Annotated in this window: 37 protein-coding genes, 1 tRNA gene and 2 pseudogenes; 24 read left to right on the top strand and 16 right to left on the bottom strand. The window is 56.2% G+C overall.

The window, feature by feature from the left end; all coding sequences use genetic code 11:
• On the bottom strand, positions 1 to 1,181 hold a 1,181-nt coding region (locus LIO64_RS05775), incomplete at its 3' end, for a YfhO family protein (protein ID WP_290548487.1).
• Positions 1,182 to 1,188: 7 nt separating this feature from the next.
• Complete coding sequence (gene folP, locus LIO64_RS05770; protein ID WP_290548486.1) at positions 1,189 to 2,028, bottom strand: dihydropteroate synthase; 840 nt, start codon at positions 2,026 to 2,028, stop codon at positions 1,189 to 1,191.
• Between the two features lie 64 nt (positions 2,029 to 2,092).
• Between folP and LIO64_RS05765 the strand changes: the two genes are divergently transcribed.
• A complete protein-coding gene (locus LIO64_RS05765; RefSeq protein ID WP_290548485.1) occupies positions 2,093 to 2,608 on the top strand; it encodes a hypothetical protein in 516 nt (171 codons plus the stop codon).
• A 276-nt stretch (positions 2,609 to 2,884) separates the two neighbouring features.
• Here the strand turns inward: LIO64_RS05765 and pssA are convergent, their stop codons facing one another.
• Positions 2,885 to 3,709 (bottom strand): CDP-diacylglycerol--serine O-phosphatidyltransferase, encoded by an 825-nt coding sequence (gene pssA, locus LIO64_RS05760; RefSeq protein WP_290548484.1) that lies wholly within the window; start codon positions 3,707 to 3,709, stop codon positions 2,885 to 2,887.
• A 34-nt stretch (positions 3,710 to 3,743) separates the two neighbouring features.
• Positions 3,744 to 6,572 (bottom strand): alanine--tRNA ligase, encoded by a 2,829-nt coding sequence (gene alaS, locus LIO64_RS05755; protein WP_290548483.1) that lies wholly within the window; start codon positions 6,570 to 6,572, stop codon positions 3,744 to 3,746.
• Positions 6,573 to 6,687: 115 nt separating this feature from the next.
• On the opposite strand from alaS, the gene LIO64_RS05750 reads away from it, so the two are divergent.
• The 6 genes from LIO64_RS05750 to LIO64_RS05725 all read left to right on the top strand — a co-directional run bounded on the left by LIO64_RS05750 (position 6,688) and on the right by LIO64_RS05725 (position 12,430).
• Complete coding sequence (locus tag LIO64_RS05750; RefSeq protein WP_290548482.1) at positions 6,688 to 7,728, top strand: efflux RND transporter periplasmic adaptor subunit; 1,041 nt, start codon at positions 6,688 to 6,690, stop codon at positions 7,726 to 7,728.
• Positions 7,725 to 9,488 (top strand): ATP-binding cassette domain-containing protein, encoded by a 1,764-nt coding sequence (locus tag LIO64_RS05745; RefSeq protein WP_290548481.1) that lies wholly within the window; start codon positions 7,725 to 7,727, stop codon positions 9,486 to 9,488. The genes LIO64_RS05750 and LIO64_RS05745 overlap by 4 nt, the downstream gene beginning before the upstream one ends.
• Positions 9,485 to 10,591 (top strand): ABC transporter permease, encoded by a 1,107-nt coding sequence (locus LIO64_RS05740; protein ID WP_290548480.1) that lies wholly within the window; start codon positions 9,485 to 9,487, stop codon positions 10,589 to 10,591. Before LIO64_RS05745 ends, LIO64_RS05740 begins: the two co-directional genes overlap by 4 nt.
• A gap of 4 nt (positions 10,592 to 10,595) precedes the next feature.
• The gene (locus tag LIO64_RS05735; RefSeq protein ID WP_290548479.1) at positions 10,596 to 11,708 is read left to right on the top strand and encodes an ABC transporter permease; all 1,113 of its coding nucleotides are present in this window, start codon (positions 10,596 to 10,598) and stop codon (positions 11,706 to 11,708) included.
• A gap of 174 nt (positions 11,709 to 11,882) precedes the next feature.
• Positions 11,883 to 11,957 (top strand) — tRNA-Arg (locus LIO64_RS05730).
• A gap of 224 nt (positions 11,958 to 12,181) precedes the next feature.
• Complete coding sequence (locus LIO64_RS05725; protein WP_290548478.1) at positions 12,182 to 12,430, top strand: hypothetical protein; 249 nt, start codon at positions 12,182 to 12,184, stop codon at positions 12,428 to 12,430.
• A gap of 23 nt (positions 12,431 to 12,453) precedes the next feature.
• Here the strand turns inward: LIO64_RS05725 and LIO64_RS05720 are convergent, their stop codons facing one another.
• Together LIO64_RS05720 and LIO64_RS05715 are read right to left on the bottom strand one after the other, a co-directional pair.
• The gene (locus tag LIO64_RS05720) at positions 12,454 to 12,753 is read right to left on the bottom strand and encodes a helix-turn-helix transcriptional regulator (protein ID WP_290548477.1); all 300 of its coding nucleotides are present in this window, start codon (positions 12,751 to 12,753) and stop codon (positions 12,454 to 12,456) included.
• A 42-nt stretch (positions 12,754 to 12,795) separates the two neighbouring features.
• The gene (locus LIO64_RS05715; RefSeq protein ID WP_290548476.1) at positions 12,796 to 13,212 is read right to left on the bottom strand and encodes a hypothetical protein; all 417 of its coding nucleotides are present in this window, start codon (positions 13,210 to 13,212) and stop codon (positions 12,796 to 12,798) included.
• A gap of 1,276 nt (positions 13,213 to 14,488) precedes the next feature.
• On the opposite strand from LIO64_RS05715, the gene LIO64_RS05710 reads away from it, so the two are divergent.
• Complete coding sequence (locus tag LIO64_RS05710; protein WP_290548475.1) at positions 14,489 to 15,442, top strand: GNAT family N-acetyltransferase; 954 nt, start codon at positions 14,489 to 14,491, stop codon at positions 15,440 to 15,442.
• 242 nt (positions 15,443 to 15,684) lie between these two features.
• Here the strand turns inward: LIO64_RS05710 and LIO64_RS05705 are convergent, their stop codons facing one another.
• Positions 15,685 to 15,942, bottom strand: coding sequence for a hypothetical protein (locus LIO64_RS05705; RefSeq protein WP_290548474.1), 258 nt, complete (start codon positions 15,940 to 15,942; stop codon positions 15,685 to 15,687).
• Positions 15,943 to 16,509: 567 nt separating this feature from the next.
• On the opposite strand from LIO64_RS05705, the gene dinB reads away from it, so the two are divergent.
• From dinB to recR, 6 genes and pseudogenes are all read left to right on the top strand, one after another.
• On the top strand, positions 16,510 to 17,589 hold the full coding sequence (dinB, locus tag LIO64_RS05700; protein ID WP_290548473.1) for a DNA polymerase IV: 1,080 nt from the start codon (positions 16,510 to 16,512) through the stop codon (positions 17,587 to 17,589).
• Positions 17,590 to 17,769: 180 nt separating this feature from the next.
• Positions 17,770 to 18,180 (top strand): annotated as a pseudogene (gene msrB, locus LIO64_RS05695) (peptide-methionine (R)-S-oxide reductase MsrB); the annotation flags it as partial.
• Positions 18,181 to 18,296: 116 nt separating this feature from the next.
• Positions 18,297 to 19,934 carry a GDSL-type esterase/lipase family protein gene (locus tag LIO64_RS05690; RefSeq protein WP_290548471.1) on the top strand — a complete coding sequence of 546 codons (1,638 nt, stop codon included), beginning with the start codon at positions 18,297 to 18,299 and terminating at the stop codon, positions 19,932 to 19,934.
• A gap of 136 nt (positions 19,935 to 20,070) precedes the next feature.
• A complete protein-coding gene (fabF, locus tag LIO64_RS05685; RefSeq protein ID WP_290548470.1) occupies positions 20,071 to 21,318 on the top strand; it encodes a beta-ketoacyl-ACP synthase II in 1,248 nt (415 codons plus the stop codon).
• 86 nt (positions 21,319 to 21,404) lie between these two features.
• Positions 21,405 to 21,854, top strand: a complete 450-nt coding sequence (locus LIO64_RS05680; RefSeq protein ID WP_290548469.1) for a hypothetical protein — start codon at positions 21,405 to 21,407, stop codon at positions 21,852 to 21,854.
• Positions 21,847 to 22,455 (top strand): recombination mediator RecR, encoded by a 609-nt coding sequence (recR, locus tag LIO64_RS05675; protein WP_290548468.1) that lies wholly within the window; start codon positions 21,847 to 21,849, stop codon positions 22,453 to 22,455. The genes LIO64_RS05680 and recR overlap by 8 nt, the downstream gene beginning before the upstream one ends.
• Positions 22,456 to 22,633: 178 nt before the next feature.
• Here recR and LIO64_RS05670 read toward each other — a convergent pair whose 3' ends face one another.
• The 5 genes from LIO64_RS05670 to LIO64_RS05650 all read right to left on the bottom strand — a co-directional run bounded on the left by LIO64_RS05670 (position 22,634) and on the right by LIO64_RS05650 (position 27,377).
• Positions 22,634 to 22,783 carry a PEP-CTERM sorting domain-containing protein gene (locus LIO64_RS05670; protein ID WP_290548467.1) on the bottom strand — a complete coding sequence of 50 codons (150 nt, stop codon included), beginning with the start codon at positions 22,781 to 22,783 and terminating at the stop codon, positions 22,634 to 22,636.
• Between the two features lie 26 nt (positions 22,784 to 22,809).
• Positions 22,810 to 23,241, bottom strand: a complete 432-nt coding sequence (locus tag LIO64_RS05665) for a hypothetical protein (RefSeq protein ID WP_290548466.1) — start codon at positions 23,239 to 23,241, stop codon at positions 22,810 to 22,812.
• A gap of 531 nt (positions 23,242 to 23,772) precedes the next feature.
• Complete coding sequence (locus LIO64_RS05660; protein WP_290548465.1) at positions 23,773 to 23,997, bottom strand: hypothetical protein; 225 nt, start codon at positions 23,995 to 23,997, stop codon at positions 23,773 to 23,775.
• A gap of 14 nt (positions 23,998 to 24,011) precedes the next feature.
• Positions 24,012 to 25,565 (bottom strand): hypothetical protein, encoded by a 1,554-nt coding sequence (locus LIO64_RS05655; protein ID WP_290548464.1) that lies wholly within the window; start codon positions 25,563 to 25,565, stop codon positions 24,012 to 24,014.
• Between the two features lie 102 nt (positions 25,566 to 25,667).
• Positions 25,668 to 27,377 carry a hypothetical protein gene (locus LIO64_RS05650; RefSeq protein ID WP_290548463.1) on the bottom strand — a complete coding sequence of 570 codons (1,710 nt, stop codon included), beginning with the start codon at positions 27,375 to 27,377 and terminating at the stop codon, positions 25,668 to 25,670.
• Positions 27,378 to 27,511: 134 nt separating this feature from the next.
• On the opposite strand from LIO64_RS05650, the gene LIO64_RS05645 reads away from it, so the two are divergent.
• The gene (locus LIO64_RS05645; protein ID WP_102725335.1) at positions 27,512 to 28,135 is read left to right on the top strand and encodes a peroxiredoxin; all 624 of its coding nucleotides are present in this window, start codon (positions 27,512 to 27,514) and stop codon (positions 28,133 to 28,135) included.
• Between the two features lie 92 nt (positions 28,136 to 28,227).
• On the top strand, positions 28,228 to 28,392 hold the full coding sequence (locus LIO64_RS05640; protein WP_290548462.1) for a hypothetical protein: 165 nt from the start codon (positions 28,228 to 28,230) through the stop codon (positions 28,390 to 28,392).
• Here LIO64_RS05640 and LIO64_RS05635 read toward each other — a convergent pair.
• Positions 28,389 to 28,961 (bottom strand): hypothetical protein, encoded by a 573-nt coding sequence (locus LIO64_RS05635; protein WP_290548461.1) that lies wholly within the window; start codon positions 28,959 to 28,961, stop codon positions 28,389 to 28,391. The genes LIO64_RS05640 and LIO64_RS05635 overlap by 4 nt on opposite strands.
• Before the next feature lie 237 nt (positions 28,962 to 29,198).
• Here LIO64_RS05635 and LIO64_RS05630 point away from each other — a divergent pair, with 237 nt between their 5' ends.
• The 4 genes from LIO64_RS05630 to LIO64_RS05615 all read left to right on the top strand — a co-directional run bounded on the left by LIO64_RS05630 (position 29,199) and on the right by LIO64_RS05615 (position 31,876).
• Positions 29,199 to 30,107, top strand: a complete 909-nt coding sequence (locus LIO64_RS05630) for a mechanosensitive ion channel family protein (RefSeq protein WP_290548460.1) — start codon at positions 29,199 to 29,201, stop codon at positions 30,105 to 30,107.
• 66 nt (positions 30,108 to 30,173) lie between these two features.
• Positions 30,174 to 30,899, top strand: a complete 726-nt coding sequence (gene pyrH, locus LIO64_RS05625; RefSeq protein WP_290548459.1) for a UMP kinase — start codon at positions 30,174 to 30,176, stop codon at positions 30,897 to 30,899.
• A 54-nt stretch (positions 30,900 to 30,953) separates the two neighbouring features.
• The gene (gene frr / locus LIO64_RS05620; protein WP_290548458.1) at positions 30,954 to 31,520 is read left to right on the top strand and encodes a ribosome recycling factor; all 567 of its coding nucleotides are present in this window, start codon (positions 30,954 to 30,956) and stop codon (positions 31,518 to 31,520) included.
• A 35-nt stretch (positions 31,521 to 31,555) separates the two neighbouring features.
• Positions 31,556 to 31,876 (top strand): polymer-forming cytoskeletal protein, encoded by a 321-nt coding sequence (locus LIO64_RS05615; RefSeq protein ID WP_012420356.1) that lies wholly within the window; start codon positions 31,556 to 31,558, stop codon positions 31,874 to 31,876.
• Positions 31,877 to 32,423: 547 nt separating this feature from the next.
• Here LIO64_RS05615 and LIO64_RS05610 read toward each other — a convergent pair.
• Positions 32,424 to 34,943, bottom strand: a complete 2,520-nt coding sequence (locus LIO64_RS05610) for a pitrilysin family protein (protein ID WP_290548457.1) — start codon at positions 34,941 to 34,943, stop codon at positions 32,424 to 32,426.
• A gap of 235 nt (positions 34,944 to 35,178) precedes the next feature.
• Here LIO64_RS05610 and LIO64_RS05605 point away from each other — a divergent pair, with 235 nt between their 5' ends.
• From LIO64_RS05605 to LIO64_RS05595, 3 genes are all read left to right on the top strand, one after another.
• A complete protein-coding gene (locus LIO64_RS05605; RefSeq protein WP_290548456.1) occupies positions 35,179 to 35,421 on the top strand; it encodes a hypothetical protein in 243 nt (80 codons plus the stop codon).
• 147 nt (positions 35,422 to 35,568) lie between these two features.
• Positions 35,569 to 36,048: a glycine zipper 2TM domain-containing protein gene (locus LIO64_RS05600; protein ID WP_290548455.1), complete on the top strand. Its 480-nt coding sequence runs from the start codon at positions 35,569 to 35,571 to the stop codon at positions 36,046 to 36,048.
• Positions 36,049 to 36,082: 34 nt separating this feature from the next.
• On the top strand, positions 36,083 to 37,042 hold the full coding sequence (locus LIO64_RS05595; RefSeq protein ID WP_290548454.1) for an aldose epimerase family protein: 960 nt from the start codon (positions 36,083 to 36,085) through the stop codon (positions 37,040 to 37,042).
• A 634-nt stretch (positions 37,043 to 37,676) separates the two neighbouring features.
• Here the strand turns inward: LIO64_RS05595 and LIO64_RS05590 are convergent.
• The gene (locus tag LIO64_RS05590) at positions 37,677 to 38,324 is read right to left on the bottom strand and encodes a PhoU domain-containing protein (RefSeq protein ID WP_290548453.1); all 648 of its coding nucleotides are present in this window, start codon (positions 38,322 to 38,324) and stop codon (positions 37,677 to 37,679) included.
• Positions 38,325 to 38,512: 188 nt separating this feature from the next.
• Positions 38,513 to 39,295 (bottom strand): phosphate ABC transporter ATP-binding protein PstB, encoded by a 783-nt coding sequence (pstB, locus tag LIO64_RS05585; RefSeq protein ID WP_290548452.1) that lies wholly within the window; start codon positions 39,293 to 39,295, stop codon positions 38,513 to 38,515.
• Between the two features lie 336 nt (positions 39,296 to 39,631).
• Here pstB and LIO64_RS05580 point away from each other — a divergent pair.
• A pseudogene (locus tag LIO64_RS05580) lies at positions 39,632 to 42,023 on the top strand (hypothetical protein); the annotation flags it as partial.

Here is a 42,023-nt window from a genome sequence, read left to right as displayed (position 1 = left end):
GCAAAAGCCGCGGCGGGAAGACCGAGGCACGCCCCCCAGCCCCAGCTCCGCCCCACCGTTCCCGGCATCCTCCTGCCGGACAGAATCCAGGCGCAGAATGTGACCACCACCAGATTGGGGATGAACCCGAACCGGACCGGGAAGTCCACATAACTCCACAGATGCGCGGCACGATGGAGAGGTTCTATAAACACGGGGAGGATGGAAGCCGCCAGCAGAAGCAGAAACAGCCGCTCACCCCTGTCCGCAGGCACGGATTTCCTCCATACGGCAGTCAGATACACGGCGGCCAGGGCGGCGGGAGCCATTCCCGGCAGACAGGAATACAGGCGTTCCAGGAACTTGGGCGGATCAAACGGCCACAGCAGTTCAAAAAACGTGGGAGGAGTGATGAACAGGGAACGCATGGAATCCCTGCTCATGTCCATCATCGGCAGCCAGTAATAACAGGTGGCCAGCGTCACCGCCGCCGTGTACCAGAACACGCGGGCCAGCCGGGCGCGGCGCTCCTCCGTTCCCTTCAAGGGCAGCGTGTAGGCCCAGGCGAACAACCAGCCGATCACGACCGCCATAAAAGCGCTGTACAGGGAGGTAGCCAGCAGAAAGAGGCCAACGGCGTACAGCCAGCCCCTCTCCCCGTTCACCAGCCGGTAAAGGCCCAGGGCAAACAGGGGGAACATAGCCGCATGATCCAGGAACTGCATGAATCCGTACTTGGTCTGGAAAAATCCGCCCAGGGCGTATCCCGCCGTCAGCAGCACGGTCCAGCATACGGGCAGGGAGGGAAACACGCGCCTCAGGAACCAGGAAGCCGTCAGGCAGATGCAGCCCACGTCCACCAGCATCACCCAGACCATGTCTTTCAACAGGAAGGAGTTCCCCATGGCTACGGCAATCCAGGTGGAGGGAACCAGCAGCTGGTGGGGCAGCGTGGGGCTCACGCGAATGCCCGCCCCTGCATTGACATCGTAGAAAAAGGCCCCGTCGCCCATGCCGGACGTCAGGGCGGACGCATAGTACTTCAAGGTAGGATAAACCAGCTGGCCGTTATCCATGTACTCCAGAAAATGGCCGCCAAGCGGCCAAATCCCCCGGATGGACAGAAACAGGAACAGCGCCGCAAAAGCGAACGCCATGGACGCCAGAGACGTAAATACGGGACGGGAAGAAGCAGGTTCCATGGACTAATCAGCGGACAAACGGTTCAGCAGCCTGGACCAGCCGCAGAGCGTGCGCGCATTCCGCCACGTCATGAACGCGGTGAATCCGGGCGCCGTGCAAGTGGCCCCACACCGTCATCACGGCGGTGCTCAGCGGCGCACGCCCCTGCCCCGTCCCACCCAGAATGGCGCCCAGCATGCGCTTGCGGGAAAGGCCCAGCAGCACCGGACGATCCGCCACCTGCAACCTGTCCATATTGGACAGCAGGGCCAGATTGTGTTCCAGCGTCTTGCCGAAGCCGATGCCGGGATCCCAGCAAATCTGTTCCGGTATCAGCCCGCAGCCCAGCAGAAAATCATAACGTTCCTCAAAATAGCCGCGCACCTCCCGCACCACGTCCCCATAAACAGGGGCGTCCTGCATCGTCTCCGGGCTGCCCTGCATGTGCATCACCACCACGCCGCAGCGCGCCGCCGCACACAGTTCGGCCATGCCTTCCTCCTGCAATCCGGAAATATCATTGATCACGTCCGCGCCCGCTTCCAATACCGCTGCGGCTACGGCGGCATGGCGCGTATCCACGGAAATTACGGCTTCCGTGCATGAACGGAGTTCCCTCACCACAGGAAGCACCCTGCCCAGTTCCTCTTCCACGGAAACTTCCGCGGCCCCCGGCCGGGTGGATTCTCCCCCGATATCCAGAATAAGAGCCCCCTGCCGTTCAAGCTCCTTCGCATGGGAGACGGCCCGTTCCAGCGTATGAAAACGCCCTCCGTCGGAAAAGGAATCCGGAGTCACATTCACAATGCCCATCAGCACGCCGCCGCGTTCCACATTCAATATGTCTCGCCTTACAAGCCAGTTCATCTAATTACGTTCTTGTCAAAGGCACTATACATCACTTTAATGAGTCAGAAACACTTTTTTCATCATGAAAATATTGCCTTTGCTTTTAATCGTTCCCCTGGTCATGACGGCCGGAGCCCTGGCGGCCAGCCAGGACGATTTCAATGTCCAGACCGCATCCTCCCGCACGGTCAGGCACGAGGATGGTTCACGCAGCTATTTTGAAAAGACCGGGAACGGCAAGGGAATGAAAAAGCTAACTTACAACGCCCACAATGTTCTCGTTTCCGTCACCCTTTACACCAGGGGGCCCTTTGGAGAACTGCGCTCCTGCCTGATCTTCGACGGCCAGAAGAACGAACTCTTTTTCGTACGCTATGGTTACGACGGCAGCGCCAACCTGAGAGAGGAGCAGATGTTTGATTCCAAAACCAAGGAACTCGTGCGCCGCTTCCTTTACACGTATGACGCCATGGGCAACCGCAGCAAACCTGTATGCATCACGCTGGTCAAGACCACCAAGGACATGGAAAAGCATGCCGTCCCCACCGCTCCGGAAAAGGACCCCTTTGCCGACGATTTTAAAAAGAAGAACAAGTAAGGTCCGGAACATCGGGAAGGCCTGCGCATCATTTGCTCCTGCCGACCGTTCCGCTTTCCAGCCGGCCGCCGTCCCTGTGATGAGCGGCCGGTTTTGTTGCACGCGGCATGGGAAAAACATGAAGGTTCCGAGGTGAACGTTCCCTTTTTACAAGGACAGCCTCTGCATGAAAGGCAAGCCCGTCTCCAGAACCTGCCGGGTTCCCGTTACAATCCCCTTGATCCATCGCGCACCAGACACGGCAACGGATTCAGGGCCTTTCCATGAAAAGCGCCCCTATTCTCCATCGCTGGCTTCCAGCTTGTTCCGCCAGCGGCGAGCCACCCAGGGACGCACCAGCCCGTAAAGCAGGTAAATGGAGAAAATGACCGCGGGCATCACCCACGGGAATTTGAGAATGCAGATGACCGTCAGCACAATGAACACGATCGCGTACATCGTTCCGCGCGTACGCATGTTGATATGCTTGAAGCTGGGATAAATCACCCGGCTCATCATCAATACGGATACTCCGGCCATCGCCAGGGCAATCACGTACTTGAACACGCCCAGGTCCATGGCGCCATTCGGAGCCCTTCCCGCCAGGTACATCACCAGGTACATGGTGGAAACCACGGCTCCCGCCGCCATCGGAACGGGCAGCCCCACAAAATCGCTGCTCTGACCTTCCTTCCGGGGAGCGGCCGCCATGCAGTTGAACCGCGCCAGGCGCAGGGCGGCGCAGAGCAGGTACAGGATGCCTATGCCCCAGCCCACCTCCGGCGGAGAAAGCTGGAACAGGACGGCCTTGGCTACCAGCAGCGCCGGAGCAATGCCAAAGGAAACGATATCCGCCAGGGAATCAAATTCCCGGCCGAAGGGACCGTCCTGCCCGCGCAGGCGGGCAATGCGGCCGTCAAACAAATCGAACAGGCACGCCGCGAAAATCAGGAAAGTGGCATTCTGGTAATAGGAGAAGGCCGCCACGGCATCGCTGTCCGCCTGGTTGATTCCTTCAAAAATCGTCAGAATGGCGAAAAACCCGCACACCAGATTCCCCGCCGTAAACAGATTCGGCAAAATGGGAATCTCAGGTTCCTCCGGAAAAATCTTTTTATCCATGATCGGTGTCCAGTGGGGACGCCCCGCTTGGGGCTTACCCGTTAATGATGTTGCGGGCCGCCGCCGCCAGCGCCTGGGGATCGGCATCCTGCGGAGCGGACCCGCGGGCCTGATCCGCCCGGCCGCCCCCCTTGCCTCCGGCAAGAGCGGAAACCTCGCGGATCATGTCTCCGGCGGACAATCCGTCCGCAATGGCATCTTTGCCACAATAAGCGCCCAGGAGCAAGGATGAACTATCCACGCACAGCAGGAAGGCGGCGCCCGCATACTGGCGTTTTTTCAGTCCGTTCAACAATTCCTGAAGCAATTCCCCGGCTCCTTCCGCCACCTGGATCAGGGAAGCGGGATCATCGGAAAGCCATTCATTCAGCAGGGCGTCCGCTTTGGCGGCAGACTGGCCTGCACGGGCTTTTTTAAGTTTTTTCTCCGCATCCAGCGCCGTCTGCTTGAAATGCTCCACGCTGGCGTCAAAACGGGCCAGGGAATCATTCACCGTCCTGATGTCTGAAGCCCCCAGGGCGGACAACCCCGGCTTGCCTTCAATCGTGGGAACCGGAACCTGCTCCAGGCCCATGTCCCCAAGCTCATAATTGACTTCCTTGATTTTTTCCACCGCCTTGGCGATTTCCAGGCTCTTGGCGACGACATGCTGGCGGATCATTTCCAGGGCAGCATCTCCCGTCATGGCCTCAATACGCCGCACTCCGGAGGCGATGGCCCCTTCGCTTTTAATCTTGAACAGGCCGATATCCTTCGTATTGGCAATGTGCGTTCCACCGCAGAACTCCATGGAAACGCCGTCCAGAACGTTTTTGCTGCCGCCCACCTGGACGACGCGCACCACGTCCCCGTACTTGTCCCCAAAGAACTGGGCAATCGCGGAATTGCCCTTCACGTCCGCATAGGCGCGTTCCGTGCAGTACACCGGCAGGGCAGCCTCAATCCAGCCGTTCACCTTCTCTTCAATCAGGCGGAGCTGCTCCGGCGCAACGGCGCCGCTGTTAAAGTCAAAGCGCAGGCGGTCTTCCGAAACGAAGGAACCCTGCTGGGCCGCATCCGGGCTAACCACCTGGTGCAGGGCGCAGTGAAGAAGATGGGTGGCGGTATGGTGCGCCTCCACGCGGCGGCGGCGTTCCGCGTCAATGCTCAAATGCACGCGGTCGCCGGGTTTTACGTCCAGCCCTTCCCGGGCTTCCACCACATGGGCGCGGGCATTACCGACCTGCTGGACGGCGACCACATGGTAGCTGTCCCCGCCGATCTCAATCAACCCGGCATCGGAAACCTGGCCACCCATCTCCGCATAAAACGGAGTCTTGTCCGTAATGATGAACAGGGAATCCCCCTGGCAGCTCACCTCCAGCACGGTGGCGGAGCATTCATCCACATCATACCCCGTGAATTCCGTCACGGCGTCCGTCTTCAAATCCAGGGCGCGGACCACCTCGCTCTTGCGGGCGGCGCGGGCGCGCTCGCGCTGTTCCTCCATCAGCCTGTTAAACCGCTCCATGTCAATCTCCAGGCCGCGTTCCTCCGCAAGCAGGGCCGTAAGGTCAATGGGGAAGCCGTACGTATCATACAGCTTGAAGGCAAACTCGCCGCTCACCTTTCCGGCGGAAGCCGTTTCCGCATCAAACAATTCCAGGCCGCGGTCCAGCGTTTCATTGAAGCTGGCCTCTTCACGGGTCAGGACTTCCTTGACGGTAGCGGAGCGGGAGGACAGTTCGGGAAATACCTGGCCAAAGGAAGCCACCAGCGTATCCACCAGTTCCGCCAGGAACGGCTGGGTGAACCCCAGGCGGCGTCCGTAGCGCACGGCGCGGCGCAGAATGCGGCGCAGCACGTAATTACGGCCGTTGTTGCCCGGCAGAATGCCGTCCGCTATGGAAAAACTGAGCGTGCGCAGATGGTCGGCAATCACGCGGAAGGCGATCGCCTCCTGAAGCGCATCATCCTGCGCCCCCACCCTTTTGGAACCGGGAGCCGGATAAACGTCCACATACTTCCGGCCGCTCAGGACTTCCAGGCGGTCAAACAGGGGTCGGAACACGTCCGTGGCATAATTGGACGGCTTGCGGGAAAAATCCTTGAACCCGTTCGTGCACTGCATGATGGAGCATGCACGTTCAAAGCCCATGCCCGTATCCACGTGGCACGCCGGAAGATTGCGCATGGAGCCGTCGCTCTCCGCATTGTACTGGATGAACACCAGGTTCCAGATCTCAATGCACTGGTCGGAATCCTTATTCACCAAGCTCCCCTTCGTATTCCCCTCCGGGGTCAGGTCTACATGCAGCTCGGAACAGGGGCCGCAGGGACCGGTCTCTCCCATCATCCAGAAATTATCCTTCACGTTGCCGTGCACGATCTGCACTTCCGGGTCCAGCCCGCGGGAACGGAACAGCTCCGCCCAGTAATCCCAGGCTTCCTGGTCAAACTCTCCGGGATCTCCCTTGCTCTTGTCCGGAGCGTACACCGTGGCGTACAGGCGCTCCGCCGGGAACCCCCACCGTTCCACCACCAGTTCCCAGGCCCATTGAATGGCTTCCTTCTTGAAATAATCCCCAAAGGACCAATTCCCCAGCATCTCGAAAAACGTGTGATGGTAGGAATCATACCCCACATCCTCCAAATCGTTGTGCTTGCCACCGGCGCGGATGCACTTCTGGGTGTCCGTGGCGCGGGCGGGCGTCCACGGCGGAGTCCACACGCCCAGGAAATACGGAACAAACTGGTTCATGCCGGCATTTGTAAACAACAAACCGGGGCTCTGCGGCATCAAAGAAGCGGAGGGCACGACCGTGTGCTGTTTCTCGCGGAAAAAGTCCAGAAAACTTTGACGTATCTCGGTGGCGGTCATCATATCAATCAATTGGAAAAGTAAAAGTCGCCGGATTATGCCCGTTCTTATCCCGTTAGTAAACCGCTAATTCCTTCCTCGTCATGCCGGCTTCATTTTTACTTGTAATAAATTATACATGCGTATAAATAAAGACATGAAAAAGCTGGTGATTCTCCTGATTCTTCTTGGTGCAGCAGGAGCGGCAGCCTGGTTCATTTACCGGGAAACCCCGTCAGAGCCTGAGCAGGAAGCCGTTCTTTACGGCAATGTGGACTTGCGCCAGGTGGATCTGGCCTTCCTGATCTCCGAACGCATTGATTCCGTGCTGGTGGATGAGGGAGACACGGTCGTCCCCGGCCAAAAACTCGCCACGCTGGAAACGGTGCGCCTGCAGCAGGCCGTGGATGAAGCGCGGCAAACGGCGGAAGCCGCGCGCCAGAACTACCTCCGCGTCAAAAACGGCCCCCGTACGGAAGAAATAGCCCAGGCGCGGGCAAACGTGCAGGCGGCGCAAGCCACCCTGAACAACGCCGCCTTGCGCAGCAGGAGGCTGGTGGCGCTGGCTGAAACCAAATCCATCTCCCGCCAGGAAGCGGACGACGCCGTAGCCTCCGAACACGTGGCCTCCGCCAATCTGGACGTAGCCAGAAAACAGCTGGAACTGCTGCTGGCCGGCTCCCGCGTGGAAGACATCGCCCAGTCCCTGGCCCAGTACAACCAGGCCAAAGCCAACCTGACCATCAGGGAACAGAACCTGAAAGACGCCGTGCTCTACGCCCCCGGCAACGCCGTCGTCCGCAACCGGATTCTGGAAAAAGGGGACATGGCCTCCCCGCAGAAACCGGTTTACAACCTCTCCCTGAACCACACCAAATGGGTCAGGGCCTATCTGACGGAATCCCAGCTTGGCAAGGTGAAACCCGGTTTTTCCGCCACCGTCCGCAACGACAGTTTCCCGGATACGGATTTCAAGGGAACGGTGGGCTTCATCTCCTCCGTGGCGGAATTCACCCCCAAAAACGTGGAAACGCCGGACCTCAGAACGGCGCTGGTCTATGAAGTGCGCATCATTGTGGATGACCCGGACAACCGTCTGCGCCTGGGAGCCCCCGCCACGGTCATCATTCCGCTGGACCAGACAGCCGGACAGCAGCCTCCGGAACAGCCCCGGTCATGAACGCTGACCCCCAGCCCCTGATCGACTGCCGGAACGTCCGCAAAATGTTTCCGGATCCGGGGGGCGTTCCCTTTGCGGCGGTGGACGGCGTCTCGTTCCGTCTTTCCGCCGGGGAAATCGTGGGGCTGCTGGGGCCGGACGGGGCGGGAAAAACCACCCTTATCCGCCTGGTCACCGGCCTGATGAAACCGCACGAGGGCTCCATCTCCGTCCTGAATCTGGACTCCGTGAAAAAAAGCCGGACCATCCAGGCCTCCATCGGCTACATGCCCCAGAAATTCGGACTTTACGAGGACCTCACCGTCCGGGAAAACATGGAGCTTTACGCCCGCATGCACGGCGTTTCCGGACAGGACCGGGACAAACGCTTCCGCAGGCTGCTCTCCATGACCAACCTGGAACGCTTCACCACACGTTTGGCCGGCAAGCTTTCCGGCGGCATGAAACAGAAGCTGGGGTTGTGCTGCTCCCTGATTTCCTCCCCTCCCCTCATTCTGCTGGACGAACCCACGGTAGGAGTGGACCCGCTCTCCCGGAGGGAGCTGTGGAACATTCTGGGGCAATTCTCCCATGACGAAGGCGTGGGCGTCCTGGTCAGCACCTCCTACATGGATGAATCAGCCTACTGCAACAGAACCCTCATCATGTATCAGGGCCGCCTGCTCATGGATGCGCCGCCCGCGGATGTCATCGCCCGCGCGGAAGGCATGTGCGTCACCGTGCGCACGCCGGAAGGCCTCCATGCGCGCCAGTTCCAGAGCAGGCTGGCGGCACTGCCCGGCATCATCAACGCCACCCCCCAGGGAAACACCGTCCGCATCATCGTACCCCCGGACCATCCTGCCCGGAAAAAACTGGAGGAATACCGCCCGGAACCGGGGCAGCCGGATTTTTCCGATGGCTTCATGACCCTGCTGTCCGGACAAATGGACCTCACTCCGCAGGACGTTCCCGTCCCCACCGGAACGCCGGAGCCGGAGCCGCCGGAAACCGGGGACACCGTCATCCAGGTGACGGACCTGGTGAGGAAATTCGGCAACTTCATTGCCGTCAACCACGTCAGTTTTTCCGTCCGCATGGGGCAGGTCTTCGGGCTGCTGGGCCCCAACGGAGCGGGTAAAAGCACCACCTTCCGCATGCTCTGCGGCCTGCTGCCCGCCAGCGGCGGCACGCTCAACGTGGCCGGGGCGGACCTGAGGACCGCCGCCGCCCGGGCACGCAGAAAAGTGGGATACGTGGCCCAGAAATTCTCCATGTACGGTACGCTCACCACCCGGCAGAACCTGGAATTCTTTTCCGGGGCCTATGGCATGGCCGGAAAGGAACGGCAGGAAGCCATCCGGTCCATGGAGGAGGAATTCCACCTTACCCCGTACATGAACGCCCCCGCCGCCCACCTGCCCGGCGGCTACAAGCAGCGCCTTAGCATGGCGTGCGGCCTGCTCCACTCCCCGGACATCCTCTTTCTGGATGAACCCACCTCCGGTGCGGACCCGCTGGCCCGGCGGGACTTCTGGCTGCGCATCAACTCACTGGCTGAAAAGGGCGTTACCATCATCATCACCACGCACTTCCTGGGAGAAGCGGAATTCTGCGACAACATGCTCATCATGATGGACGGAACCACGCTGGCGGAAGGTTCCCCGGATGAAATACGCCAACATGCCCCGCCCCGTGAGGACGGATCCCCGGCCTCCCTGGAAGACGCTTTCCTGGCCATCACGGAGGAACATATGAAACAGGGAGGGGAAGAATCATGATCGCCTCCCTCAAAAGAATAGGCGCCCTCATCGTCAAGGAACTGCACCAGGTGCTCCGGGACCCCGGCAATGTGGGCATTGCCGTTATCCTGCCCGCCGTGCTCCTGCTCCTCTTCGGCTACGGCATGAGCATGGACATCAAAAACGTGCGCATTGCGTACCTGGCCGTCCCGGCCTCCAGCCAATCCACTGATCTGGAAACGCGGCTCACCCTCTCCAAATACTTCCAGACCACGCGCGTCTTCTCCTCCCGGGAGGCGGAAGAACGGCTGCGCACGCATCAGGCGGACGCCTTCATCGCCCTGCAAAGCGACGCCCCGGACACGCTCAACGGAGGCATCACGAAAATCCAGATTGTAGTCAACGGCGTCAACGCCAACCAGGCCACCCTCATCCGCAACTACCTCCAGTCCGTCGTCAGCTCCTGGGCGGCCTCACTGCCGGGACAGTCCGCCCCGGCCCTGGAAGTACAGGCGCGCACCCGCTTCAATGAAGCCAACGACAGCCACTACTACCTGGTTCCCGGCGTCATCGTCACCATCATGACCATGATCGGCGCGCTGCTCACCTCCCTGGTCATGGCGCGGGAATATGAACGGGGCACGCTGGAAAGCCTCTTTGTCACTCCGGTGGGCAGCGGGGAAATCCTCACCGCCAAGGCGGCCACCAACTTCCTGCTGGGCATGGTCAGCCTGGCCATCTCCATGGTCTTCGCCGCCTTCGTCTTTGACATCCCCATCCGCGGCTCCCTCCTGCTGCTGCTCGCGGTCTCCGCCCTGTTCCTGGTGGTGGCCCTCGGGCTGGGCCTGGTCATCTCCACCGCCACGAAGAACCAATTCCTGGCCTGCCAATTCGCCATCATGGGCACCTTCATGCCGGCCCTCATGCTCTCCGGCTTCCTGTACGACATCCTCAACATGCCTCCGGCCGTCCGGGCCATTACCTACCTCATTCCGGCCCGCTACTACGTCACCCTGCTCCAGACCCTCTTCCTGGCCGGGGACATCCCCTCCGTCATCATTCCGTGCTGCATCACGCTGGGCGTGTTTGCCGTCGTCCTCATGGGCATCGCCCGGCTGAAAGCCCCCAAATCCCTTGAATAACGCCATGGACTTCCTTGTAAGAATAACCTCCCTCGTCAAAAAGGAACTGCTGGCCGTCCTCAGGGACAAAAAAAGCCGGATGGCCCTCATCATCCCGCCCATCATCCAGATAGGCATCTTCGGCTACGCCGCCACCATGAACGTCACCCGGGTTCCGTACGCCGTTCTGGACAAGGACGGCGGGGAGGCGGCCACCCAGTACATCGCAGACCTGGAGGGTACGGGCATCTTCCGGAGGCAGGCCACGGCGGCCACGGAAAAAGACATCGACCGCCTGATTGACAATCGTAACATCGTCGTGGGGCTCACCATTCCCCCGGACTTTTCCCGCAATCTCCAGACGGGGCGTCCCGCCTCCCTCCAGCTCATTGCGGACGGCCGCAACACGAACACAGCGGCCATCGCCCTCAGCTACGCCCAGCAAATCGCCGCCACCTTCGGAGCGGACCTGACGGCCAAAAGCGGAGGTTCCTCCCCAGTGCAGATAGAATCGCGCGCATGGTTCAACCCCAACCTCATCACCCGCTGGTTCATCGTCCCGGGCCTCATTGCCGTGCTCGTGCTGATCAACTCCGTCCTCTCCGGCGCGCTCTCCATCGCCCGTGAACGGGAGGAAGGCACCTTTGACCAGCTGCTGGTAGCCCCGTACAATCCGGGGGAAATCCTACTCGGGAAAGGAATAGCCACCGTCATCACGGGAATCATGCAGGGCGTCTTCGTGGTTCTGGTAGCCATGTTCTGGTTCCGCATCCCCTTCCAGGGGTCCATCTGGCTTCTTTCCACGGCCATCCTGCTCTTCATCGCCACGGGAGCGGCCATCGGCCTGTGCATCTCCTCCTTCTCCCGGTCCCTGCAACAGGCTATCGTGGGAACCTTCCTGCTTGTCGTTCCCACGGTCATGCTCTCCGGATTCGCCACGCCCATCTCCAGCATGCCCGAATTCTTTCAGGACCTCACCCTGCTCAACCCCATGCGGTACGGCCTGGAACTCATCCAGCGCATCTTCCTGGAGGGGGCGGGATTCATGGACCTGTGGCCCCTCTTTGGAGCCATCGTGATCGTTGCCGCCGGGGCCGTCCTCGCCGCCATCTTCTCCTTCCATCACAAAATTTCCTAACCTCCCCCCGCCAGTTTCCACAATCCTCGTCCCCCGGGAGAGGATCCTGCCCGGTCTTTGATCTTTCGTCTTTGATATTTTATATTCCCCAGCCTTCCAATCCCGTCACCTGCATAAAAATACTTGCATCCAGCCCGGTTTTTCTATTCTATCTCTCTCGTTCCTTGGGAACATGGGCTCGTCGTTCAATGGATAGGACATCGGTTTCCGGTACCGACGATGTAGGTTCGATTCCTACCGGGCCTACCAGATTTTCAATTTTAGACCCTTGCAAAACCCTTGATTTTGCAAGGGTTTTTCATTTCTTGCTTCCATTCCGCTCCATACTATTTCATAAAATGATAGTACACCGAACGGAACATGTACCATTCATTCAATGGTACATCTCATGACTTCCAGTGGTCAGTGAATACGTTTTTCCCATGGCGGCTATGAGGCACACGCAAGCAGGGAATACATGCGGCAAGCTTTCCATGGATTTTCATGAACTCCTAAAACAACATGGATTCATTGAAAACATAGATAAAAGTTCACTTCAAGGAAACAGAAGAAAACAAGCGGAATTGAGCTTTCATAGCTTGCGGGCTACGGCTGTAACAGCCTTGCGTCTTGCGGGAGTTTCCCCTGACTTGTGCAGAACCATCGTTGGACACGATAGCGAAAAAATGGACCGTGTTTATTTCCACCCTGACATTGCGGCCATGAACCATCTTGTCTTGTAACAAACAGCCTTCTGATTTACTGCTTACGCAAAGGCAAGTTCGATGACCACGCGCCGGTCTGTTTCCGGGTTCCCGTGAACGGTTGATTGTCCGGTGATTTGTCCATAGCGCATGATGTCCCACAAGGTAATCTTGTCGTTCTCGCTCATTTCAAGCTTGGAGATTCTTGATTGCGTGCACCCCATGGCCCGCGCCATGTCCGCTTGAGTCATTCCCGCCTTGATACGCATGCGGGTGAGCATCACGCTGATGGTGCGGCGTTTCTTCATTTCCTCAATTTCCCCCGGAAGTGCCGGGTCAATAGCTTTCAAGAGGTCTTTCATGCTTCCCTCTTTCTTTGTGCGAATGTTCGTTTTCATTGTTTTTTATCGGTCCAGTTGCTTGATGAAGTTTCTGCAATAGTTGTTGTCCGCCTGCTGACTGGCCTTATCGCCGGCGCAAAGAACGTAGATGGTGGAATCAACTACATAGGCATATAGATAAAGGCGTGTTTGAGCAACGGATTTGATAGGCTGTTGAGTGATAGCGTGACATCCGGACGTTTCCCGATGGACAAAGGGAAAGTGCGTGAGCAACAACGGATTGTTGTGCGTCTCCAATTCATCCTTGTAGATGTCCAGGTTGAGAAGCATCTGCTTTGTTTCCCGCGGATAGCGTTTGAGCAACCGCTTCATATCCCGGATAAACTGTTCTGAATGTTGGAGCATCCATTGACCCATAAGCAAACTATATTCCAAAATGGAATATGTAGCAAGACGTTTTTTTATTATCCTTTTTGCCATCTGCACTTACCTTCAAGTTCTGTCTGGCAACTGATGCGGCGCGAATCCTCTTAGCCTAAATCAGTAATTTGAGGCGGAAGCCTGGAATACCCAACCATAGACCCCGGTTCTTGACCGGGGTTTCTTTTTTGTGTCGTTGACTGACATTAGTTCCCCGGAATGGAACACGCCCCGGAACATCATTGTACCCCTATACAGGCGGAACAATGGGACACCTCTATTTATATATATCTATTATATTAAATATAATATGTTATATATGTTCCATTTCCTGTTCCACCCCCGGAACAAGCTTTTTGCCTCTTCCCCTGCCCTGTTGTTCTTCTCTGGAAAAGCATGCACAGCGTATGACACGGGCCGGAAAGAGGTGCACAGAATGCCAATGATGCCCAGCCCCTGCAAACGTGACAGCCTTCCCGGGGTGTGTCTATGGGGAGGAATGGACGACGCACTTGACATGATTGACCGGCATTCTGCTGACTTCTAACGCCGAGCCTCCGACCTTGCCAAACAGTACGCCGGAGGAAAAACAATTACCGTTTCCGAAGCCGCAAAGATATTGCATGTTCACCGGAGCACCGTTGAACGCATGGTTGAAAACGGGGTACTGATTGCATTTGCGCCCGGCGGAAGAAAAAAGTTTCTATTTAAGGAACAGGTCAGAGATTACTTGATTCATCTATCCTAATCCTTTTTTACAAGTTTCTATGTATTTTTTGAATAGATTGAATCAAAGCTTTAAACAAAATTCGTATTGAAGTGCAGATCAAAAGCAAGTTCTGCTTGATAACCAAGATGATTCATAGGTTTTAGGATCCATAGTGTTCTCGTTGGTTTGTACCCTATGGTTATTGACTGAAAGGATAGTAAAACTTTATGAGCCAGCAGGCATGCCCCTTCTTCCCCTGGTAAGAATTTGACGCGTTCTTGCAGGACCCACCTTACAGGAAGCGTTTGCCTGCAACGAGGGTTCACTCCCATAAACGGATTTCTTCACACGCTTCCCATATAGTCGTAACGGCATTCCCACGCTTGCCACTTTACGGAAAGCTTGCCGTCCGATTCAAGGCATTGCAGGCAAACGCCCTTTCTCTCCCCTAATCATCCCGATCTTCGTTTGATTTACGGCACCCGTATCTGCTCCGGACCAAGCTCAAAAGAACGATGCAACACTTTATGCGGGATGGCCTCTGCAAAAAAATTTTTGACATTCGCCGGCAAATTATCTAATTAATTACGTAATCAGTTACGTTTTTAACAACAAAAAGCCGGGAATATGGATTTCTTCAACCAGACAGGCAAAATGGCCATCGGCAGCAGGCTGCGGATGCTGACGGATAAAATAACGAATGACGCTGCCCTGATCTTCCGGATGTACGGCGTGGATATCCGGCCTAAATGGTTCCCCGTATTTTTTGTCCTCTCCCGGGGGGAGGCAAAAACCATCACCTCCATTGCCAAGGAAATCGGGCACTCTCATCCGTCAGTCAGCAACATCGTCAAAGAAATGGGTGCCAAGGGCCTGGTGAAAGAAAAGAAGGATAAGGCTGACGGGAGGAGAAACCTGATCATGCTGTCCGCCAAGGGTAAAAAAATGTCTGATGTCATGGCGGAACAATATCCCGACGTGGAAGCCGCCGTGGAACAAATTTCCCGGCAAACCAAAAACGATTTGTGGCGGGCCATTGAAGAATGGGAAAACCTGCTGGCGGAAAAAACCTTGCTTGAGCGGGTGAAGGAAGCAAAAAAAGAACGGGAAGGCAGGGACGTAGCCATCGTCCCCTACGCCCCCCGTTACCAGGCCGCTTTCAAAGTGCTCAATGAAGAATGGATCACGGCGCATTGGCGGATGGAAAACCCCGACCATCATGCACTGGACCACCCGCAGGAACACATTCTGGACAAGGGCGGTCATATTTTTGTCGCGCTTTACAGGGAAGAACCGGTCGGTGTTTGCGCCCTGTGCAAAAAGGACGATCCCGTTCACCAGTATGAACTGGCCAAACTCGCCGTCAGCCCCCAAGCCCAGGGAAAAGGCATTGGAATGCAGCTGTGCCGGGCCGTCATCCAAAAGGCGAAGGAACTGGGATGCAAAAAAATCTTTCTGGAAAGCAATACCCTGTTGCGTCCGGCCATTCAGCTATACAGGAAAGTAGGATTCAAGGAAGTCGCGGTATATCGCCCGTCCTACGAAAGAGTCAATATTCAAATGGAATTGGAGCTTTTATAATGGACCATTCACTCTCCGCCGCCAGTACTGCCGGACAAGGCCCGGAACGGTGAATGCTTTTCAAAACAACGATAAGACCATCCTTTCCGGGAGAAACATCTCTTACCCCCGTGATGAAGCACGGCGTCATCCCCTGCTGAACGGACAGAAAGCAGATCATGCCGCCATCATTTTCCCCAAAGAATGGGGCAACGAGGAAAGAACCATCATTTTTTCATCCGTCAAAAAATGTTCATGACGACTCATATCTCTATCAAATGATCATTACTTGTCTTTCGATGAATCAGTTTGGTATCTTCCGAACAAACGTCATCAAATGACACGAAGATGATTCCTCCCGTTTGAGAGCTGGACATCAAAACGCCAAAACAATCAAGGCCATAATCATCCCTGTCCCTGGGATTGTCTATGAATTTCATGATCATGTTTTGATCCTCGCCGCCATCGGTCGTAATATGGTCGCCAATTTCAATCTTTTCTCCGGAAAAATACTTCTTCATATCCTCGCTCTGATATTCTATCCCGATCTAATCATTTAACAAATGGATTCCACGGATGACAATCCGTTCGTTGGAAAGAAAACCTTGCTCTCATCCCTGTACTATTGGCGTTACTTTACGCATTCGGGCGCAACAGAAAATGAAGGCGCATTAAGAGGAGCGCATGAGGGTTCCATGGAGAACGTTTTCATCTCCCTTATTTCTCATCACGTGGTGTTTCCCTGACGGATCTTTCCTGTCTCGTTCCCGTACATCGGGCATCACCCCTGCTGAATGGAACATATCGTTATCCATAGGGATAACTAAACTAACAAATGATGAATCGGTTAAACAAATGTTCCTTAAACCCTTCTATCATGCTGCAAAAATAGAAACTCACCCTTTTCGCAAAAGTCTACTTCAGCGGGAAATATTTCCCATTTTCCCGCGTTTTCCAAAATCCTCCCTTCTTTTACTTCCAGTCCTTTCTTTTCCCCGTCCAACTGGACTTGAAGGACAAACTGCGTTAGGATGCGTCCTGCCATTTTTTCCAGATCCCCCCTTCAACGGGAGCTGTGAAGCGCACCCATGAAACAGAGAAAAATCATCCATGTGGACATGGATGCCTTCTACGCATCCATAGAACAAAGGGACCACCCCGAGTACCGCGGCAAGCCCATCGCCGTGGGAAGGCCGGAAATGCGCGGCGTAGTGGCGGCGGCCAGCTATGAAGCGCGCCGCTTTGGCGTACGTTCCGCCATGCCCTCCATGAAGGCGCTCCAGCTCTGCCCGCAGCTCATTTTCGTCCACAACCGGATGGACGTGTACAAAACCGTTTCCGCCCAAATCCGCGCCATTTTCCACCGTTACACGGATCTGGTGGAACCTCTGTCCCTGGATGAAGCTTTTCTGGACGTCACGGAAAACAAGCCGGGCATTCCCCTGGCCGTTGACATTGCACGGCGCATCAAAAGGGAAATCAGGCAGGAACTGCGCCTCACAGCTTCCGCAGGCATTTCCTACAATAAATTCCTGGCAAAAATCGCCTCGGACTACCGCAAACCGGACGGTCTCTTTACCATTCATCCCTCCCGTGCCGAGGAATTCATTGCCCGGCTTCCCATTGAGGCCTTCTGGGGCGTCGGCCACGCCACCGCGGAACGCATGCGCGCGCTTTCCATCACCAACGGGGCCCAGCTACGGGAACGGAGTCTGGAATTCCTGGTCCGGCACTTCGGAAAAATAGGGGGCGTTTTCTACAACTTCGCCCGCGGTATGGACGAACGCCCCGTGGAGCCTTCCCGCATCCGCAAATCCGTGGGTTGTGAAGAAACCTACCGGCAAGACGTCACCAAGGAAAAAGCCCTGGAACTACACATCCCCCTGCTGACGGAAGAACTGGCGGGACGCCTGGCGCGTGCCGGATTCCGCGGAAACACGCTCACGTTGAAAGTCAAATTCCCGGACTTCATCCAGAAATCCCGCAGCATGACCGTGCCGGAGCCATTGACGGAGAAGGAGGACATCCTGCCCCTGGCCCGGACCCTGATGGAAGACCTGGATTCCGGAGACCGCACCTTCCGCCTTTTGGGGCTGTCCGTTTCCCACCCCCGGGAAGACCAGCCGAAAGGAATCTGGGAACAGCTTTGGCTGGACCTGGATTACTAATCCTCCCACAGAGTCCCATATTTTCAGACCTCTTCCCTTAAAATCCACCTTATCCACAAGATATTGTCGTATGAATGAGCGAAATCCGCTCTGACCCGGTCATAGCTACGTATGAATCAGGAAGAACGGAAAAACTGGACATCATGGATAGGAACGATTGCCGAAGGAGTGGCAGGAGTCATGGCCGTGGACGGGGGAATTCCCGCCTCCCAGGACGTGCCTGATCCCGGCCCTTCCCAAACGCGCCGCCCTCTCACGGAAACCGAAAAGCGCATCATTGAGCATCAGGGAACGGAACCGCCTTTTTCCGGGGAATTCGTCAATTGCTTTGAGCAGGGCACCTATTCCTGCCGCAAATGCGGAGAACCCCTGTTCCGGTCGGAAGATAAATTCGACGCCGGATGCGGCTGGCCCTGCTTTGACGATTCCCTGCCGGGTGCCGTCAGAAGCATTCAATCAGGCCAGGGACGGCGCACGGAAATCACCTGCGCCCACTGCGGAGCCCATTTGGGACACATTTTCACCGGAGAACGCCTGACGCCGAAAAATACGCGCTACTGCGTCAATTCCCTCTCCCTGGAATTCCAGCCAGCGTTGCAGCCGGCCATGGCGGAGACTCCCTATTGACGCCTGCACCGCGGAAAAGAACCGGCAGGAAGAAACGCGGCACTGAAATATTCATTTCCATGCCCGCGTAATGTGGGATCATGAGCATGATCCCTCTGCGCATCATCCCGGTCCTGCTGACCCTTTTTCTGGCGCAAGCCATGGGAGGAGAACCCAGAATAGCCATTCTGGGAGACAGTATTCCCTATTCGGGACAGTGGCCCTCCCTTGTGGAATCAGCCCTGCGGCAAACACCGGCCTACCGTCATGCGGAAATCGTCAGCATGGCCCTCCCCAGTGAAACGGTTTCCGGCCTGTCAGAGCCGGGCCATGCCGGAGGCGCCTTTCCGCGTCCCTGCCTCCATGACCGGCTGGACTCCATTCTTTCCAAATACAAGCCCACCCTCATCATTGCCTGCTACGGCATGAACGACGGCATGATGCAGCCTTTTTCCAAAGCCGCCTTCCATGCCTTTAAAAAAGGCATGGAACGTCTGAAACAACGTGTGGAAGACGCCGGGGCCCAGCTCATCGTCGTTACCCCTCCCCTCTACATGGCGGATACTGCGGACAAGGATTCGGCCCATTACAACCAAGTGCTGGATACCTATGCCGCCTGGCTGGTAAGCCGGAAAAAAGACGGTTGGAAGGTGGTGGACATGCGTCCGGAACTTGCCCGCCAAATCAGGGAAGAGAAAAAAAAGAACCCCCAGTTTATTTATGCAGGGGACGGCGTGCATCCCGGCCAGGAAGGGCACGTCATGATTGCCAGGGCCGTCTGGCCGCCCCTCGCCGCCATTCTGCGCGCGCCTGCCAGCGTCCGCTTTCCGGAGGGGGATGATTTCAAGAAAATCCAGGAAAGGCATCATCTCCATAAACTGGCGTGGCTTACGGAAACAGGGCATCAGCGGCCCGGCATCCCCAAAGGCGTTCCCGTCGCCGTCCTTCCATATCTCCGGGAGGGGGTGAACGCTTCGGAATGGAATGGTTTCCCTTCTATTCAATTCAAGGTAGAGGACAGGAATGCCACCCTTGTTCTTCCCAGGATCCCGGCGGAAAACCGGCCGTGGATATGGCGGCAGGAATTCTTCGGCCACGCCCCCCAGGCTGACGTGGCCCTTCTGAAGGAAGGCTTCCATGTAGCTTACGTGGACGTACAGAACATGTACGGCGCACCCTGCGCCATGAAAATCATGGACACGTTTTATGAAACGCTGGTCCGGGACTACCGCCTGTCTCCCAAAACGGTACTGGAAGGATTCAGCCGCGGCGGCCTGTTTTCCTTTAACTGGGCGGCCCTGCACCCCGGACGGGTAGCCGCTATTTATGCGGACGCCCCCGTTTGCGACATAGCGAGCTGGCCCGGCGGCCAGGGAAAAGGTAAAGGCTCCCCGGAAGACTGGCTCCGCCTGCTGGGCGTTTACGGCGTCACGGAAAAGGAAGCCCTGTCCGGAAAGCTGAGCCCCGTTAACAACTTGGCTCCGCTGGCCAAGGCACGCATCCCGGTCCTCGCCGTGGTGGGGGATGCGGACGACGTGGTTCCCCTGGAGGAAAATATGGCCGTAGTGGAACGGAAATACCGTGCCCTGGGCGGCAGCATTCAGGTAATTCATAAACCGGGAGCAGGCCATCATCCCCACAGCCTGCCGGACCCGGCCCCCATTGTGGATTTTATCCTTAAATCCGTTCGCAGGAGCGGGGAACCCGGAGTGCATCGGGAAACTTCTGTATCCAGATAACCTCTTTCCATCAATAAAAAACACCCTCTTTCACCACCTCTTTTCCCGGCACCGTGGAACAGGGGGGATTAGCTTGACTTTCCTGTAATGTCGCCTATTCTGGTTCAAGCATTATTTGCAACCACTCACACTTATTATGACCGACCGCAGAATTGTTATCACCGGCATCGGCGTGATCAGCCCCCTGGGCAATGATCTTGCATCCACCTGGGAAGCCATGAAGGCTGGCCGCAGCGGCATTGACACCATCAAGTCCATGGATGTCACCGACTACTCCACAAAAATCGCCGGTGAAGTCAAGGATTTCGATCCGTCCCCCTATTTCAAAACGCCCAAGGACGCTCGCCGCGTGGACCGTTTCACGCACTTTGCCATGGGCGCCGCCGGAATGGCTCTCAAGGACTCCGGCATGGATCTGGAAGCGGAAGACAAAACCCGCATCGGCGTCATGGTGGGCAGCGGCATCGGCGGCCTCGGCACGCTGGAAAGCCAGCACGCCTCGCTTCTCTCCAAGGGACCGGCCCGCGTGTCTCCCTTCATGATTCCGTACATGATCAGCAACATCGCCTCCGGCCTCATCTCCATGGAATACGGCTTCGGCGGCCCGAACATGTCCATTGTCACGGCCTGCGCCACCTCCAACCACAACATCGGGGAAGCTTGGCGCATCATGAAATTCGGTGATGCGGACGTCATGGTCTGCGGCGGCGCGGAAGCAACCATCCTGCCTACGGGCGTGGCCGGGTTCAGCAACATGAAAGCCCTCAGCTCCCGCAATGATGAACCCCAGCGCGCCTCCCGCCCGTATGATGTGGACCGCGACGGCTTCGTCATGGGGGAAGGTTCCGGCGTCGTCATTCTGGAAACGCTGGAACATGCCCAGAAGCGCGGTGCAAAAATCTATGCGGAACTCGTCGGCTACGGCATCTCTGCGGACGCCTACCACCTGACCGCTCCGGACCCGGAAGGCCGCGGCGCCGCCCGCTGCATGCAGATGGCCCTGGAACACGCAGGCATGAAGCCGGAAGACATTGACTACATCAACACCCACGGCACCTCCACCCCGCTGGGCGACATTTGCGAAGTCAAGGCCATCAAGGCCGTCTTTGGCGACCATGCTAAAAACGGACTGCTCATCAGCTCCACCAAGTCCATGACGGGCCACCTTCTGGGCGCCGCCGGCGGCGTGGAACTGGCAGCCTGTCTCATGGCCATGCAGGACAACATTATTCCTCCCACCATCAACGTGGACAACCAGGACCCGGAATGCGACCTGGACTGCGTGCCCAACAAGGCCCGTGAGGCCAAGGTGAACGCTGTCCTGAGCAACTCCTTCGGGTTCGGGGGTCACAACTCCTCCGTCATCGTGAAGAGATTCTCCTGATCCCTCAGAAAACTCCTTCCCGGCGGAAGCGCTGATGTTTGTGTTCCCCGCAGCCATCGCGTTTCCGCCTTCTTTCTTTTACAGCCATGTCTTCCAAGACGCACCAGGATATGCTGCTCATGCGCTGGGCCCTGTTTTCCGTAACGGGGATCATCCTGATCGTGGTGCTGTATTCTCTGGGAATCACGCCCGCATGGGCGCAATCCCTGAAGGAAGCCATGGCCCCCGCTCCGTTCATGCTGGCTCCGGAAGCCCCCGCTCTTTCCCCCAGCGTGGGATTCCTGCTGTGCATGGCGCTGACGCTGGCCCTGGTTTACGACCTGCTGCTGATCCGCGGAACACTCCGCAAAACGGCCGTTCTGGCCGTCTTCCTGCTCCTGCTGGCCTGCTTCACCCCGGTGCTCGGGCTGTGGGGTGTTTTCTTCAATGCGATTCCATGCCTGCTTTCTGCGGGAAGCGCTGGAGCACTCGCCATCTTATGGCCCCAGCCTTCTCCGGGCCAACCAATCTCCGAATCTCCGCCCACTCATGAATAATCTGGATTACCCTCTCCCCGTGCTTGAACTGGTAACCGCCCTCAAACAACTCCCGGGCATCGGCACCCGAGGAGCGGAACGCATGGCCCTGTGGATGCTCCAGGGGCACATGGGGGAAGCGGAAGCGATTGCCCGCACTATCGGGCAGGCGGCGGACCATGTGACTCCGTGCCCCGTCTGCGGCTTTTTCAGCACGGCTGGAGAAGCCTGCGTCGCCTGCCGGGATGAGGAACGGGACAGCCGCCTCATCTGCGTGGTGGAACAGGCCACGGACGTCATCCCCATTGAGCGCAGCAGCGCCTACCGCGGGCTGTACCACTGCCTGGGCGGAAAGCTCTCCCCTCTGGACGACGTGGAGCCGGAAGACCTTAACATTCACGCCTTGGTGGAACGCGTCACTCGGCAGCCGGGCTGTGAAGTCATCCTGGCGACCGGATCCGATGTGGAAGGGGAAGCCACGGCCACTTACCTGCATCACCTGCTCAAGGATCTGGACTGCAAGGTCTCCCGGCCCGCCCAGGGACTGCCGGCAGGCTCCGGCCTCAGCCACGCAGACACCCTGACCCTGATGAAAGCGCTGGAAGGAAGAACGGTGCTTTAACCGTCCCTTTTCCAGCGGTATGCGGACATCCGGAAACAGGAGCATCTGTAAGAAAATCAACGGAAGCGACCTTTCCCCTGCCGGGTAAAAATACCCGCCCGGAACTCCAATCCGAGAGATAAAAAAACGCTCCCTTTATTACAGGAGCGGTTTGAAAGCATGTACACTGCGGGAAACATCACGCCCTGCGGCATCTGAACAGCAAGGCAGCCAACCCCACCAATCCCATGGAAGCCGTGGCCGGCTCAGGAACTACATTCAGTTCAATGGCTCCCAGGCCGACGTAACATCCATTCGTTTCCGCTCCCCTGTCCAGGAAAAGCTCCATGGTATAAGTAGGCCCCGTTGTCAATATCACCGTTTTATCCAGAGGGGTTGATTCCACCCTCTTTCCGGAAGAACCATTCTGCTGCCCCAGCTCATCCACACTGGCGGGATTATTACAGGTGCCACCACTCCCCCATACGTCAGAAAAGAATCAGAGCAACTGGCGAAGACATCCTCTCCCAATTTCAATTTAAAATCATATGCACCGTAGAGCGGATCCCTTGGAGCTTGGTTGGATCCATTAAATGTAAAGAGATTTAGAGCTATGGAATCAATAATTACATTTTCCGGCACGGTAAAAAACACAGATAGTGTCCACGTACCTCCAGTCCCACATTCACGTTGGGTGTTAAAAAGAGTCAACGTGAGCTGCACTAGTTTTCTGCCCCAGATTGACACCTGAACCATTTTTAAGTATCTGGCTTCCGAAAGTAGCTCCATCTGTGACAGGAGGATCATACAAGGAAGGCATTGTTCCGGGATTTGTTTGATAGACAAAAATAATAACTGCCTGGGTGGAGCCTACAAGCGCGGCAAGCAAGGTGACAAAGAATAAAAGGGGGTCATCTTTAAATATAGGTAACTACATTCATCATGCTTTTCCGTACCACTTCTCTTGCGGCCGGTAACAAGTCACATATAACGGATTAAAAATTCGTGATCAGCCACAGCCGCCATCAAGGAGTCCTATTGATAGGGAATATAAGGATAATAGGGGTAAATAGGGCAATTTTTCCGATCCCTATTATCCTTATATTCCCTATTACCCCTAACCAACTTTTCCCCCCAGAATTTTCCTTTGACTTCAGACTTCAAAACCGCGAACCGTCAGAACATATTTATAAACATCCATAAACATATGACCATGAAGAAAAAAGACATTCATAGTTACGGTTTTTTGCATTTTCCTAGAATCTGATCAACGCCCTCAACTTTCCACAGTCCCAATCCTCGCGTGGCCCGCTTCCACGAATGAACATGGAACACGCGTCAATCCGCCAGGCTATCCACTCTGGCCCGGTCAAAATCCGCCGGACAAATGGTCACATTCACCCGGTCGCCCGGCTTGAGCAGGTCCCTCAAGGGAGCGTTCTTCTTTTCCACAAAAGCCACGGCCGTCTTGCCGTTCGGAAGAGTGGCACGGAAAGCCGTATCCGCAATGCGCTCCACAATAACAGCCACCGTCTGCACCATCTGGTAGGGATAAAGTTTCATGCGGAAAAATCCGGTTACAAATTCATCAGTCCGTTCATCAGTTCACTCCCGGTCTTGAGACCTTTTTCCGTGGCGTCCTGCAGATTGGGCATGACGGGAACAGGAACCTTGTCTGCGGCAGGAATCTTGAACCCGCCGTCACTATTCTCCGTGGCGTCCTTGTCTTTTCCGGCGCCCTTGTTGAACAGGCGCGCCGCCACATCCGCCACTTCCGTCACCTTGCCCATCCCTATCTCCGTCAGACGGTCTCCCGCCGCCTTGATCAGCCGCGTGGACAAGTCCTCGGACGGATTATCCAGCGTGCCCCCAATATTCACATTGGCCCATACCAGATTTCCGCCGGCACCCTGGCGGGAAGCGGAAAACACATCAGAAAAGCCCGGAAGGGATTTCCATACCCCATCGGCCCTCAATCCCACTTGCAGCCTTCCGTTCAATGAACCCTCCTTCCCGATCTCCAGCCAGCCTTCCACCCTCACCAGATTTTCGCTTTCCACCACGATGTCGGAAATATGCCAGACGTTCCCTTCGTAGCGGAACTGGGCGGATGCCTTGTGCAGAGACAGCTGGCGGAACCTGGAAGTTCCGCAGAACAGGGCCAGCCTGTCCAGAATGGGGAGTCCGGTCAACAAGCCGTCCTGCAACCTTGCCAGGCCAACTACATGGGTCACGCCGTTCTGGCCGCCACGCAGGTCCACCCCGCCGCTCATGCTCCCCTGGACATGCTTTTTCCAGTCATTCTCCAGAATGGAAGAAGCGGGAATGCTGTTGACCACAATATTTGCCGTCCAGGAGGAAGAAAGGCCGTCCCAGTCCCCTTTGATGTCCAGGTAGCCCCCGGCATCCGTGGTCAGGCGGCAGGAGGGAACATTCACCCTCCTGCTGGAATGGTTGAACTGCGCCGTGCCGGACATCAGGGAAAATTCCGGACATCCCTTGAAGGGAAGCAGCAGCCTGCCTCCCTGCACGTCAAACTTGTACTGGCTGGAACCGGCGTCATGTTCGCTTTCCACGCGGACCCCGTTCAGGGCATACATCCTGCCGGGGACACCATAGGAAACGGACAGGGAATCAATGCTTCCCTTCTCCAGTCTGAACGTGTCCGGCAGAATATTCTTTTCCACCCAGCTCTTGGGCTTTTCCTCCTTTTCCCTGAAACGGAACGGCACCGGAGCCAGCTGAAGCTTCAACTCCGCAACATTCACGGAAGTAATGACAAAGGCGCGCTTCAGCAAATCCCAGCGGCTGAACTCCGTTTCAATGGATTTTGCCTGAAGGGAGGTTAAAAATTCATGTCCTTCCATCGTCACGCTGTCGCACCGGATGCCGGAGCCGTCCCAGTCCAGCGGAGCTATCGTGGCGACATCCACATTCATGTCGTCCACGGCCGACTGTCCCAGCATGGTTAAAAAATCATCGCTTTTCAAATAAGACCTTACATACAGGTAGGAGCCGGCCACCCCCGCCACAACCAGAACAAGCGCCCCCAGCACGCCCCACAGCAGCAGCTTTTTCCAAACGCTTCCGGTACGGGGCTTTTTTCTGCGTATCCTTCTCATTCTGGACATGGTATCAGCCTATATCAAATCCTCCGGCGGTCAAGCCTCCGGATTGCATCCTCAACCGCCGCGAGGCACGTATAAACAAGCCTCTCCACCGGATTTTCCCGATCACCGCGGGCCATGGTACACCTTGTGCCTTCCGGACGCCATGGTGATCAAGAGCAGGAACAGGGCGTAAGCCGCCAGAAAGCCCATCGGAATCACCGCGCCATGCTCCCCGCGCGCCAGCGCTTCAATGGGGGCGGCCTGCTTCACCCAGATATTCTGCGCCAGCCAGGTCAGGAAAATAGTCAGCAGCAGCGTAGGAGTCACAAACTTCATGATGAAACGGTAAATTCTGGGAATCCGGATCACGGAGCCGTCTTCCAAATCCATCAGCCCCTTATCCACCCCCAGCTTCCAGGAAAACAGAATCATCATGACCATGGCGCTTACAAAGAAGCACAGAGTGCCCAGGAAGAAATCATACGTATCCATCGCCAGCAGATTGCCGCTGTACCAGGCGACGATCAGCGTGCCCGTGGCCGAGAAAAATCCCTGTACCACTACCGCCATTTTGCGTTTCAACCCCATGAATTCTTCAATAAAGGAAAGGCCCACCTGCATCATGGAGATGGAGCTGGTGACCGCCGCCACTGTCAGAAGCAGGAAAAACAGGCTGCCGAATATCACACTGGACCCCATTTTGGCAAAAGCCTGGGGAAGCACCATGAACCCCAGCGCAAAGGTCCCCTGCCCGGCGGCGCCGGCCACCCCCAGGAATGCCACAGCGGCGGGAACCGTCATCATGCCGGCAATACCCACCTCGCACACCTCATTGGACGCAGCCGCAGAAAGGCCGCTCAGCGCGATGTCCTCCTTCTTCCGGACATAGCTGGCATACGTCAGGATCAGCCCCGTTCCCACGGAAAGGCTCAGGAACACCTGTCCGGCCGCCGCCACCCAAAGTTCAATGTTTTTCAGACCGTCCCACAGGGTAACCCTGGTCAGCCGCCGTGTCCCGCCGGACATTTCCACCTGCCGCTGGGCCTCTTCCATGGCTCCCGGATGGGAAGCGGACACCATGGAGACCGTTTTCCACTCCCCGCTGGAACGGTCTTGCTCCTCCACCAGCACTTTGCTGGGATTCCACATATACCCCAACCCCTGTTCAATGCTGCGGTCCGGATAGGAGGGATCCGGCGTGCCAATGCACAAAATACGCACCAGCAGCACCAGGGAAATCAGCAGCAGGATCGGCATGAACCAGCGGGAAAACATCTCGATTCCCTTGCTGATGCCCCGGTAAATGATTCCCAAATTCAGCAGGAGGACCCCGCCGACGATCCAGAGCAGCCCATTGTCAGACAGCAGGGCGCTCCCGTCCCCATACATGCCCGTAAAACTGAAAAAGGTCTGCGCCGTGCCCTCAGCCGTAGCGAACACCTCCGGCTGGGTCAGCATTTTCCAGAAATAACCGCAGCACCAGGCTTCCACCACCATGTAGTAAAAGGCCACGGAAGAAGGCCCCAGCACCGCCAGTACACCCAGAAACTTCCACAGCCTGGACCCCTTGGTCAAATACCAGAACACGCCGGGAGCGCAATGGGCGCCCAACTGGCCGCCACGCCGCCCGATGGACCATTCCGCCCACGCCACAGGCACGCCCACCAGCACCAGCATGAGACCGTAAGCCACCATGAAAGCGCCTCCGCCATACTGGGCCGCCAGCCCCGGAAAGCGCAAAAAATTGCCCAGGCCCACGGCGCTTCCGGCCACAGCAAGAATCACGCCGATTTTCCCGGACCACTCGTCTTGTTGCACCTTTGAGGATGACATGCAGGCCATACTGACAAAAAAAGCTTCATTTTCAAGAGAAAACAGGCGCTTTTGTCACAAGGAAGGCAGCATTGCCACTTGACTTTCGCGCGTTTTTTGGAATCATTCTTTTAGAACCAAACCAAAAACTGACCATGCTCCTCATAGGAAAACCGGCACCTCATTTCAGTGCAAACGCAGTTGTAAACGGTACCATCGTACCGGATTTCAGTCTTGATCAATTCAAAGGCAAAAAGTACGTGATTCTGTTCTTCTACCCGAAGGACTTCACGTTTGTGTGCCCCACGGAATTGATCGGCTTCCAGGAAGCCCTGGGCGAATTCGACAAGCGTGACGTAGCCGTCATCGGCTGCTCCACGGACAGTGAATTCTCCCACTGGGCCTGGGTGAACACCCCCCGTGACCAGGGCGGCATCCAGGGCGTGACCTACCCCATCGTGTCCGACATCAACAAGACCATTTCCGCCGACTACGGCGTTCTGGCCGGAGACGAGGAAATTGACGAAGACGGCAACGTGGAAGTCAACGGGGAACTGATCGCCTATCGCGGCCTCTTCCTGATTGACAAGGACGGCATCGTCCGCCACCAGCTCATCAACGACTTCCCGCTGGGACGCTCCATTGATGAAGCCATCCGCGTGGTGGACGCTCTCCAGCACTTCGAACTGTACGGAGAAGTATGCCCCCTTGGCTGGCACAAGGGAGACGCGGCCATGACCCCATCCCACGAAGGCGTGGCCTCCTACCTCAGCAAGTAAACTGCTCCGGCAATATTTCAAAGCCGTTCCACATTACCGTGGAGCGGCTTTTTTGCTGCCCATAACCAACAAATATACAGCCCCGCTGGGGAATGGCGCGTATGGACCGCGACCCGGAAAAAGATAAGGAAGTCATCATCTTTTCCGCTGAAAAAAAGATCTACATCATTAATGACAAACCCACCAACACCTTCTCCATTCTGGAGCGCCGGAAGAGAAGCGTATGCGGCACAAGGGACTGTGCCGGAAATGCTTAATCCATCACCACATTCACCTTGTTATGGACAATGAGATAATTGATCGCCTCTGCCGCCTGTACCCTGGTCATGGTACCCTGCTGCACCCGCTGAGATAGAACCTCCACCAATTTCTCCGCAAGGAGTTTGTCCACCGTTTCCGCCTGCACGGCCACCTTCAGCCTCTGCCTGGCGGCCTTCAATGCTTTCTCCTCTTCCTCCCGTGAAGCGATTTTGGAACGGGCCTCCTGCTCTGCCTGATTGACGAACGTCCTGGCCTTGGCCCCCTGCCTCTTCTCCCAGGCTTTCCGGGCAGCCCTGGCCTTGGCCTCCGGATCAATAACATCCACCTCCGCCTCATATCTTTTGCCATCTTCTCCCACGACAGTGACAGGAGTCCTGACAACGGACGAGGCACTGCGGGATTTGAAGCGCTCAAAACGTTCTTTGGCGCTTCTATCTCCTTTCCCGGAATGGGTATAATATCCGGCCGCACGTCCGGTCTCCAGCGTACGGGCAGGTCCGGCTTCCACCGGGAAAGCCAGGGAGGCCATTCCCAAACACCACAGGATAAATTCACTTTTACTCATGGCAGTCTAACAGTCTATTCTCTCTGGAAGCGTTTTAAACGCCCGCATTTGTTTATCATGGAAGCCTGATTTGACAAACCGTTTCCCGGCATTCCATGGAAGATCGTCCTGCGGACAATCCATGACAGGCGGCAAGGAAACCTTGCTCCTTTGCGGGTATGGGCCGGACTGTCATAAATCAAGAGGCATACGCGCACGCCCCTTGAGCCGCACAGGGGTGTTTGCTACATCCTTGGTATGAGTATGGATTTCATGGCAGCCGCATCCTCCAGGGAAGATATCTGGTCAAGAACCATGGACTTTCTGAACATGCCGGACTGGCTTAAACTGGAAATGGTGCAGTCCGTGGGCGCTAAAATTCTTCACGTGGTGATTTGGCTGGTGGTCAGCTGGATTCTCCTGAAGCTGCTCTGCCAAGTGCTCCGGAAAATCACCGCCCTGAAAATGTCCCCCCAGGCATCGCGCCTGACCGTTAAAATCGTCAAGGAGGCAGGCTACATTATCATCGGCGTGGAAGCCTTCGCCTTAATGGGGTTCGACATCCTAACCCTGCTGGGCGCAGCCAGTATCATCGGCGTGGCGGTAGGCTTCGCCTCCCAGACCTCCCTGTCCAACATCATCAGCGGGCTTTTCCTGGTAGGGGAAAAGCAGATCAATCTGGGGGACATGATTGAAGTAGGCGGCGTCACCGGCAATGTGGACTCCATCAACCTTATGTCCGTCCAGCTCCGGCTGCCGAACAACACCATGGTCCGCATCCCCAATGAAATGATCATCAAAAACCCGGTGAGCAACATCACCCGTTTTTCCACCCGCCGCTGTGATCTGGACCTGGGCGTGGACTACAGCTGCGACATTGAACACGTCGTGAGCGTCCTGCAGGAGGTGGTCAAGCAAAACAAGCTCTGCCTGGACGATCCGGCGCCCGTCATCATGTTCACGGGATTTCAGGACTCCTCCCTGGGATTCAAGATAGGCGCCTGGTGCCTCAAGGACAATTTCCTGGACTGCCAGAAAACGCTTGCCCATGACATCAAGCACCGCTTTGCGGCAGAGGGCATTTCCTTCCCCTTCCCCACCCGCAGCCTGGAGAGCAGAAGCCCTATCAAGGTGGAAATCTCCAGCACGCCGGAGAAAAATCAGTAGAAGCTCTCTTTTTGCTTTCTTTTTGCCCCGTGAAATTTCAATCTTGTCTGCGTAAAATCCGCATCTATGTCTGACACATCCGCACCCGCCTATCAAAGAATCCTCCTGAAACTCAGCGGGGAAGCCCTGCGCAGCCCCGGCAGCATGGACAACATTTCCCCGGAAATCGTCGCCCGCATTGCTGAAGAAATCGCCCAGGCCCACCGCGCGGACGTTCAGATCGGGCTGGTCGTGGGCGGCGGCAACTTCTGGCGCGGGGCGAAAGCCAGCGTACGCGGCATGGACCGCGCCACGGCGGATTACGTGGGAATGCTCGCCACGGTGATGAACGCTCTGGCCCTCCAAAGCGCCCTGGAACGCGCGGGAGTGCCCTGCGTGGTGCAGTCCGCCATTGAAATGAAAAACGTGGCGGAATCCTTCATCCGCCTGAAGGCCCGCACCTACCTGGACAACAATAAAATCGTCATCTTCGCCGCCGGCACGGGCAACCCTTTCTTTTCCACGGACACCACGGCGGCCCTGCGGGCCAGTGAGATCAATGCGGAAGTGGTCATGAAGGCAACCTCCGTGGACGGCGTGTACGATGCAGACCCCAAGAAAGTTTCCAACGCCAAGCGCTTTGACGCCATTTCCTATCAGGAATGCCTGGAACGCCAGCTCAAGGTGATGGACTCCACAGCCTTCACCCTGTGCATGGACAACAAGAAGCCCATCATCGTGTTCGACATGCACACTCCGGGCAACATCACGCGCGCCCTGCTCGGGGAGCCCATCGGCACAACCATCAGCTGAACGCCCGCACGCCCCTTTTTCCCACCTAAAAAACACTTAGCACCCACCACAATCATGGACGCAGAAACATTAATATTGGAAACGGAGGAATCCATGCTCAAGGCCGTGGACTTCGCCAAACAGGAATTCTCCGGCGTACGCACGGGAAAAGCCTCCCCCGGCCTCGTTGAAAACCTGGACGTGCATGTCTCCAGCTATGGCTCCGTCATGAAGCTGAAGGGTCTGGCCGTCATCAGCACGCCGGAACCCCGTCTCATCCTCATTCAGCCCTTTGACCCGAGCACCGTTCATGACATCGGCCGCGCCATCAATGAAAGCAAGCTGAACCTCAATCCGCTCGTGGAAGGTCGCTCCATCCGCCTGCCCATTCCCGCCCTTACGGAAGAACGCCGCAAGGATCTGGTGAAGCTGGTCAAATCCCAGGCGGAAGAAGCCCGCGTGCGCGTGCGCGGCGCCCGCAAGGCCGCCATGGACTCCGCTAAAAAACTCAAGGCGGACAACATCGTCACGGAAGACGGCCAGCGCGACCTGGAAACGCAAATCCAGAAGCTCACGGACAAATACGTGAAGGACATTGATGAACTGGTGGCCGCCAAGGAAAAGGACATCATGACCATCTGAGCCCAAACCATCCATCCCCCAACCATTTTACGACAATGACAGACAATGTAACCAACTTCCTCGCCTCCGGCATTGAAATCAAGGGAACCATCCGTTTCCAGAACGACATGCATATTGACGGCAAAATTGAAGGTGAAATCATTTCCGATAAGGGAAAAGTCACCATCGGAGAAACCGCCCAGATCAAAGGCGACATCACTGCCGGAGACGTGCGCATCTACGGCAACGTAGAAGGCAAGGTCACCTCCGACCGTTGCGAACTCAAGCAGCAGGCTCGCGTCGTCGGGGACATGAAGACCCGCAGCCTCGCCATGGAAGAAGGCGCCCACCTGCTGGGCCGCACGGAAATCGGTTAAAGAAGGCAACTTTATTTTTCATCAAGCCGTTCTCTCCATGGAGGGAACGGCTTTTTTTGCGCCAGATGGCAGGAAGGCCCGATAGTAAAGGGTCCGGAATTTTCCGTAGAAAACAACTAAGGGAAGAAAACGTCTCACCTGGGAGCGGAAGGCTCCCGCCTTTCGCATTTACCCCTATCCGAAGCAGAGCGGAGGCTTTTTCCCATTTCCTCCACCGTCGCACTTTGCAAGGGCCGGGAGGTCCTTGCTCCCAGCTGGGAGTCCGTCCCCACTTGGGCAGCAGGAGAGCAGAAATCCGGGGAAGAGAACAGAGAACTTCTCCGCAGAAAAGCAGCTAAGAGAAAAAACGTCCCACCTGGGAACGAAAGGCTCCCGCCTTTCGCATTACACCTGTCCGAAGCAAAGCGGAGACTTTCTTTCTTTTCCTCCACCGTCTCACTTTGCAAGGGCCGGGAGGCCCTTGCTCCCAGCTGGGCTTCCGTCTCCATGGGTGGACAACCAGACAAAAACGGGAAACGGAACGAAAACGGCCACCCTGGCCGCTTCCTCAGGGAAGCGGCGGCCGCACAATAGACCAGGAACGCGGCTGCGTAGGATCCAGCGTCTTTTTAATAAAGGCGTTCACCTGGTCCAGCGTCATGTTCCTGATGGCGACTGTCTGCTGTTCAAACCCATCCAGAGGCAGCCCGAAGAGAATATCCAGCGCCAGCATCTGGCACAGGGTTCCATTGGACTGCATGGCCAGCAGGCGGGATGACAGGGCGGAAGCCTTGGTTCGTTCCAGTTCCTCCTCCGTCATGCCGCGTTCATAAATCATCTTCAGCGTTTCTTCCAGACGCTGTCCGGCTTCCTCCAGCTGTTCCGGAGAGGTTCCCAAATAGAAACAAATGCCCCCCGCGTCCATGCCGATGAACAGGGAGGAACTGGCATAATAGGCTAGCCCGGCTTCCTCCCGGATACTGGTGAAGACGGGGCCGGCCATATCACTGCACCAGGACTGGAATAGCAGCGCCTGCGCCATTTCCGGAGAAGCCACGTCCACCCCCGGCATCCCCACTACCAGAACAGCCTGCTGCTTGTCCAGCACGGCTACTTCCCGGCCTGCCTGCAACGCGGGAGTGGGAGTCAGCACCGGAGGCGTTCCGGCCCTCATTCCTCCCAAATGCTTCTCCAGAAGAGGGAGAACCTCCTCTTTCCTGACATCCCCGGAAATGCATATCACGGCATTGGATGCGCAGATAATGCGTTCGTACTGGTCCCTGACATCCTGCACGGTTAAGGAAGAAAGGCTCTCCGGCGTACCGGAGGGTGCATTACCGTAGGAAACATGTCCATAGGCTACCCTCCGTTCCTGCCGGAACGCCACGGAAAGGGGATCTTCCTGGTCTTCTTCCGCATCCGCTACAAAAGACTCCTTCTCCCGAAGGAAGGCATCCTCCGGAAAAGAGGGATTCATCACCACGTCCGCCATCAGTTCCAGACCGGCGTCTAGGTCTTCCGCCAGAATCTGGCAGCCCACGCTCAGGGAATTGTTGCCGGTGGACGTATTGATAGCTCCGCCAATGTCCTCCAGAAAACGGGCTATATCCGCCGCAGAACGCGTGGCGGTTCCCTTCAGCAGACACTCGGACATCAAATCAGTCACGCCGGCGTCATGTTCATTCTCCGCACGGCAGCCGCCCTTGAATGCCAGGCAGGCATAGGCCAGCGGGAGACGATGGTCTTCACGGATAACCACCTTCATGCCATTGCCAAGCACATGCTCGCTCATCACCGCTTCCGCTCCGGGGGAGGCTCCGCCTTCTTCCACGGCATTGCTCCCCAGGGGGTCCAGGCTGACTTCCGTTACATTCGGCGCGGACAGCCAGGTGGAGCACACGCGGTGGAGATCTTCCGTCGTCACCCGCTCAATGGCTTCCTGCCATTCGGAAGACAAATTCAAATTGCGCGCCCCGAACCAGTCCGCCCCCATTTCCGAGGCTACACCGGCGGCAGAACTTCTGCGGCGCAGGCGGCTAACCCGCGTCTGCTTGCAGACTCTCTTCAGATCTTCCGTAAAATCCTCCTCAGCCAGGTTCCGGAGCTCCTGAAGCACCAAATCCCTTACCTTGTCACGCTGGGCACGGTCCACATCCATGCTGATGGTGAACGCCCCTTCATCAGACTCAGACTGGTTGGAATGCACCTCAATGCTGTACACCAAGCCCAGCCGGTCATGGAATTTTTCGTAGAAACGCGCGGAGCGGCCCCCGCCCAAAATGCTGGACAGGGCGGAAAGGGCCGGCGTATCGGGGTGACCGGAACAAGGCAGCCGCCATGCAAGATTCAGCTTGGAATAAGGCACGGCAAATTCCTTCCGTACCGTCCGGGAACCGAACTGATGCGGTTCATGGGGGATAAGCTCGCGGTTCAGCGGGCGCGCCTTGAAATCCTCCACCAGTAATTCCAGATGGGAAAGAATTTCCGTGGCGTCCACATCCCCCGCGATCGACAACACCACATTATTCGGAACATAGCGGCTGGCATGGTAATCCAGCACGTCCTGGCGTGTCAGGCAGTCAAAGGAAGCCGGTTCCCCCAGCACGGACCAGCGGCGCGGATGCTTGAGGTACAGCGTCTGCATCAGCAGCTGGTAGGCCACGGAATCAGGATCATCCGCATACATGGCCATCTCCCGGCGCACCACCTCTTTTTCCCGTTCCACTTCCTCCTCCGGAAACGTGGGGCAAAACACCAGCTCCGTCAGAAGATTCAAAAAAATCTGCCAGGACTCCGCAGGGCCGTCTATGTAATACACGGTACGGTTCACGCTGGTATAGGCATTCCAATGGCCGCCACGCTCCTGCACCTTGCGGGCCAGATCCTGGCCGGAATAATTCTCCGTTCCCTTGAATACCAAGTGTTCCAGCAAATGGGAAAGACCGCTTCCCTGCCAATGCCCCTCATTCATGGACCCCGTTCCTACCCAGTACTGAAGGGACACTACGGGGTGGGATTTATCCTCCTTGATCAAAACCGTCAAACCGTTTCCAAAACGGCGCACCACAGGTTCCTTGGCTGAACTCATGTTTCTTAGCTTGCCTCAAGACGCCAGGCCATGCAAGCCGCCGATCCGTACACGCTGCGGCACTGTCAAACTTATCCCAGGAGAAAAACGCGATTGAAGGCAAAAACCTCCTTGAAAAAACATGATGACGACACATTTTTTTGAACAAATCTTAAACTCTGTTACTCTATCAGTCGTAGAATGGCATTCAATCCGCCGTTCATCAATAAAAACACTAACATCACACATCACCAATATGAAAAAAATCCTCGCTGTAGCAGCCTTTGCTTTCGCATTCAGTGTCAACGGTTACGCCCAGGAAGCCGCCGCTCCGGCAGACTCTTCCGCTCCTGCCGCCCAGAAGTGCTGCAAGAAAGGCAAAAAGTGCGACAAGAAATGCGATAAGGAAGGCCAGTGCTGCAAAAAATGCGACAAGCCCTGCAGCAAGGGTGAAAAGCCTTGCGATTGCTCCAAAAAGGAAGAAGCTCCCAAGGCCTAACCTAACGGAAACCGTTGCAATGAACCTCAACCCTTGCCGGAGCTTTTCGGCAAGGGTTTTCTCCACGGGGAGGGAGAAAAAACATCCGACCCGTTGACCATGAAATTACTTGATCTTAATCTTCAACCCATTTAATAAACTGTCATCATGAAAGCAACTTCCATTCTTACCATCGGCTGTGCAGCCATTGCGCTGTCCATTACATCCTGCACCAACTTCGGTTCCCCGAACGCCTACAACCTGAATGAAATCGGCGGCGCTCAGGAAACCTATACCGGTACGGTCACCAGCGTGGAAAACGTCAAAATCCAGGCCAATAACGCCAATGCCGGCACCGGCATCGGTGCAGTGGCCGGCGGTCTGACTGGCGCCATGTTCGGGGGCGGCAACGCCAAGTTCGCTACCGCAGCGGGGGGCGCCATCCTGGGCGGCATTGCCGGCAACCAGATTGACAAGGCCGTCAATAACACGACCGGGGAACGCATCACCGTGCGCCTGGACCAGAAGAGAAACGGCACCCGCAACTACACGGTCGTCCAGGTTGCCAGCAAGAACAACCCGATTCAGGTTGGACAGCGCGTACGCGTGATCATCGGCAACAGCGGCTCCCGTGTCCTGGCCTATTAATGGAGCTTCATCCACTGACCAGTAACATACCAGCATGATCTTCGGCACCTTACCCGGCGGCGCTCCAATAGAGCTGTTTGAACTGTCTTCCGACAAGTTGACGGTACGCATCAGCAATTATGGAGGGCGCATCATCTCCGTCGTCAAGGACGGCATGGATATGATCGTAGGGCCCAAGCATTTTGAAGACATGCTGAAAGACACCTGTTATTGCGGTGCGATTTGCGGCCGGGTCGCAAACCGCATCGCAAAAGGCAGGTTCTCCATTGACGGAGACTCTCATTCCGTAGCCGTTAACAACGGACCCAACCACCTGCATGGAGGCGTTCAGGGCTTTGACAGCAAAATCTGGCAGGTTCAGGAAGCCACGCGCAATACACTGGTGCTGACGCTGCACTCTGCAGACGGGGAGGAAAGCTACCCGGGCAACCTGGAAGTGGTAGCTACTTACACCGTAGTGGAGGAAACTCTCCACCTTCGTCTGGAAGCGTACGCAGACGCAGCTACCATCGTCAACCTCACTAACCACGCCTACTGGAATCTTTCCAGCAAACCTACCATCGACTCCATGACGTTGGAAGTGCGCGCTTCCGCCTACACTCCGGTAGACGCAACCAACATTCCGGACGGACGCATCCTGCCTGTGGAAGGGACGGACTTTGATCTGAGAAAGGCCGCCTTTCTGGGAGAGCGCAACTCCGCAGCCCATCCGGATACCGCCGCGGGACTCGACCACAACTACGTGCTGGACTCTGAACCCGGGGACAAAATTGCCGCCATCCTTCTTGATCCCGAATCCCGGCACCGCCTGATCGTAGCGACGGACGCGCCGGGCCTCCAGGTATATACCGGGGAATACCTTCCCCAGGCCCGCCAGGGAATCGCTCTGGAAGCCCAGGGTTTCCCGAACGCTGTCAACACCCCCCACTTCCCCAGCGTTATCCTGCGTCCCGGCCAGTCCGCCACACGCAACATTTCCTGGACAGTGAGATAAAAGCACAGCTTATTCCACATCAGGAATATTCCTGAGAACGGTTTGTGTGGCTGCCTATTTTCCCCGTCTCAGGAGAACAGCCTGTAAATTCCGGTAAAATCTTCCCCGTTCCAGCCATTCTCCGGCAGTTCCCGGTACGCAGTCAAAACAACATCCTGCCCTTCGGACAACCACTCAGAGGCCCCCTGTTGCGGCTCTGGAAAACATGGGAGGGAGCTCTTTCTCTCCATCAATTCCGGATATCCCGGCGCTTTGTGCGGAAAATTCAATGTTACGGCATCCAAGTGCCTGCCGCCCTTGTTCACATCACGTTCGTGTAAATGCCGCCATACCAAATGATCCCCTGTTCTGCCTTGTCAGGAACTGGAATACGAGTCAGGTGATAAGCTTCTGCTGCCGGACCTCCCCGGAGCCTCTCCCTCCGGAAAACACAGCAAATCAGACTGCCGGTGCCCTAAGTCAAGCTATCCATGAGCGATAAAAGGATCGCATGGACTTCCTTCCCCTTCACGTACCTATTCTCGCACAGAAACCCGCTTAAAGGCTACACCTGATCCTCCGGGACGGAATAGCCGGGGAGGAAATAAAAACAAGGAAAAGGATGTTCTGGGCTTTCCTCAAGAAAGCCTCACTGTTAACCGGCCGCATAAAGAGCTTCCGCCACCACCTTTTGCAAGCCTTCCGCGATGCGTTCCAGGGAACGGCCCACAAAAATCAGATCTGCAACGGAGACCAGATTGTCCTGATACTGTTCCGGCAAACGGGTAAACATTTCCGTCAGGGACGCCGCATGCTCCGCCAGTTTCTCCAACGCAGGAACCAGCTTCGCCAGAGCCTTCCCGTCCCACGAAGAAACGGCCTTGTTTACAACCCTGAACTGTTCCGCCATCTCCCTGTAAAGGGGCTCCGCCTGGGCGCACTCCCGGATGCGGGGGCGCTTGTTGAGCTTATTGGCCCTCTTGGCAATCGTTACGGCTTCATCGCCAATCCGTTCATACATGGAAGACATGCGTATGGAAGCCAGAACAATCTTGAGATCGGATGCCACTGGACTGAAAAAAGCCAGCAAATGCAGGCCTTCCCGGTCCACCGTCATTTCCAGCTCGTCCAGTTCCTCATCATCTGCAATAGCCTGGTTGGAAGCGGATTCATTCTGTTGCAGCAGTCCGGCCGCAGCCAGGTCAAGAGCGCTCTGCGCCTTATAGGCCATCTGCAGCAAATGCGTATTCAGGGAGGAAAGGGCGGCGTCAAACTCCCTCAGGGTATGCGCGTCGTGATTCATGATTTGGAATATTGGCTGGGTGATGACCGGGGGCGGTTTTGCCGGCATGATAAAAAATATGCTGCCTGCGCAAACTGTCCTTTCTGGCAGTGGAGGAGGCTAATTTCCGAGCCATGCCGGAAGGAGGGGAAAAACGGCCGTAGGAGTGTTTGACAGTAATTTTTGAAAAAACCATAAATAACTCTCTGTTAACTAAATCTTCCTGTAATATAATCCTCTGTTTCTTTCATGGAAGGATTGGAAAAAATCTTCTCCGTGGAATCAAACTCCACCAGTCTGCCCAGCATGAAAAAACCGGTCAGGTCGGAAACGCGCGTAGCCTGCTGCATATTGTGGGTAACGACAATGATGGTAAACTTCTCCTTGAGCCTGTGCATCAGCTCTTCCACCCGCACCGTGGCGATGGGGTCCAGAGCGGAACAGGGTTCGTCCATCAGCAGAATACGCGGCTTGACGGCAATGGAGCGAGCAATGCACAGCCGCTGCTGCTGGCCACCGGAAAGACCATTGGCGGAAACGTGCAGGCGGTCCTTCACTTCATCCCATAAGGCGGCATGCCGCAGGCTTTCCTCCACCGCTTCATCCAGAATGCCGCGATTCCTTATCCCCGCCAGTTTCAACCCGTAGGAAACGTTCTCATAAATACTCATCGGAAAGGGATTGGATTTCTGGAAAACCATGCCCACCTCCCGGCGCAAATGAATGGGGTCCAGAGACGGGGAAGTTAAGTCCACTCCGTCAATGCGGATGCAACCACCCGTAACGCGGGCCTCCGGAATGCGGTCATTCATCCGGTTGATACAGCGCAGCAGCGTAGATTTCCCACATCCTGAAGGACCAATGAATGCTGTCACCCGGTTCCTCGGAACCTTCATGGTGACATGGAACAGGGATTGCTTGCTGCCATAACAAAAATCCAGGGAATCCACCTCTACGGCGGTCTGATCGGATGCTGCTGGATGCGAAGTCATGTTCATTTAAAAGGCGCATCTTGCGCTGTTGCCTGCATGGTATCCCAAAATCGGAGCGCCATGACCACTCCGTGTTTGTGACGATTTCTTAACTTGGTCTTCTTGAGAAGAAACGAATGCACTGATTTATTTTTTAAAACGTTTATTTTCAAAGTATTATAATATTAAAAAAGTCGAATCAATAAAGATCGTTTGGTCTTTTCTTCTTCTGACGTGTTGTTCCTTGCGGAATTAGAACTATTTTATATGTTGGTAGTCGTGCAGGTTCTTGCTTATCAGCAGGTTTGCATCTCCCCCAATTTTAAACGGATACAGAATTTTATCCAAGTTTTTCCCATGAAAGCAACTACCTTCAGAAAACCAAAATTCCAGCATGTCAGCAAAGGGTTTGCGCTGATTGCCACCATCACCCTGATGATGCTACTCGCCCTCCTCAGTGTCGGACTCCTTACCATTGCCTCCTCCCAGGTACGCATTTCTGAAAAACAGATCTTCGCCGCTGAAGCTAAATCCCTCGCCCGGCTTTCTCTGGAAATCGCCCTGGGCCAGCTCCAGTGTGAACTGGGGCCGGATCAGCGCGTTTCCGCCAATTCGGGCATCCTTTCCTCCGGAAGCAGCGAAGGAAACACTCCCTACATTCTGGGCGTCTGGAACAGCTGGGACACCTGGCTCAACAAGACCAACTCCCAGGGCATGAATATCTCTTCCACCTATGACACCGGAAGAAAGTCCATGTTCCGCCGCTGGCTCATTTCCGACCCCGACCTGCGCAGGCTGAGCACTCTGGAAGCAGGCAAGAACCTGCTGGGAAAACGTTTCATGACCAACCAGAACCTCCGCAGCGTCCCTTTGGTGAACCACGGAACGGTAGGCACGCCCGTAGGAGCCAAGAACCAGGACAGCAAGGAAGTCTACGCCCGTCTGGTGCGCGTGGACGATTCTTCCAAAACCATTGGCCTTAAAAGAAATGCCAACATGCGCAAATACATAGCCTGGTGGGTGACGGGGGAAAACCAGAAAGCGCGCGTCAATCTGATGCCGCACGCCTCAGAAGAAAGCACGGATGCCCTGACGGTGCTTCGCTCCACCTGGGACACGCCTGGGCCGGACCTGGAGCCTCTCAATCTTTCCTCCGTCATGACGACGGGCTCCGGCAACGACACGTCCGCAGTCAGAAAGCTTATTTCTCTTGATACGATCCTGGTTAACAACAGAAACGGCCGCTTGAAAGACTTGGGAGAAGTCTATCACGACATCTCGCTGGTTTCTTCCAGCCTGCTGACAGATTCTAAATTCGGAGGATTAAAAAAGGATCTGAATATCATGTTTTCCCAGGAAAAGCTGCCTGAAGAATTCCGTGGAGACACTTCGGACATCGGTCTGCGGCCCTACACGTCTGAAGACGGCAGTCCTTCCGAGCAGAACCGTCCGATCGGCTCCTGGAACCAGCTGTATCTTTGGGCCAACGTGTGGGACTCCTCCACGAAGAGGGAGGGCCAGGATTCCTCGGCCACCCTGCAATGGGACGGGAACGCGCCCAGTACGCTGATTGCCTCCGACTCCGCGGCCAACCTGGAAATGATGGACAACCGCTACACGTACATGCGCCATCCCATCCTGCTGCGCTTCTATTCCTTCGTCGGCGTCCAATACGCCAGATTCGGAGGAACCAACGGCCAGAATCCTTCCATCAACGGAGGGTTCATCAACCTGGCCTTCTCCGTGATTCCCGTGTATGTGTGGTGGAACCCGTACAACGTGGACATGAAATTCCAGGGAGCCAATGGAGAAGTATGGGGCGCATACTTCGGGGAACACCGCTTCATGCCCATGATGTTCTCCCATAACATCAAGAATGGCGGCGGCGTGGGAGCCATGGGTAATTATACGGAACACCCGCTGACTCCCTATGTCCAGAACAACGTAGATAAAAACGACCGTCAGGTAGCGGACTTCGGAGCATCATTCAGGGACAAGGTCACCTACCAGTCGGACGGTTCCACCAATAAGGGGAATCCCTCTACCTTGAAAGCCGGAGAAATCGTCATCTTCGCCCAGCCCATTCCTCTGATTGACGACTTATCCAATCCTTTTAAAAACAATTCCGTCTACCGCTCCAAGAATAACAAAAACGATATCAAAACGGATAACTTCGCCATGAAGGAAGGCTGGTCTCTGGACTCCGCCCAGACCACCGGTTACTCCGTCAACATGTACTCCGGCTTGAAATACCAGAACTTTGACGGCAACAAATACCTGAACGGGGATCCGTTCATGGCCTCCGCCATTTTCGCCCAGAATTATGACGATCTGAAGGGATGGTCCGGCACGGCTTCCGACCGGACTCCCTCCGACCACATCCTCAGCCATAAATATACGGACGAATTCAGCACCAGCTCAAAAAAACTGGGGACGTTCACGATGGGAGCGGGCCTCATGAAGGCGGAGCAGATTGGACAATCAACCACCCTGAATGGCGCCAATACGGCGGATCCCGCCATCTTCTCCAAGACGATGCCCGCCGTCCTGAACCTCAATTGGGGCGCCTGGGAAAAGCCCCTGCTTGAAAACATCAAATTCCCGGCCGATATGTGGAAAAACAACACCGGACCGGAGGAAAACAAGGAAAGGCAGGGTTACTACGGAGAGGCGGACCCGGACGCTCTTTTCATCGCCTACTATGGGGTATCAGTAAAATGGGGCAAGCCTCCTGTGATTGGAGCGTATC

Source organism: Akkermansia sp. (assembly GCF_020860705.1).
Lineage (GTDB): Bacteria > Verrucomicrobiota > Verrucomicrobiia > Verrucomicrobiales > Akkermansiaceae > Akkermansia.
The sequence above is the reverse complement of the archived record's forward strand: the minus strand, read 5'-3'. Positions and strand labels throughout refer to the sequence as shown.

What these genes read in the sequence shown, in the direction of transcription:
- folP (WP_290548486.1), bottom strand. Translation starts at nt 2,028, where the DNA reads ATGAACTGGCTTGTAAGGCGAGACATATTGAATGTGGAACGCGGCGGC.
- LIO64_RS05765 (WP_290548485.1), top strand. Translation starts at nt 2,093, where the DNA reads ATGAAAATATTGCCTTTGCTTTTAATCGTTCCCCTGGTCATGACGGCC.
- pssA (WP_290548484.1), bottom strand. Translation starts at nt 3,709, where the DNA reads ATGGATAAAAAGATTTTTCCGGAGGAACCTGAGATTCCCATTTTGCCG.
- alaS (WP_290548483.1), bottom strand. Translation starts at nt 6,572, where the DNA reads ATGATGACCGCCACCGAGATACGTCAAAGTTTTCTGGACTTTTTCCGC.
- LIO64_RS05750 (WP_290548482.1), top strand. Translation starts at nt 6,688, where the DNA reads ATGCGTATAAATAAAGACATGAAAAAGCTGGTGATTCTCCTGATTCTT.
- LIO64_RS05745 (WP_290548481.1), top strand. Translation starts at nt 7,725, where the DNA reads ATGAACGCTGACCCCCAGCCCCTGATCGACTGCCGGAACGTCCGCAAA.
- LIO64_RS05740 (WP_290548480.1), top strand. Translation starts at nt 9,485, where the DNA reads ATGATCGCCTCCCTCAAAAGAATAGGCGCCCTCATCGTCAAGGAACTG.
- LIO64_RS05735 (WP_290548479.1), top strand. Translation starts at nt 10,596, where the DNA reads ATGGACTTCCTTGTAAGAATAACCTCCCTCGTCAAAAAGGAACTGCTG.
- LIO64_RS05725 (WP_290548478.1), top strand. Translation starts at nt 12,182, where the DNA reads ATGGATTTTCATGAACTCCTAAAACAACATGGATTCATTGAAAACATA.
- LIO64_RS05720 (WP_290548477.1), bottom strand. Translation starts at nt 12,753, where the DNA reads ATGAAAGACCTCTTGAAAGCTATTGACCCGGCACTTCCGGGGGAAATT.
- LIO64_RS05715 (WP_290548476.1), bottom strand. Translation starts at nt 13,212, where the DNA reads ATGGCAAAAAGGATAATAAAAAAACGTCTTGCTACATATTCCATTTTG.
- LIO64_RS05710 (WP_290548475.1), top strand. Translation starts at nt 14,489, where the DNA reads ATGGATTTCTTCAACCAGACAGGCAAAATGGCCATCGGCAGCAGGCTG.
- LIO64_RS05705 (WP_290548474.1), bottom strand. Translation starts at nt 15,942, where the DNA reads ATGAAGAAGTATTTTTCCGGAGAAAAGATTGAAATTGGCGACCATATT.
- dinB (WP_290548473.1), top strand. Translation starts at nt 16,510, where the DNA reads ATGAAACAGAGAAAAATCATCCATGTGGACATGGATGCCTTCTACGCA.
- LIO64_RS05690 (WP_290548471.1), top strand. Translation starts at nt 18,297, where the DNA reads ATGAGCATGATCCCTCTGCGCATCATCCCGGTCCTGCTGACCCTTTTT.
- fabF (WP_290548470.1), top strand. Translation starts at nt 20,071, where the DNA reads ATGACCGACCGCAGAATTGTTATCACCGGCATCGGCGTGATCAGCCCC.
- LIO64_RS05680 (WP_290548469.1), top strand. Translation starts at nt 21,405, where the DNA reads ATGTCTTCCAAGACGCACCAGGATATGCTGCTCATGCGCTGGGCCCTG.
- recR (WP_290548468.1), top strand. Translation starts at nt 21,847, where the DNA reads ATGAATAATCTGGATTACCCTCTCCCCGTGCTTGAACTGGTAACCGCC.
- LIO64_RS05670 (WP_290548467.1), bottom strand. Translation starts at nt 22,783, where the DNA reads ATGGAGCTTTTCCTGGACAGGGGAGCGGAAACGAATGGATGTTACGTC.
- LIO64_RS05665 (WP_290548466.1), bottom strand. Translation starts at nt 23,241, where the DNA reads ATGATCCTCCTGTCACAGATGGAGCTACTTTCGGAAGCCAGATACTTA.
- LIO64_RS05660 (WP_290548465.1), bottom strand. Translation starts at nt 23,997, where the DNA reads ATGAAACTTTATCCCTACCAGATGGTGCAGACGGTGGCTGTTATTGTG.
- LIO64_RS05655 (WP_290548464.1), bottom strand. Translation starts at nt 25,565, where the DNA reads ATGTCCAGAATGAGAAGGATACGCAGAAAAAAGCCCCGTACCGGAAGC.
- LIO64_RS05650 (WP_290548463.1), bottom strand. Translation starts at nt 27,377, where the DNA reads ATGTCATCCTCAAAGGTGCAACAAGACGAGTGGTCCGGGAAAATCGGC.
- LIO64_RS05645 (WP_102725335.1), top strand. Translation starts at nt 27,512, where the DNA reads ATGCTCCTCATAGGAAAACCGGCACCTCATTTCAGTGCAAACGCAGTT.
- LIO64_RS05640 (WP_290548462.1), top strand. Translation starts at nt 28,228, where the DNA reads ATGGCGCGTATGGACCGCGACCCGGAAAAAGATAAGGAAGTCATCATC.
- LIO64_RS05635 (WP_290548461.1), bottom strand. Translation starts at nt 28,961, where the DNA reads ATGAGTAAAAGTGAATTTATCCTGTGGTGTTTGGGAATGGCCTCCCTG.
- LIO64_RS05630 (WP_290548460.1), top strand. Translation starts at nt 29,199, where the DNA reads ATGAGTATGGATTTCATGGCAGCCGCATCCTCCAGGGAAGATATCTGG.
- pyrH (WP_290548459.1), top strand. Translation starts at nt 30,174, where the DNA reads ATGTCTGACACATCCGCACCCGCCTATCAAAGAATCCTCCTGAAACTC.
- frr (WP_290548458.1), top strand. Translation starts at nt 30,954, where the DNA reads ATGGACGCAGAAACATTAATATTGGAAACGGAGGAATCCATGCTCAAG.
- LIO64_RS05615 (WP_012420356.1), top strand. Translation starts at nt 31,556, where the DNA reads ATGACAGACAATGTAACCAACTTCCTCGCCTCCGGCATTGAAATCAAG.
- LIO64_RS05610 (WP_290548457.1), bottom strand. Translation starts at nt 34,943, where the DNA reads ATGAGTTCAGCCAAGGAACCTGTGGTGCGCCGTTTTGGAAACGGTTTG.
- LIO64_RS05605 (WP_290548456.1), top strand. Translation starts at nt 35,179, where the DNA reads ATGAAAAAAATCCTCGCTGTAGCAGCCTTTGCTTTCGCATTCAGTGTC.
- LIO64_RS05600 (WP_290548455.1), top strand. Translation starts at nt 35,569, where the DNA reads ATGAAAGCAACTTCCATTCTTACCATCGGCTGTGCAGCCATTGCGCTG.
- LIO64_RS05595 (WP_290548454.1), top strand. Translation starts at nt 36,083, where the DNA reads ATGATCTTCGGCACCTTACCCGGCGGCGCTCCAATAGAGCTGTTTGAA.
- LIO64_RS05590 (WP_290548453.1), bottom strand. Translation starts at nt 38,324, where the DNA reads ATGAATCACGACGCGCATACCCTGAGGGAGTTTGACGCCGCCCTTTCC.
- pstB (WP_290548452.1), bottom strand. Translation starts at nt 39,295, where the DNA reads ATGACTTCGCATCCAGCAGCATCCGATCAGACCGCCGTAGAGGTGGAT.